Below are 53,956 nucleotides of genomic sequence, written 5' to 3'. Positions count from 1 at the left end.
CCGCGCCCCCGGCTCGACGAGCACGTCCGCGGTGAGGATCCCGTTGTCCCGCATGGAACCCGGCACGGACACGGACTCGACGACACAGTCCTGTTTCGGGTAGCCGAACCGCACCCCGACCCACCGGGGCTCGGCCTCGTGCGGGATGTGGGGACGCATGCCGAGCGCGATGTCGACCGCGGCCGCGCCCGGGTCGATCCCGGTCGCGAACCGCGCGAGCAACGGGATCAGGTCCCCGCCGAGCCTGCCGTTGATCTCCACGATCACCGGACCGCGCTCGGTGAGCTTGAGCTCGGTGTGGGTGATGCCGTACCGGAAGTCGATCGCGCTGTGCGCGCGGGCCAGCGCCGACCGGAGCGCCGGGTCGGCGAGCAGCTCGTCCGCGGAGCTGACCAGATGGCCGAGCTCCTCGAAGTACGGGTGCATGCCGACCGTTTTGTGCGCCACGAACATCGGCGTGTACTCACCGTCCACGACGGCACCGTCCACGCTGATCTCGGGACCGGTCAGGTACTCCTCGACCAGCGCCCCGCCCTGGTAGGCGGGAGAGCCGCCGAAGCTGGCGTCCTCCGCGGTCCGGAACGCCTTCCGCACCGACTCCGCGTCTTCCGCGAAGCTGACGCCGATGCTGGCCCCGCCCCCGCGCGGCTTGACCACGACCGGGTAGCCGATCCGATCGGCCACGCGGACCGCCTGCTCTTCGTCGTGCACGAACCCGAAGTCCGGCTGCGCCACCCCGGCCGCGGTGAGCGTGCGCCGGTTGAGCCACTTGTCCCGGCAACCCTCGATCGCCGAGATCCCCGCTCCCGGCAGGCCGAGTTCGTCCGCGACGTGCGCCGCGGTGACGATCAGCGCCTCGTCCCACGACACCACGCCCAATACCGGCGTCTTCGCGTTCACCACGCGGGCCGCGGCCAGCACGGCGTCGCGGTCTTGCAGGTCCAGCACCGTGCCGCCGGTGATGTAGCGCTCCTGCCAGGTCGGTTCGGTCCCGTTGAACAGCCACAAGGGATGCCGATGCCCGGCCGACGCCAACAGGTACTCCCGGTACGGCCGCATCCCGCAGCCGATCACCAGGACAACACCCTCCGCTGAGCTCATTCCCTCTCCCCACCAGCCCGTCGCTTCGTCGCGGGCTACTACATCCCGGGGATTGGTTGACCGGAACCCTTGATTCGGGCAGAACAATCAACGAGATGCGCGGCGGGGCCGAGGGTGGTATGAGATCGCCCCGTCGTCACGACCACACAGGAGGCGAGATGTTCGAGCCACAGACCGCGAGCGGGAAAGTGCTCTGGCACTTCACCATGTCGCTGGACGGCTTCGTCGCCGGGCCGGGACACAGCATGGACTGGATGACCGGCACGACGTTCCGGCCGGGCCTGATCGAGGAGTACACCTCGACCACCGGCGCCGTCCTCGGTGGACGCGACGGCTGGGACGCCTATCCCGATCCGAGCGGGATCTACGGCGGCGCCTGGCAGGGTCGACTGTTCGTCCTCACCCATCATCCCGAGGACGCGACGCCCACCGAAGGGGTCACGTTCCTGAACTGCGGCCCGGCCGAAGCGGTCCGGATCGGACTGGAGGCCGCGGACGGGAAGAACCTGGAGGTCTTCTCCCCGGACATCGGCCGCCAACTGCTCGAACTGGGGTTGATCGACGAGATCGACCTGCACATCGCGCCGGTCCTGCTCGGCGACGGCGTCCGGCTGTACACCAACCCGGGCGGACCGCCGATCCGGCTGCGCGGGGTCGGTACGGAGGATCCTCTCGGTTCCGTCGACGTCAGGTTCCGGCCGGCTTAGCGACGGTCGTCGCAGTCAGGGACGGATGCCGGAACCGATACTCCGCTCGCGGCAACAACGGCTCGATCCGTGCCCGCAGTCCTCCACGGACGCCCTCTTACAGAAGGTCAACTAGACACGGCGTCAAACCGCACTCGAGATCGTTCTGTTAGGCCCTCTTAGCCGACTAATTGCGAGCCTTGTCGATTCACTCTTAAGTGGAAACTGCACGGTTTTGCGGTTACTTAAAATTACGAACACATGTTCGATAATTTGGTGTATTATGAGGGGGTGTCCGAGACCTTCCTTCCCGAACTCCCGCAGGAGTTGTGGCGTGCCGGCAAGCTGGAGCTTGCTCATGGCGTGCAGCAGTTCTTGCAGTTGATGCGGGTCGCGTCCGCCGCTCTGGGGCAGTTCCTGGCGGAGGTCGAGTCTCGGGGTTCGAAAGATTTGTATGGCTATGGGTCGACGGCGGCGTGGTTTGCTGATGTGGCGGGGCTGTCGCGGGGTGAGGCGCAGTCGGTGGTGAAGCGGGCGATCGCGTTGAATCCCACCCGTAATCTGGATGGCACCGAGGCTCCGGCGTTTGCACCCACTGTGGGTGCGGCGGCTGCTGAGGGCGTGATCGGGGATGAGCGGATCGACCAGATCCTGGAGATCTTGGGGAGACTCCCGTCCGATACGTCGGTGGAGGATCGGGAAAGCGCGGAGAAGATCCTCGGAAACCTGGGCCGTGGCGCGGGTCCCCGGCAGGTGACGAGGGCCGCCGAGGACATCCTCGGCTGGCTCGACCCGGACGGGAACGAACCCAAAGACCCCGAACCGAAACAGCCACGCCGCGAAATCACTATCGAGCGCCGCAAGGACGGGTTCTGGAAACTGAACGGCTTGCTCGATGACGAAACCGGCGCCCGCACCGCCGCCGCACTGGAGGCGTACGCGAAGCCGCGTCCAGTGGACGAATTCGGGCAAGCTGATCTGCGGATGAAATGCGAACGCCAAGGTGACGCGTGGGCCGAACTTCTCGACTTGGCGATCGCGTGCCCGGATCAGCCCGGTACCAGCGGGTACCGGACTCTCGTGCACGTCACGATCGGCCTGGAAGAACTCAAAACCGGGATCGGAAAGGCGTGTCTCGATTTTGTCGGGGAGATGACCGCCCGCGAGGCGCGGATGGCCGCTTGCGACTGCCTGATGCTGCCCGTGGTGATGAACGCCGCCGGGGAACCCCTCGACGTGGGACGGCTGAGACGGTTCGTCACCCCAGGCCAACGCCGCGCCTTGAACATCCGAGACCGGGGCTGCGCGTTCCCGGGATGTCACCGAAAACCCAAGAACTGCCACGCCCACCACATTCACCACTGGGCAGACGGCGGACCCACCGACCTCCGCAACCTCGTGCTCCTCTGCGGATTCCACCACCGCCTGATCCACCACGGCGACTGGCACGTCCGCATGACAGCCGACGGACTCCCCGAATTCATCCCACCCCAGTACCTGGACCCGCTACAACGAACCCGGCGCAACACCCTCCACCGCGCCTGAACTCCCCGCATGACCCGAGGAGCCCGCCAGCCAACCCGGCGACGGGCCCCTCGGCATGCCCACGGAACAAGCGCCGGGAACTGGCGATGCAGGAATCGCGACGAGGGCAACCCCTGCCGTCGATACCCCCGCCGACCGCCGAGCGGGGAAGAATCCGGACGTTCAGCGTCCGAAATCCTCCTCCGTCACACACCTTGACCGAGACGGAACCCAAGCCCAGCAGCTACGCAAAGACCCCGCATGACCCGAGAAGCCCACCCCAGCGACCGACCCTCGCCATGCCGCAGACCGCCACAGCAGCAGGCACCGCCGCCCAGAAGGCGCGAGCTCCGACCGGACTACGCCCCAGCCGACCTGATCGAGAAGAACGGGCGCACGTCGCCCTCGGCCTTCAGCGAGCGGCTAGTTCCGGTTGCCGTAGGACTGCTCGCAGGGATACCCGTCGCGGTCGGCGTCCCAGCTCAGCGGGCGCCCGGCGTTCACCCAGGAGTTGTACGCGTACACGTACGAGAACCCGTCGGCGAACAGGCGCTGGCACGAGGTGAGCGAAGGTGCCCGCGTGACCGTCACCGGTGGCTCCACCACGACCACCGAAGTGGTCGGCGGCGCGACGACCGCGGTGGTCGTCGAGGGCGGCACGATCTCCCGGACGACGGTGACCGGTGTCCCGGTGGTCGTCGTCCCACAGGCGCCCAGTACCGCGACGGCACCCGCCGAAACCAGCAATGCCGCGACCATCCTGTTCATAGCCTCGCCTCCCGGTGGAACCGCCGAATCCTCACGAGAGGAGAACGGCGGTTCCACCGGTGGCATCACAGGTTTCGCGCGATCGGAGCCGCAAGTCCCCGGAAGTCGGGAGCTTCGACCTGGATCGGACAGGGCCGGAATGCCCTAGGACTGCGTGACGTTCACCATCCAGTAAATGCCGAACCTGTCGATACAGGCCCCGAATTCGTCACCCCACATCTGCTTTTCGAACGGGACCGAAACGGTGCCCTCCGCGGAGAGTTTCTCCCAGTATCCGCGCAATTCCTCGCCGTCATCACCGCTGAGGCTGACCGAGACATTCGAACCGGGGCGGTGTTCCATTCCCGGCGGCGTGTCCGACGCCATGATCGTGTAGCCGCTCGGCGAATCGAGCTGGCCGTGCATGATCTGGTCCTCCACCGGCGAACCGGCCATACCGGACTCGCCGAACGTGTTCAGCGTCAGTTCTCCGCCGAACACCGACTTGTAGAACTCCATGGCCTGCCGGGCGTCACCGGCGAAGCTGATATAAGGATTGAGACGGCTAGCCACTGGAACGCTCCTTCGGTTCGGGACACGAGCATCCTGGCAGACACCACCGAGCGCGACAACGGCTGAACTACGGCCGGGTGAATTCCTTCGCGTATCGGAAATTCAACCCCGTTCACCAACGCGGTGAGCAATTTCCCCAATACCTCCCGGCGGCCGAAGTGGCCCTGCCGCGAAAGCCGCTTCAAGTGCCGAGCCGCGCGGCACTCCGGCACAGGAGCCTCCCGGCCGCCGACGCTCCCCAGTCGACCGAGCCAGCCAAGCCAGCCAACAAGCCGGTCAACCGAGCAAGCCAACCAAGCCGGTCGCCCCAGCCAGTCGACTCAGCCAGCCAAACCGATCCACGATAGCTAACGATTGACTTTCGATAGATAACGCGCGAGACTCGATCCATGTTCACCGCACAGCGGGCAGTCACGCCGCTCAGGATGTTCCTCGTGGTGCTCTTCGGGATCCTCGTCCTGTTCCAGACCATGTCGCTGCCCGGGCAGTTCGCGCACCTGGCGCGGCAGGATCCGGAAATGGCCTACCTTCGCTGGCCCGCCACGGCGGTCTCCGTCTTCTGGGTGCTGTGCGTCCAGGTGGTGATCGTCGCCACCTGGCAGCTGCTCACCCTGGTCAAACGCGACCGGATCTTCACCGAGGCGTCTTTGAAATGGGTGGACGCCATCGTGTGGGCGATCCTCGCCGGCTGGCTGGTACTGGCGGGCGTGTTCCTCTACGTCGGATTCAACGCCGACGATCCGGGCCTGCCATTGCTGTTGTTCTTGGTGTTGATCGGCGTCGCCGTACTGTTCTTCCTCATGATCGTGATGCGCACGCTGCTGCGGCAGGCCACCTCGCTGCGTTCCGACCTGGAACAGGTGATCTGATGCCGATCGTCGTCCGCATCGACGTCGAACTGGCCAAACGCAAGATGAGCGTCGGCGAGTTCGCCGAACTCGTCGGGCTCACCCCGGCGAACGTGGCGGTGCTGAAGAACGGCCGGGCCAAGGCCGTCCGGTTCAGCACCCTGGAAGCGATGTGCCGGGTCCTCGGCTGCCAGCCCGGCGACCTGCTCGAATGGGTCGACGAGGAAACGGCCTAGGCCAAGGCCTCGAACTTCAGGTGGAAATCTGTCCAGCGTCGCGGGCGACGGCCGCAGGACGACCCGGAGCGCGACACGGACGGTGTCCTGAACGGAAGCGGTGGCAGGTTCGATCATGGTCGCCACGCACCCGGGCTACCCGGCCCGGCGGCCGCGTAACGGTTTGTCCCGCGACCGGGCGGGGAAATCGACCGCCATGGCGACCAAGGCACCCGGAGCGGACCCTCCCACCACCGTCGACCTGGGCAAGCTCCGTTCGGCGGCGTCCGGCTGCCGCGGCTGCGACCTCCATCGCGACGCGACCCAGACCGTCTTCGGCGAGGGCCCTCGCGAAGCAGAGGTCATGGTGGTCGGCGAACAACCCGGCGACCAGGAGGACCAGGCGGGCGCACCGTTCGTCGGTCCCGCCGGGAGGCTGCTCGACCGGGCTCTCGACGAGGCGGGTTTCGACCGCGGGAAGATCTACGTCACCAACGCGGTCAAGCATTTCAAGTTCCGCCGCGACGAACGCGGTAAGCGGCGCATCCACCAGACGCCGTCGAAGACCGAGATCGTCGCGTGCCGCCCCTGGTTGCACGCGGAACTGGCGGCCGTCCAGCCGGATCTGCTGATCTTCCTCGGCGCCACGGCGGCGAAGTCACTGCTGGGTGACGACTTCCGCGTCACCCGGAGCCGCGGTGAGCGGATCGACCTTGCCGAATTCGGCACCGTCGCGGTCGCCACGGTGCACCCGTCGGCGGTGTTGCGCGCACCGGACCGCGACGAGGCCTACCGGGCCTTCGTCGCGGATCTCGTGACGGCGCGCGGCCGCTGAGTCAGGCCACCTCGGAGCTGCGGCCGCCGTCGTGCAGGCCGAGCATGTCCAGCAGTGCCGCGCAGTCTTCGGCGCTCGTCGCCCGTGAAGCCACCGCGAGAGCCGCCTTGCGGCGAATGGCTTCCTGCTCCGGCGTGTCCTGACCGTCCGCCATCAGGTCGGGCACCGGGTGCAAGCCGAGTTCGTTCCTCATCATTCCCCCCTTGGGTGAAGGACAACGTGTCGTTCTGATACCCGCGTTCGCGGGTTTGAACACAGGTGTCCCCGTTCGGGTGTGCGGAGACACAACGGCCTTACTCCATCCGTGTGATTCAGCCCCGCAACGCCGGGAGCAGCGAGTCCTCGGCGAATCGGAGGAAGGCTTCCTGCTGGTCGCCGCCGATCTGGATCAGGGCGAGATCGGTGAACCCGGCCGCCTCGAATTCGCCGACCTGCTTCACGATCCGGTCGATGTCCGGTCCGCACGGGATGGCCGCCGCGACGTCCTCGGGTTTGACGAACTGGGTGGCCCCGGCGAACCCCGCGGGCCCCGGCAGTTCGGCGTTGACCTTCCAGCCGCCGCCGAACCAGCGGAACTGCTCGTGCGCCCGCCGGATCGCGGCGTCGCGATCTTCGCCCCAGGACACCGGCAGCTGGGCGATCTTCCTCGACGGCGCGCCGCCGAGTTTGCTCGCGTCCCATTCCTGGCTCAGTGACGCGTTCGGCTCCACCGCGATCATCGCGTCGGCGATCGGCGCGAACCGGGTCACCGACTGCGAGCCGGACACCGCGACGGCGATCGGGACGCGCTGCTCGGGAAGATCCCAGAGCTTCGCCGAATCCACCCTGAAGTGGTCACCCGCGTAGTTGAAGTACCCGCCGTCGAACAGTCCGCCGATGATCTGGACCGCTTCGGCGAGCATCTCGTGGCGGACGTTCGCCGGCGGCCAGCCGCGTCCGATGACGTGCTCGTTCAGGTTCTCCCCCGCGCCGAGCCCGAGGGTGAACCGGCCGTCCGACAGCGCCTGGACGGTCGCCGCCTTCTGCGCCACCACCGCCGGGTGGTATCGCATGGTCGGACAGGTCACGAAGGTCATCAGCTCGACCCGCTCGGTGCTCTGGGTCACAGCTCCCAGTACGCTCCACGCGTACGGCGAATGGCCCTGCTCGTTCAGCCAAGGCGAGTAGTGGTCGCTCATCACCTCGAAGTCGAATCCCGCCTTCTCGGCTCCGGCGGCGTATCCCACCAGGTCCTTCGGCCCGGCCTGTTCGGTCATGAGCGTGTAGCCGATACGCATCGAACCCTCCTTCGCGTCTTGACCTCCGCGTACCCGCCCCTTCCCGGGATCAACCGGACGTTTATCCGGCGAATCGAACGGGGTACCCGACCCTGGGAAGAGAGGAGCCGTGCGATGCCCCAGCAAAGTTGGAGCGACAAACGAGAACGACAGTACGAACACATCAAGGATTCGGCGAAGGACCGGGGTGCGAGCACCGACCGGGCCGAGGAGATCGCCGCGCGCACGGTCAACAAGAACCGCGCGCAAGCGGGCGAGTCCCGCGAAGCGAGCCGGACGTCCATACAGGACATGTCGCCGCAGAGGCGAGGCGGCAAGCGGTCCGGCAACCGCCAGGGCCCGAACGGCCCGACCAAGGACCAGCTCTACAACGAAGCGAAGAAACGCGGCGTCGAGGGCAGGTCGAAGATGTCCAAAAAGGAGCTTCAGCGAGCCCTTGGCCGTTGATCACGCGTCGCGCGGCGGATCACCGTCGCGGATACCTCATGGCCACGGATGGATAGGGTTTGTCATGGATGCACAAGGACGCGGCGGTCTGACCCCGCAAACCCGGCCTCAGTCGGACGATCTGTTGGACCGGGTCGAGCTTCGCCTGCCCGCCGAGGCGGAACAGATCCCACTCGTCCGCACGCTCACCCACGGTGTGGTGGCGCGCGCGGACTTCGGCTTGGACGCCATTTCAGACGCGAAGATGGCCGTCGACGAGGCCTGTTCCCAGCTTGTCCAGCCCGCTGAACTCGGAGCGGTGCTTTGCTGTGTCTTTCACGAGGTGCCGGGAGGAATCGCCGTCTCGATCTCCACGAGGACGGCCACCCCTTTCCTGCCGAGCGAGACGACGTTCGGCTGGCACGTCCTGACGACTTTGACCGGCTCGGTAGCGGCACGGTGCGAGCCGATCCCCGGCGAACTGGGGGGTACGACGACGATCGACCTCGTACTGGCCCCGGGAACGAGCGACGGGTGACCGGCGAACGCAAAACACTCACCCGGCAGGCGGACGACTACGCCCACTGCGAACCACTCTTCGCGGAAATGGCTTCGCTGCCGGAGGACTCCCAGCGCCGCCAGGAAGTGCGGGCCACGCTGGTGACCGAACTGCTGCCGCTCGCCGAGCACATCGCCACCAGGTTCTCGGGCCGGGGCGAGCCCCGTGAAGATCTGGTGCAGGTGGCGCGGATCGGCCTCATCAACGCGGTCGACCGCTTCGACCCCGGCCGCGGGCACGATTTCCTCTCCTTCGCCGTCCCCACGGTCATGGGTGAGGTCCGGCGGCATTTCCGGGACACCGGCTGGTCGGTCCGGGTACCGAGGCGGCTCAAGGAGATGCACGTCTCGCTCAGCCAGGGCACGGCCGCGTTGTCCCAGCGGCTGGGCCGCGCGCCGACCCCGACCGAACTCGCGGAGTACCTCGGGCTCGGGGTCGACGAAGTGCGCGAAGGATTGCTCGCCGGCCAGGCCTACCAGACGTTGTCGGTCGACAAGCCGGTGCACGACGACGCCACCGAAGCCCTCTCCCTCGCCGACACGATCGGCGAGGAAGACCACGAGATGGCCTTGGTGGAGAACCACGAGGCGCTGCAACCGCTGCTGCGGGAACTCCCGAAGCGGGAGCGCGCGATCCTCGTGATGCGGTTCTTCGGCGGGTACACGCAGACGCAGATCGCGGAGCGGGTCGGCATCTCGCAGATGCACGTTTCGCGGCTTCTCTCCCAGACATTGGAGCAGCTGCGGGGAAAGCTCTCCGAGTAGTAGCCCGACGCGCGTGAAGGCCCCTTTCCCGCAGCTGATGGGAAAGGGGCCTTCACATATCAACCGGCCGGAAACTCTTGCCGGCACTCGACTTTCTACGGCGTCGTGTACGGCGCCTGCTGCTCGATCGACGGGCTCGCGGTCGGATAGCGGCCTTCCTGGCCGGGCACCGGTGTCACCGTGGTGCCCTGCTGTTCGGGCTCGACACGCTGCCTGGGGCGATTGATGACCGCTTCGGCCTCCTGCTCGCCGCGGATCCGCGCGAGCACGCTGAGCGTGATCGCGTGCGCGATGGCCAGGACCAGCAACAGCACACCCAGCCTGCCCACCACACCGGGAAGGTCGCTGCCCCCGATGTCGATCGTCGACAGCAACGCCAGAACGCCCAGTGTGGCGAGGTGGAACAGCACTGTGACGAGCCACGTCATGGACGCACCGGCGGCGGGATCACCGTAGGAACCCCGCAGGTAGCGCTTACCACTCTGGTAGATGATCAGACCGTCGAGCATGACCAGGGCCACCCCGATGACGAGGAAGGCCACGTACGCGTTGGTAGTCATGCCGGAACGCTCCCTTCGTTGTGGACCTCACCCCGAGAGATACCCGGGACCTTCCCCTGGAAAACGCGGTTTTCCAGGGGAAGGTCCCGGGCGGCGGGTCAGCTGCCGGGGCGGTCCACGTCGCCGCGCCACGCGCCGGACTCACGACCGCGGCTCTCGATGAACTCCTTGAACCGCTTCATGTCGCCCTTGATCCGGCGGTCGAGCACACCGAGCTTGTCGGCGACGTTCTCGGCGAAGCCCTCCGGATCGATGTCCATTTGCGCCGTGACACGGGTCGTGTTGTCGTCCAGGCGATGGAAGGTGATGACGCCCGCGTGGTCGGGACCGGAATCCGACGTCCACGCGACACGCTCGTCGGGATGCTGTTCGGTGATGGTCGCGTCGAATTCCCGGCTCACACCACCGAATTTGGTCACCCAGTGGGTGTGGGTCGCGTCGATCTGACGGATCTCCTCGACGCCTTCCATGAAATTCGGGAAGGTCTCGAACTGGGTCCACTGGTTGTACGCGGTCTTCACCGGGACTTCGACGTCCACCATTTCGGTGATCGTGCTCATGCATCCTCCTCCTCGGTTGGGTGCTTTCGAGCCGGCACTCCCCGGCTACCCGACGTCCGGAGGGGCGAAACACACCGTGATTGATCGCGCGCGCCGCCGGGTACACGGCGGGCAGAACGCTCCGAGGAGGTGCTCCATGATCGAAGAAGCCCACCGGAAGCCGTCCGAGGAAAGGTCGGTCGGCGAACTGGTCTCCGACCTGGGCGACGAGGTCAAACGCCTGGTCCGGGACGAGATGCGGCTGGCCGTGTTCGAACTGCAGGCCAAAGGGAAGCGGATGGGTCTCGGCGCCGGTTTGTTCGGCGCGGCCGGGATCTTCGCGCTCTTCGGCCTGGCGACCTTGATCGCCGCCGTGGTGCTGGCGCTTGCCCTGGTCATGCCCGCGTGGCTGGCGGCCGTGGTAACCGGCGCGGCGCTCCTGCTGATCGGCGGCCTTTCGGCCATCGTCGGCAAGAAGGAGGTCTCGAGCGCGACACCACCGGTGCCCGAGGAGGCCATCGATGGCGTCCGTGAGGATGTCGAGACCGTCAAACAAGGAGTGCGCTCATGACCGATTTCCCCAAGAACGCCGAGGAAGCCCGCACCGATCGTGACGTGACCCGCGAGGAACTCACCGAGACGCTCGACGCGCTGGGCAAGAAGATGGACGTCAAGTCCAGGGTCAACGACAACCTCGACACCAAAGTGGACGAAGTCAGTGCCAAGATCTCCGACAAGGTTTCCGAACCCGCGGCGCAGAAGTTCCGCCAGGGCACCGAAGTCGTCCGTGCGAACCCTCTCCCGATCTTCGCCGGTGCGCTCGCACTGGTGGTGACGATCCGCCTGATCCTGCGAAAGAGGTCCACGTCGTGAACAAGGTTCTCTACAAACCACTGAACATGGTCGTGAGTGCCGCGGGCGGCGTGCTCGCCGGGATCGCGTTCAAGCAGATCTGGAAACGCGTGAGCGGTGAGGAAGACGCGCCGAACGCCACCGACCGGGATTTCACCTGGACCCAGGTGATCGTCGCGGCGGCCGCGCAGGGCGCGATCTTCGGCGCGGTGAAAGCGGCCACCGAACGGGCGGGGGCGGTCGGCTACCGCAAGGCGACCGGCGACTGGCCCACGAAGGATTGACGATGCGCGTAGTGATCATCGGGGGCGGATTCGCGGGCTACAACGCCGCCAAAACCCTGCTCAAGTCGGTCGGCGAAGACACCGAGGTCGTCGTGCTGAACCCGACCGACTACTTCCTCTATCTCCCTCTGCTGCCCGAAGTCGCCGCCGGGATCCTCGAACCGCGGCGAATCTCGGTGTCGATCCCGGGCACTTTGCGCGGGGTGCGCCTGGTGCTCGGCACCGCGACTTCGGTCGACTTCGACGAGCGCCGCGTGAGCTACACCGACCCCGAGGACCGCGAGCACTCGATCGGCTACGACCGTCTCGTGCTCGCCGCCGGCAGCGTCAACAAGCTGCTGCCGATCCCCGGCGTACCCGAGTACGCCCACGGTTTCCGGGGGCTGCCCGAGGCGCTCTACCTGCGGGATCACGTCACCCGGCAGATAGAACTCGCCGCCTCCGCGAAGGATCCCGCGGAACGCGACGCGCGCTGCACGTTCGTCGTGGTCGGCGCCGGGTACACCGGCACCGAGGTGGCCGCGCAGGGGCCGGCGTTCACCGCCGCGCTCGCCGCCCGGCATCCCGAGCTGAACGGCCAGAAGATCCGCTGGCTGCTGCTGGACGTCGCCGACCGTGTCCTGCCGGAACTCGACAAGCGGCTCGGCACCACCGCGGACGAGGTCCTGCGGGCCCGCGGTGTCGAGGTGCTGATGAAGACGTCGATCGACAACGCCGGTGAAAAGGGGGTCACGCTGACCTCCGGCGAATCCGTGCCGACGCACACCCTGGTGTGGTGCGTCGGGGTCCGGCCCGATCCCTTGGTCGAGGCGCTGGGGCTGAAGACGGCCAAGGGCAGGCTCGTCGTCACGACGCAGCTGAACGTTCCGGGCAGGCGTGACGTCTACGCGTGCGGGGACGCGGCCGCCGTGCCGGATCTGACCAGGCCCGGCGAATACACTCCGATGACCGCCCAGCACGCCGAACGGCAGGGCAAGCTCGCCGGCCGGAACGTGGCCGCGTCCCTCGGGCACGGCTCGCACGGCACCTACCGGCATCACGATCTCGGTTTCGTCGTCGACCTCGGCGCCCATCAGGCCGCGGCGAATCCCTTGCACATCCCCCTTTCCGGACTCGCCGCCAAGGCGGTCACGCGCGGCTACCACCTGCTGGCCATGCCGGGAAACCGGCTGCGTACCGCCACCGACTGGGCGCTGGAGGCGGTGACGAAACGCCAGACCGTCCAATTGGGACTCGTCCGGTCGGCGTCGGTGCCACTCGACACCGATTCCCCGGAACTGCCGCGCACCTACCGCTGAGGAGCGATGACCATGCCCGCAGAACCCGATCCCGTCCGCGCCGGGGGCCCGCCGGTGGTGAACAACGGCGAAGACGAGCAGGCCACGCTCCTGGTCCTCGACCCCGCGGGCGAAGGCAAGAACGGCGAGCTCCCGGCGACTTGGCGCCCGCTCGCGACCCGGCGCCGGATCGTCTGGTGCAGGCTGCCGGTGGACGGCGCCCTGAGCCAGGCCGACGACCTGCTCGGCGACACGGAAGCCGGTGATCCGCCGATCGACGTCGTGGCCGCGGGCGAATCGGCCGAAGACGCCCTCCGGCTGGTCGAACGTCATCCGGGCGCCGCGTCGCATGTCCTGCTGGTCGACCCGGTGCCGGACGAATCCTCCGAACTGGCCGAACGGGTGCGTTCCGCCGGGACCGTGGTCGAGGTACTCCCCCACAGCACCGGCGAGCCGTACAACCGGATCCCGCCGCCGCTGCCGCTCGGCCACCCGGACGTCGTCGCCGGGATCACCAAGATCCTCGAGGACGTTTAGCCGCCGGAAGAGGGCGGTATCCGCCGCCCATGAGCGAAACCGTTGCGGACCATGTTCTGACCAGGCTGCGCGAATGGGACGTCGAGCAGGTCTTCGCCTATCCCGGGGACGGGATCAACGGGCTGGTGACCGCGTTCGGCGCGGCGGGGAACAAGCCACGTTTCGTGCAGACCCGGCACGAGGAGATGGCGGCGTTCGCCGCCGTGGGGTACGCGAAGCTGAGCGGGCGGCCCGGTGTCTGCATGGCGACGTCGGGCCCGGGGGCGATCCACCTGCTCAACGGCCTCTACGACGCGAAACTCGATCACGTGCCGGTGGTCGCGATCGTCGGGCAGACGGCGCGCAGCGCGATGGGCGGCAGTTATCAGCAGGAGGTGGACCTCCAGGCGTTGTTCAAGGACGTCGCGAGCGAATACCTCGTCGAAGTGAACGTCCCCGAGCAGCTGCCGAACGCGCTCGACCGGGCCCTCCGCACGGCCATCGCGCAGCACGCGCCCACCGCCCTGATCATTCCCGCGGATCTGCAGGAGGAGACTTACCAGCCGCCGCGGCACGAGTTCAAGCACGTGCCGTCCTCCCCGCCGGATCACCCGCGGGCCAGCGTCATCCCGCCCTCGGAAGAGGTCGCCCGCGCCGCCGAGGTGCTGAACGCGGGTGAGAAGGTCGCCATCCTGATCGGTCAGGGAGCGCGCAACGCCGTCACCGAGTTGCGCGAAGTCGCCGGGCTCACCGGCGCCGGTGTGGCGAAAGCGTTGCTGGGCAAGGACGTCCTGCCCGACGATCTGCCGTATGTCACCGGTTCCATCGGCCTGCTCGGCACGCGGCCGACCTACGAGATGATGCGGGACTGCGACACGCTCCTGATCGTCGGCTCGAACATGCCCTACGCGCAGTTCCTGCCCGAATTCGGCCAGGCACGCGCCGTCCAGATCGACATCGATCCCCGGTTCCTCGGGTTGCGCTATCCGACCGAGGTCAACCTGCTCGGCGACGCGAAGGGCACCCTGCAGCAGCTGATTCCGTTGCTGGAGAACAAAACCGAGCGTGGCTGGCGGGAACGGATCGAAAAGCACGTCGGCGAATGGCAGGAGACGGTGACCCGCCAGGCGATGCTGGAAGCGGATCCGGTCAACCCCATGCGAATCGTGCACGAACTTTCCGAGCGTGTCCCCGAGAACGCGATCATCACCGCGGACTCCGGTTCCGCGACCAACTGGTACGCCAGGAACCTCAGGATGCGCGGCCGGATGCGGGGCACGCTCTCCGGGACGCTGGCGACGATGGGCTCCGGCGTCCCGTACGCGATCGGCGCGAAGTTCGCCCACCCCGACCGGCCGGTGATCGCGCTGGTCGGCGACGGTGCGATGCAGATGAACGGGATGGCGGAACTGCTGACCATCGCCCGGTACCGCGAACTGTGGGCCGATCAGCGCTGCGTCATCTGCGTCTTCCACAACGGCGACCTGAACCAGGTCACGTGGGAACTGCGTGCCATGGGCGGCGCGCCGAAGTTCGAACCTTCACAGAGCCTGCCGGAAGTGTCCTATGCGGACTTCGCCCTCGAGGTCGGCCTCGGCGGGATCGCCGTCGACGATCCCACCCGGCTCGGCGAGGCGTGGGACGTCGCGCTGTCTGCCGACGTGCCGACCGTGCTCGACGTCCGCTGCGATCCCGAGGTACCGCCGATCCCGCCGCACGCGACCTTCGAACAGCTGAAGTCGATGACCGAAGCCGTCCTCAAGGGTGAACCCGACGCCTGGCACCTGGTGACACAGGGGCTCAAGACGAAGATGCAGGAGCTGTTGCCTTCACGCCGCTGAGCATTGTCATGAAAGGGTCGTTCAGGACGAAAAACGTCTTGAACGACCCTTTCATGACATCCAGGAGGATCGGCGCGGCCGAGGGTCAGGCGCTCGCGCCGCCGTCCAGGACGATGTCGTGCCCGACGACGTACGCGGATTCGTCGGAGGCCAGCCACAGCACCGCCGCCGCGATCTCCTCGGTCGCGCCGATCCGGCCGAGCGGGATGGTCGCGCCGAGCCGTTCGGCCCGGTCGGCGTCGGTCTCGCCGGGCCGGAACGACATGTCGGTGGCGGTGGCGCCGGGGCTGACGGCGTTGATCCGGATCCCCTCGGCGATGTGGTCGCGGGCGGCGGTCCGGGTCAGCACGTCCACGGCGGCCTTCGAAGCGGCGTACGCGGCCATTCCCGGGAGGCGCACGTGCGAGCCGATGTTGGAAGACATGTTGACGATGACTCCCCCGCCGCCCGCCCGCATCTGCGCGATCTCGTGCTTCATGGACAGCCAGACGCCGGTGATGTTCGTCCGCACGACGGCGGTGAAGCCGTCTTCGTCGAGATCCGCCGTCGGGGCGGGACTGCCGAGGATCCCGGCGTTGTTGAACGCGATGTCGAGTTTGCCGTGCCGCCGCACGGTTTCGGTGACGAGGTGCTCGACTTCGCCGCCTTCACTCACGTCCGCGGTCACCGCGTCGGCCGCGCCGCCGTCGGCCTCGATCTCCTTCACCGTCTGACGCAGCTTCTCGCCGTCCCGGCCGGAGACGACGACCTGAGCGCCTTCGCGTGCGAAGGCCGCCGCCGTGGCACGGCCGATCCCGGAACCTCCGCCGGTGACCAGGACGACCTTGCCGCTGAATCGCTTCCCCACAGTTTCCAACTTTCTGGTCCGATCGTTCTATTATCAGTGTTTGCGAGCGGCGTCGACGACCGCGATGGCCTGCTTCGCCGTCGCCTTGGCCCGCGCCGCGGGATCCGGCCCCTTGCTCAGCACGCGCATTCCCTGGAGGACGGTGAGCAGGAAGCAGGCCAGCGCCTCCGGATCGACGGCGTCGTCGAGTTCGCCTTGCGCCTTCGCCCGGCTCAACGCCATCCGCAAGGCCATCTCGAGCGCGTCCCAGTTGCGCTCGACCAGGCGGGCGACGTCGGGATCCTTCGACATCATCTCCATGGCCGCGTTGACCACGAAGCAGCCTTTTCTTCCCGATTCGTCGAGGATTTCGGCGAGATAGCGGTCGATGAGCCGCCGCACCCCGGCAAGCGCCGGCCCGGGTCCGGCGAAGTCCTCGATGAACCGCTTGTCGCCCCGGGCGATGTAGCGGTTCAAGACGGTCAGGTAGAGCTCACGCTTGGTGCCGAACGTCGCGTAGAGACTCGCCTTGCCGATGCCGAGTTCGGCGACGAGGTCGCTGACCGAAGTGGCCTCGTACCCCTTCCGCCAGAACAGCTCCAGCGCGGCTTCGCAGGCCACGTCGACGTCGAATTCCTTCACCCTGGACACGGGAGAAGCTTAACCACATCTGGACCGATCGGTCAAATAAGCGGCCATTCGCGGCCGATTCGGGCTTTGACCCTCGCGACTTGCCCTACCGAAAAGGGACTTTCACGTGTCTGGGCGGAGGGCACGTGTGACCCGACGGACGGCACGTGTGATCAGACGGACGACACACGTGATCGGGTGGACGCCACGCGCACGCGGCCCGTGCGGCTCCGCGAGAAGCCGGTGTTGCGAAAGCCACTTTCGCAACGTTGATTGTTGCGAAAGTGGCTTTCGCAACGCTTTCGGTCAGGCCATGCCCCCGCGAGCAAGGGCGGTCACCCGGACGAGCGTGAACCTGAAGTCCGGCGCGACGGCTTGCCTTCTGGCCACCGGCGGGACAGGCGTTCAGGGAGCGGAGTCGTAGGCCGACCGGGCCTCGTCCACCTTCGGCAGGTTCTCCGCGGACCAGTCCGCGAGGGTCGCGAACAGCGGCGCCAGACTCCGGCCCAGCTCGCTGATCTCGTACTCGACCCGCGGCGGCACCTCGGCGTGATAGGTCCGCGTGAGGAGACCGTCGCGTTCCAGTTGCCGCAGCCGCTGGGTGAGCACCTTCGGCGTGATCGAGCCGATTCGCCGCTCGAGTTCGACGAACCGCTGCCTGCCGAATTCGTTGAGCGTCCACAGGATCGGCGTGGTCCAGCGGCTGAAGACGAGGTCGACCACCGGGGCGATCGGACAGGCCTGCTCGGGAGTCGTCGAGGCGTCGGCGCGCATGAAGCCAAGGTACGCGGGTTGCCGAGTTGTCATGATCCAGACACCCAATCACCCCATCAATGCGCGTAACGTTCTGTCATGGACTTGACCACCGAAAGGCTCGTCGTCCGTGACTGGTCCGAGGACGACGCCGAAGCCGCACTGGCGATCTACGGAACCACCGACGTGACCCGCTGGCTCACCCCGGCGATGGACCGGGTGACCGACGCCGCGGCCATGCGTTCGGTACTGCAAGCCTGGCAACAGGCTCAGCCCAATCTCGTGCCGCCGCGCGGAAGATGGGCGATCCAGCGCAAGGAGGACGGCGCGGTCGTCGGCGGGCTGGGCATCCACCTGCTGCCACCGTACGAAGAGGACCTGGAGATCAGCTGGCAGCTGCATCCTGACGCCTGGGGCGAGGGGTACGCCTCCGAAGCCGCCCGCGCCCTGCTCGGCTGGGCGTTCACCCAGGACACGGACGAACTCTTCGCCGTCGCGCGGCCCGCCAACGAGCGCGCGATCGCGACCGCGAAACGGCTTGGGATGGTCTGGGTCGGGGAAACCGAGAAGTACTACGGACTCCGCCTTCAGGTGTACCGGATCCGCCACACGGACATCGTCTAACCGCGGCGATCCACTCGGGACACCTCGCTCGTCACCGAGACGGCGTGCCCCGCGCCGCGCCCGTCCGCCGTGGCGACGATCCGGCCCCGCTCGATCCGCGTCGCCACCTCGGTCTCGTCACTGACCGCGAGCACCCCCGCGGCGGCCGCCAGCGTCCCGGTCACGTCGCACACCACCCGCACACCCGGCCAGGACGACCTGGGGAACGCCTGCCGCAGGCCACCACAGACCTCCGCGACGACCAGCCGGGTCAGGGGGGCCAGCTCGTCGGGCTCGCTGGTCACCACGACGACGGTGACCTCGCCACCGGACGCCCGGACGGCCTCCTCCGCGGCGCCCAGCCGATGAGTGCCCAGGACGACGACCACGCCGTCGGCGGGCACGAACGGCTCGGCGCGCACCAGATCCACGGCCTCCGGTGGTGACCACGGCCGATCGGCGGCCTGCGCGGCGGGCGCGATCACCGGCGGCGCCCACCAGTCGTTCAGTTCCATCCCCGCCAGCCGCTCGCAGGCGCTCACGACGTCGAAAGGTTCGACGAGCCCCGGCGCCGCGGCCGCCAGCTGGCCGGCGCCGTGCAACGTGGTCAGCACGGTCTCCGCGAGCCGGACCCGGCGCCGGATCGGCGCCCCGGCCGGACGCTCCGGCGGGTCGAGCCGCTCCAGCGCGAGCCCGAGCAGCAACCCATTGAGCTTCATCAGCTGCGCGAACGGGCGCCGGATCCGCGCGTCCGCGAGCACCTCCGGCATCAGGTCGCGCGTCAGACCCGCCTGCTCGTCGTCCAAGGGAAGCGCCGCGACCTTCACCCTGGCCAACGCGCCCAACGCGTCCTGGAGCGTCTTGCCCGGTTCGGCGTGCGGCGCGACGGCGGAGCGTTCCGCGAGTTCGGCCAGGACGGCGAGGTACAGCGCGCGTTTCCCGGGGAAGTTCGAGTAGACCGCGCCGCGCGTGAGCTCCGCCCGCTCGGCGATGACGTCGATCTTGGCGTCCCGGAAGCCCTGCTCCGCGAACTCGTCGCGCGCGGCGGCCAGCACCTTCGCACGATTGCGCTCCTGCGTCTCCGCCCTGCTCAGCCGGACCATCGGCCTCCCATCACCCCGCACGATTGCCCTCGGACCCGGTTCAAGATACCTTGGCCATTCAGATGATGAGAACATCTGCTTTGAACATTCGAACTGGGAGAGCTGCTTTGTCCGACGTTCCCGAGATCCAGCTGACCGACCCCGAGGTCCTGCGCGATCCGTTCACCGCCTACAGCCCGGCCCGCGAGCGCTCCCCGATCGCCAAGCTCGTCGCGCCAGGGTTCTCGGCGTGGGCGGTCTTGCGCCACGAGGAGGCGCGGAAGATGCTGAGCGACCCGCGCTTCGCCCTGAGCCCGGGCAGCTACCCGCCGATGGACATTCCCGAGCACTGCCGCCCGTATATGCGGTCCATGCAGACGGTCGAGGGTCCGGAACACCTCAGGCTCCGTCGCCTCGTCTCCCCCGCGTTCACCCCGCGCAAGGCCGTCGCGCTCCGCCCGGGGATCGAGCGGCTCGTGGACGATCTTCTCGACGGCTTCACCGCACAGGACGAGATCGACCTGGTCACGGCCTTCGCGCGCCCGTTGCCGATGGACGTGATCTGCGCGCTGGTCGGCATCCCCGAAGCCGATCGTCCACGCTGGCGCGAGTACGGCGCCATGGTCGCGGCCGGCGACGGGGCGGGACTCGCGAAGGCGGTCCCGGGAATCGTCGAAGACTCGCTCGCCGCCATCGCGGACCGGAAGGTCGACGCGGGCGACGACGTCGTCTCCCAGCTACTCCTGATCCAGGCCGAAGACGGCGACAGGCTCAGCGAAACCGAACTGGTCTCCCTGGTCTGGCAGCTCGTCCTCGGCGGCCAGGTGCCCGGCCTCCTCATCGCCAACGCCGTCGAAGTCCTGCTCTCCCACCCCGCGCAGCTGGCCGAGCTCCGCGAAGACCCGGACCTCATGCCGGGCGCGGTCGAGGAACTGATGCGCTGGTGCAGCCCGCAGCTGCTGACCGTCCCCCGGCTCACCACGACCGACGTCCGGATCGGCGACGTCACGATCCCGGAAGGAGAACCGGTTACCGTCGCGATCGCCGCGGCGAACCGGGACCCGAGGGCGTTCGGGGACCCGGACGTCTTCGACATCCGACGCGCGGCGGGCCCCGCCTGGCACCTGGCCTTCGCGCACGGACCGCATTTCTGCCTTGGCGCCTCGCTGGCCAGGGTGCAGACCGAAGTCGCGCTCACCGCCCTGCTGCGCCGGTTCCCCGATCTCGCGCTCGCCGACGGCCCGGCGCGGATCCCGGACCCGGGCACCTGGCGACTGAACGCGCTGCCGGTCAAGCTGCGTGCCGCGGTTGCAAACTGAAACACGTTCTAATAGCGTGACCGCCTGTGAGACACGGGATCGTACTGTTCACCAGTGACCGGGGCATCACTCCGGCGGCCGCCGCACGGGCGGCGGAAGCCGCGGGCTTCGACGCCTTCCACGTACCCGAACACACGCACATCCCGGTCAAACGGGAGGCTCCGCATCCGCGCACCGGCGACTCGTCGCTGCCCGACGATCGCTACCTGCGCACGCTGGACCCGTGGGTCGCGCTGGCCACGGCGGCCTCGGTGACCACCCGGATCAGGCTCGCGACGGCGGTGGCCCTCCCGGTCGAGAGCGACCCGATCACGCTGGCGAAGACGATCGCCAGCCTCGATCACCTCTCGGCCGGGCGGGTCACCCTCGGCGTCGGCTTCGGCTGGAACGTCGACGAACTGGCCGATCACGGCGTCCCGGGGCACAAACGGCGGACGGTCCTGCGCGAGTACCTCGAAGCGATGCGCGCGCTCTGGACGGACGACGAAGCCTCCTACGCCGGTGAGTTCGTCTCGTTCGGCGCGAGCTGGGCATGGCCGAAACCGGCTCAGGCCCGCATCCCGGTGATCGTGGGCGCGGGCGGGACGGAGAAGACGTTCCGCTGGATCGCGAAGTCCGCCGACGGCTGGCTCACCACCCCGGGCGACACGGACATCGAGGACAAGGCCCGGCGATTGCGCGAGATCTGGCGCGAAGAAGGCCGTGCCGGCGAGCCGGAGATCTCGGCGCTCGGCGTCCGCCCGGATCCGGAGAACCTGGCCAAGCTGGAAGCCGCCGGGGTCACCGAAACGATCTTCGGCCTCCCGGACCGCTCCCCCGACGAGGTCGAGGCCTGGCTTCAGCGCCTCGCCGGAAAGCTCGGCCTCACCGCTGGGAGTCGATGAGCCAGCGGCCGTCCTGCTGCACCATGACGAAGGTCGCCTTCTCCGTCGTAGTCCCGCCCGCGGCCCTGGTGTAGGTGAGCGTCGCCGACACCGTGTTCCCGGATTCGGCGATGTTCGACACCGCCACCCCGCGGTACTCCTTCCAGAAGTTCGAGTAGCGCTCGAAGCTCTGGTTCTTGGTGCGCTTGAAGTTGTCGGTCAGCGTCGCGAACCCGGCCTGGAGATTCCCCGGGATGAGTGCGTAGTACGCCGAAAGCGCCTGGCTGGGCGTCTCCGCCGGAGGCGGTGGGGCTGACGACGACGTGGCCGGAGGCGGCGAAGAAGACGGAGGCGCCGGAGAGGACGACGGCGGCGGTTCGGCGGAGGTCGTCGGCGACGGGGCGACGCTCTGCGACTGCGACGCAGGCGGCGTACCGGCCGAGGTGTCGTCATCGCGGTTGAGCACCACGACCACGGCCGCGGCGGCCGCCGCCGCGAGCACGAGGAACACGACGAGAACGCCGACCAGCATCCCCTTGCGCGCCTTCGGCGGCGGCTCCTCGGCGACGAGCGTCGTCGGCTCCCCCGCCGCCAGCGCCCGCAGCTCACGTTCGGTCTCGGTCATCGTCGGCCTGCTGTCCGGCCGGACGTCGAGGAGGCGGTTCAGCAGCGGGGTCAGGATCCCCGACTTGGTGGGCGGGGTGATCTCCCCGCTCGACGCGCGGTACAGCAGCGCGATCGGGTTCTCCGCCGTGCCGTACGGCGTACCGCCTTCGAGCGCGGTGTACAGCGTCGCGCCCAGCGAGAACACGTCGGACGCGGAAGTGGCGTCCTCGCCGCGGGCGACCTCGGGCGCCAGGAACGCCGGGGTCCCGGAGATCTCACCGGTCGCGGTGAGCTGGACGTCGCCCATCGCCCGCGAGATCCCGAAGTCGGTGATCTTGACCGTGTCGTCGTCGCCGAGGAGGACGTTCCCGGGCTTGATGTCGCGGTGGACGATGCCCGCCCGGTGCGCGGCGGCCAGCGCCGAGCACAACTGGATGGCGAGCCGGATGACGTCGTCGACCTCCATCGGCCCGTCGCGCAGCTTGTCCGCGAGGCTGGTCGAGGGCAGGTACTCCATGATGATCCACGGGCGGTCCTGCTCGTCGATCACGCCGAAGACGGTGATGGCGTGCGGATGCACCAGCCGCGCGGCGATCCTGGCCTCGCGCAGCGCGCGATTCTTGGCCTCGTCGGCCTTCTGTTCCCCTTGCCCGTGCGGCAGCAGGAGTTCCTTGACCGCGACCGTGCGCTCCAGGTTGTCGTCGCGCGCCCGCCACACGGTGCCCATGGAGCCACCGCCGACGGGCTCGATGAGATCGAACCGGTCGGCGAGGCGGCGGATCTCCTCCATTATCGACGTCCCCCTGGAGCTGTGGTGTTCGCGCGAACCTTGCCAGCATGCCAGGAACGCACCCGGACACCGGACCCGGCACGGTTGTTTCCGACGCGGTGTCGGTCACGTCGGCCGCTGGGCCGTTCAGCGGAACCCCGCCCCATCGGCTGCCCGAAAGTTCGTATCCCGGACACCCGGGTGCGCACTTTACTTCTCCGGTGTGGCCTGACTTCGGGAAAGGGCGGCGATGCGGGAAACCATCGGCGGACGCGGCGTGCTCGAAGGCGCGTTCAGGTTGCTGGAAGCACTCGACGAGCACGGCGGGCGGGCCGGGCTGACCCAGCTCGTGCGGACCACGGGGCTGCCCAAGACCACCGTGCACCGGCTCCTCGAGCAGCTGGCCGACCTCGGCGCGGTCGAGCGGGCGGGCCGCGGCTACCGGATCGGCTCGCGGGTGTTCCGGCTCGGGCGGTTCTGGCAGCCCGAACTACGGGACCTGGCCAAGGAATGGCTGCCGGTGCTTTCGGCGCGGATGCGCGCGAGCCTGGTGCTCGTGGTGCCGAGGGAGGGGCGCGCCCTGGTCGCGGCCGGGGCGGTGCTACCCGCCGACGACGTCCCCGTGTGGCCGGGGACCCCGCTGCCGCCCGGGACCGCCGCCGGGCGGTTGCTCGCCGCTCATCACCCCTCACTGGTGGAACCGGACGCCGACGCGCTGGAGATCCGCGCGGCCGGCTACGCGGCCGAATCGGAGACCATCACGGCGGGGCTCGGCTGCGCCGCCGTCGGCATCAGGACACCGGACGGCCGGATCGGCGCGGCCCTGGCCGCCGTCCTGCCCGTCCGGCGTGACCCGGTCTCGATGGTCGCCGGATTGACCGGCACCGCGCGTTCCTTCGGTGCCGCGCTCGCCGAGCACTCGCCGCCGAAACTGGCCGGATGATCGACGAAGCCCGACCAAACCCCGAACAACCCGAAAACCGGCAAGCCGCCGAAATCGGACGGAATTTTTCCGACGGAAATCCCGGAAATCGTCTCACCCAGCGTCCGCGCCCGAAAGCTCCGCGTGCCGAAACCACCTTGGATCGCTTTCATCAGGCCGTTTCCGTGACCGGCCGCCTACCGGGCAGTCGCTCGAACGGGAATTCAATCACCGTTTTCCCATCCCGTTCGGCGTTTTCCAGACGGCAGTGGCGCACGTACGGTGCAGGAATTCTTTCGACCAAGGAGGGAATTCCTTGATAAGACATTCCTCGAAATGGCGGAGCGCGATCGCTCTTCTCGTCATGACGCTCGTGGCCTCCGCCGCCGCAGCCGTCCCGGCGCAGGCCACGGCCTTCTCCGGCCGCGTGGTCGTGGCAGGCATCGATCTGGAGCGGGCGACGATCCCGGATCTGCAACGGGCGATGCGCTCCGGGCGGCTGACCTCGGTCGAACTGACCGCCTTCTATTTGCAGCGGATCCGCAAACTGAATCCGACACTGCACGCGGTGCTCACCACGAACCCGGACGCGCTGCGGCTCGCCGCGGACAGTGACCTGAGACGTCACCGGCACCGGTCGAAGGGGCCGATGGACGGCATTCCGGTGCTGCTCAAGGACAACATCGACACCGCGGACCGGCAGCCGACCACGGCGGGCTCGACAGCGCTGCTGGAATCCCGTCCGTACCGCGACGCCGGCGTGGTCGAGAACCTGCGCGAGGCGGGGGCGGTCATCCTCGGCAAAGCCAACCTGTCGGAATGGTCGAGCTACCGGTCCACCAGTTCGTCGAACGGCTGGAGCCCGCTCGCGGGGCAGACCGCCAACCCCTACGTCCTCGACCGCAACCCGTGCGGCTCGTCGTCCGGCCCGGGCGTCGCCGTCGCGGCACACCTGGCGACCGTGGCCGTCGGGACCGAAACGGACGGTTCGATCAGCTGTCCGTCCGGCGCCAACGGCATCGTGGGCGTCAAGCCGAGCCTCGGGCTGGTCAGCCGCAGCGGGATCGTTCCGGTGTCGAAGCAGCAGGACACCGCGGGCCCGATGGCGCGCAACGTGGTCGACGCCGCGATCCTGCTCGCGGCCCTCAACGGCGCCGACCGCCGTGACCCGATCACCGTCGACGCCGCCCGGCAGTCCCTCGACGACTACACGAAGTTCCTGCGCCCCAACGCTTTGCGCGGCAAGCGGATCGGCGTCTGGCGCGAGGTCTACACCCCGGACGACACGACGAAGGCCGCGTTCGAACAGGCGCTGGGCAAGCTGCGAAAGCTCGGCGCGACCACGGTGGAGATCACCATCCCCTACCTGGACGTCATCGCCGCGAACGAGTTTCCCGCGATCAGGACCGAGTTCAAGCACGACTTGAACGCCTACCTCGCGTCCACCGGCGGCAAGCACCCCGCCGACCTGGCCGCGCTGATCCAGTACAACCTGGACCACGCGGCGGTCGAAATGCCTTACTGGACACAGAATCTGTGGGACCGGTCGCAGGCGACCACCGGTGACCTGAACGATCCGGCCTACCGCGCGCTGCGGGAAGCGGCGACGAGCGCCGCCCGGCGGGGTCTCGACGAGACGCTGCGCGGGAACAAACTGGACGCGATCGTGGCGCCGACCAACAACGCCGCGTGGAAGACGCAACTCGGCGTCGGTGACGGCGCGCTGCTCATCGATTCGTCCGGACCCGCGGCGGTGTCGGGCTACGCCAACATGACCGTCCCGATGGCGTACGCCGGGCCGCTGCCGCTGGGACTGTCGATCATGGGCGGGAAGTTCAGCGAACCGTCGCTGCTGGCCATCGCCTACGCCTTCGAACAGGACACGAAGGTCCGCCGCCTCCCCACCTTCATCCCGTCCATCGGCTGACCCCGCCGAAGTACATGATGGCCCCCTTCCTTGCGCCCAGGTACAGGAAGGGGGCCATCATGTACTTCACCTCAGGAACGCGAGGCTGCGATCGACCTCCGCGACGGCGCAGTCACGCTCGACGTGACCGTCGATCACGAGCGTGGCCAGCCCGTGGAGCAGGCACCACAGCGTGACGGCGAAACCGCCGGGGTCGTTCCTCTCGCCCACCCTGTCGGCCAGCAGCGCACAGGTCTCCCGGTGCGCCTCGGCGAGTTCCGGATACGCGGTACGGTCACCGATCCCGGCGCCCGCCATCAGCCGGTACAGCGCGGGATTCTCCAGCACGAAGCCGAGATAGGAGTGTCCGAGCGCGGTCATCGTCCCGGTGCCGCGGCCGCGCAGGCGCTCCCGCAATTCGGCGTGCCCTTCCAGCGCGACCGCCACCAGCAACGCGTCCTTGTCGCGGAAATGCCGGTACGGCGCCGCGGTGGACGCGCCGACCCTCGCGACCGCGCCGCGCAAGCTCACCCCCTCGGGACCTCGCTCGACGAGGACCTCCCGCGCGGCCATGACGAGCGCACGACGCAGGTCCCCGTGGTGATAGGAACGTTTGACGACCATGGCGGACCCCCCAGCCCTTGATGCCACGCGAACGCCTCACCTTAGCGGAGGGAGCGCTCCGGTGGAGCCGAAGATCCGGTCGGCATTGTCACGTGTTCGTCAGATTCGAAACCGGCGCCGCGCTGCGATCATGGACTGATGGCCGATGATTCCCACTCACCGGAGAGTTCTCGAACCGGGCCTCCCTCGCGCTCCCCCGGGGAACATCGAACACTGTCGAACCGCACCATCACCATCTGCGCCGGACTCTTGCTCGTCTTCGCCGTCGCCGCATGCTGGGTGCTCTTCTTTCTCTATGGCAAAGGAACCGACGCCGACAAAGCCCGGCTGGAAGCCGTACGCACCGTCGGCACGATCGTGCTCGGGGCAGGTGGAGCCATCGCGTTGCTCTTGGCCGCTCGACGTCAGCAGACAGCCGAACAGGATCTCCTGACCAAACGACATGACCTGGTGCTGCGAGAACAAGCCAATGACGACGCGCGCCACGACGCCGCGGAGCGGCGGATCAGCGACCTTTACCTCAAGGCGGTGGAACAGCTGGGGGCGGACAAGGCACCCGTCCGGCTCGCCGGACTGTACGCACTCGACCGCCTGGCGCAGGACAATCCGCCGCAACGGCAAACCATCGTCAATGTGATCAGCGCCTATCTTCGCATGCCGTACGAACTGCCCAACAAACCTCCCGATCCAGGCGCAAAGAAAGAGATCCACGACGAGCACCGAAGCGATATCCAAGAACGTGAGGTACGGACGACCGCTCAACGGATTCTGACCGACCATCTCGATCCGACCTACCAGGAGGGGAAACGGTTCTGGCCGGACATCGACGTGGACCTCAGTGGCGCACTGCTGATCGACCTCAGATTCCGAGACTGCCGGCTCAACAACGCTCGCTTCTCGAACGCCCGGTTCTGCGGTGACACCTTGCTCATGGGCATCCACTTCGAGGGTGAGACCAGGTTCGACGGAGCCACGTTCACCGGAGACTCCTGGTTCTCCGAAGCACAGTTCACCGGTAACGTCCGGTTCGACCAGGCGACCTTCGAAGCATCCGCCAGATTCGACGCGGCCACCTTCAAAGGAACCACCACTTTTCGCTCCGCTTCATTCCTGCGCGAAGCACGGTTCAACGACACGACGTTCACCGGTAGCGTGGTCTTCAGCAAAGCAGTGTTCACCGACAGAGTGAACTTCGACGACGCCACGTTCTTCGAAGATGCGTACCTGCCAGGCGTGACGTTCGCCAGTCGGTCCTACTTCACCGAAGCCTCGTTCGCGGGTGATGCTTGGTTCAACCAGGTGACGTTCAGCGGATACACCACGTTCGACGGCACGACGTTCAGCGGCGACATCAGGTTCACCGACTCGACCTTGGATGGCGTCCCTTTCACTCCCCCGCAACTTGGGTCGCACAAGCCGTTCGAAGACGAATAGATTGAGGAGCAAGGAAAGCACGGCGCGTTACCGAGTTGCTCGCCTGCGCTCCTCCGGCCGCGATGTTCCGTGAAGGCCTCCTTGCCTACCTTGAAGGTAGCGATGGGGCCCTTCACGACGTCGCCCGAGTAATGCGGCGGTTTCGCGTCGGCTCCGCCTCCGCCAGGTCGTTCGCCGCGATGTACCCGAAGGTCATCGCCGGGCCGATCGTCGACCCCGCGCCCGCGTAACTGGGGCCCATCACCGCCGCGCTGGCGTTCCCGGCCGCGTACAGGCCCGGGATGACCGAGCCGTCCGCCCGCAGGACCCGCGCCCGCGCGTCGGTGCGCATCCCGCCCTTGGTACCGAGGTCGCCGGGGACGATCTTGAACGCGTAGAACGGCGGCTCCCAGAGCGGGGCGAGGCATGAGTTCGGCAGGACGTACGGGTCGGTGTAGTAATGGTCGTAGGCACTGGCGCCCCGGCGGAAATCACTGTCCACACCGGACAGAGCCTGGCCGTTGAACCGGTTGACCGTGGCCCGCAGCGCCCGCGGCGGAACACCGATCGCCGAGCCGAGCGCCTCGACGGTCCACGCCTTCTTGACAGCGCCCGCCGCGTACCACTCGTCGGGAAGCGGCAGCAGCGGCGCGACGTCACGGAAGAGATAGCGGTTGCGGTAGTGCTGGTCGACGACCAGCCATGCCGGAATGGTGGGCGAGGCCGGGTTCCGGTCGTACATCGTGTGCACGACGTCGCCGTACGGCGCCGCCTCGTTGACGAACCGCTTGCCCGCCGCGTCCACCATCAGCCCGCCGGGCAGCGTCCGCTCGGCGAGGCAGAAGTACGGCTCACCCGGCAGCGGGATCGCCGGTCCCCACCAGGCGTCGTCCATCAGGTCCAGCGCCGCCCCGGCGCGCTTGCCCGCCAGGATCCCGTCGCCGGTGTTCGACCGGGCGCCGACTGTCCATTGTGTACCGATCGGCTGGCGCTGGTATTCCGCCCGCATGGCGGCGTTGTGCTCGAATCCGCCGGAGCCGACGATGACGCCGCGTCTGGCCTTCACCACGCCCGCGGCGACGGTCACCCCGGTGACCCTCCCGTTTTCGATGACGAGATCGGTCAGCGGCGTGTTCAGCCACACGGGGACACCGGCGCGCTGGAGCCCGGCCCGCAGCCCGGCGGCCAATGACTGCCCCATGGTGAGCGGTTTCTGCCCGGCGAGGGCGGCGGCCGTGCCGCGGGCGAGGCAGGCGGCGGCCACGGCGGCGCCCTTCGGGTTGACCGCGGCCAGCGCGAGCCACTTGTAGTCGGCGCTGAAGACGACCATCCCGGCAGGCGTGGCGAGGTACGGCGGGTTCAGGTTGGCCAGTTCGGCGCCGAGCACGTTCCCGTCGAGCTGATCGGGTTCGATCGAGCGGCCGTCCGGCATCCCGCCGGGCAGTTCCGGGTAGTAGTCGCTGTAGCCCTCCATCCACCGGAACCGCAGCGGGCTGTTGGCCATCACGAACGACAGCATCGCCGGGCCGGCCGCGAGGAACGCCTGCTGCCGCGAGATGGGGATCGTCGGGCCGACCACGGCGGCCAAGTACCGTGCGGCCTGTTCCGGGGTGTCGCGGACGCCGGCTTCGGCCAGCACCGGGTTGCACGGAATCCAGATCCCCGCCCCCGACCGGGCGGCCGAGCCACCGAACTTCGCCGCCTTCTCCAGCACGACGCAGCTGAGCCCGCGTTTGGCCGCGGTCAGCGCGGCGGTCATCCCCGCCGCGCCCGCTCCGACCACGACGACGTCGTACTCGCCGAGCACCGCGGCGTCGGCCGAAGCCGTCCCGGCGAACGGCAGGCCCGAGGCGAGCGCGATCCCGGCGCCCGCGGCGGTGCCGCGCAGGATCTGGCGCCGGGACAGGCGGTTTTCGGGCTCCATGAGTCCTCCTCGCTTGGCGATCGAGCGAGGTCATGTTCTCCGGACGACGGCAAAAGTGAAACAAGTTCTACCCGCTTGGAGCAGACGGGACCGGCCACGCTCGGCCGGTCACCTCAACCGGCGCGGGCATTCAGCCCAGAGCGCGGACCAGGTCCAGCGCGCGGCCGAGGGTGGCGAGCCGATCGGCGACCGTCTCCCCCGCCGGGTACAGCCGGACGGTGTCGACCCCGGCGTCGCGCCAGACGCGCAGCCTTTCGGCCACCATCGCTTCGGTGCCGATCAGTGTCGTGCCGAGCACCATCTCGTCGGTCACCAGCGCGGCGGCGCCTTCCCGGTCGCCCGCCTGCCAGCGCTCGCGCACCGCCGCGGCGGCTTCGGCCCAGCCTTGCCTGCTGTAGGCGTTGTTGTAGAAGTTCGTCTTCGCCGAGCCCATCCCGCCGAGACTGAACGCGAGTTCGGCCTTGCGGCCCGCGACCATCCCGCGCAGCTCGTCCTCGTCCCCGGCGAAAGCGACCTCGGCGCCTTGGCAGACTTCGAGATCCGCCCGCGATCGGCCCGCCTTCGCGAGACCGGCGTCGAGATGCGCGAAGTACGCCTGTGCCCCCTCCGGGACGAAGCTGGTGCCCAGCCAGCCGTCCGCGATCTCGCCGGTCAGTTCCAGCAGTTTCGGCGAAAGCGTGGCCAGGTGGATCGGGATGTCCGGATTCGGCGTCGTGGACAGCCGCATCGGCCTGCTCTCGCCCGGCAGCGGGATCTCGAACTCCTTGCCGGAGAACGAGATCTTCTCGCCCGTGAACGCGCGGCGGATGATCTCGACCGTTTCCCGCATCCGGGTCAGCGGCCGGGCGAACGAAACGCCGTGCAGCCCCTCGATCACCTGCGGTCCGGAAGCTCCGAGCCCGAGGGCGAACCGGCCGCCGGACAGCTCCGAGAGCGTCAGCGCGGCCTGCGCGATCGCCACCGGGGTCCGTGTGCCGAGCTGGATGATCCCCGAGCCGAGCCGGACGCGCTCGGTCCGCGCGGCGAGGTAACCGAGCACGGACGGCGCGTCCGAGCCCCACGCCTCGGCGACCCAGCACTCGTCGAGACCGAGCTTTTCCGCCTCCAGGACGAACTCCAGCGTCTCCCGCCAGCCGCTCGAAGCCTCGACCGTCGTCGCCGTCCGCATCACGCGCGGCCCGCCTCGGCCCGTTCCTTGATCGCCGAGAGCGTCCCTGTCATCGCCTTCTCGAACTCGCGCAGCCGGACGAAGACGATCTTCTCCTCCTTGTCCGGCATCTGGTCGATGGCCAGCGAAAGGCCCGAACGCCCCGGTCCCAGCTGCATCCACTGCCGCAGCTTCGTCCCGCCGTTCTCGGGCTCCAGCGTGAAGCGCCACAGCGCGGTGGGTGTCTCGGGATCGTGCACGGCCCAGGTGAAGACCCTCGGCTCGTCGCATTCGACGACGTGCGACGTGGTCTCCCATTCACCGAGCGCGTCGTGCTTGCTGCGGCCGACGAATCGCCTGCCGACCGCGGCCCCGCCGCCGGCGCCGTCGCACCACTCGGCCGACTGGAGTTCCTGGCTCATCGTGGGCATCAGCCGGACGTCGGAGACGATCGCCCAGACCCGCTCCGGATCGGCGTCGACCCACTCCTGGACCTCGACCGTCGGTTTGTCGGCGTACTTGGCGCCCGTCCACTCCATCGTGGTCCCGCCTCCCGTGCTCGTGACCTCGATAGTTGCTTAGATAGACTTAGCTTGTCAAACCCTCCTGCGCGGCGAAGCGGCGCACCACGTCAGGCCGGTTCGCGAGCTTCGGCGGGTAGCCCGCCCCGAGCCGCGCCCGCGTGTTCTCGGCGGTGAGCGGCGCGGCGCAATGCGCGCAGACGACCTCGGCGTGCGTGTCATGGCCGCAGGTGTCGTGATGCAGGGTGATCGGCGGTCCGGCCTCCTCGGCGAGCCAGCGATCACCCCAGCGGGACATCGCGGCGAGCACGCCGTAGAAATCCGCGCCCTTCTCGGTCAGCACGTAGTCGTAACGGACCGGTTCGGACTGGTAGGCGCGCTTTTCCAGCAGCCCTTCGCCGACGAGGCGGCGCAACCGGTCGGCGAGGGTGTTCCGCGCGATGCCGAGCTCCTGCTGGAACTCGTCGAACCTGCGGATCCCGTAGAACGCCTCCCGCAGGACGAGCGGCGTCCACCAGTCGCCGAGCAGGTCCATGGTGCGCGCGATCGAGCACGGCCACTGCGCGAACGAAGTCCGTTTCATGCCAGCGAGCCTACGCCCGCCGGAATTGATCCGGTCATTCCTCCACCTATTCCGCGGCACTCAGGCCGCGGCGCGAAATGTCGCGATCCGATCAAGGAGATCTCGCGCATTAATATCACCCACCCGTTTCCGCACGCTTTCCGACAGTGGCCGCAAACGATCCCGCGTACGCGCGGAACGGATTCCGTACGCGATCTCCATCGCGGCGAGGCCGACCTCGGCGGCCTGGCCCAGATCGCCCTCCAGCGCGTGGTCGACCGCGAGCCAGATCATCGTCAGCGACCGGCTGCGCACCATGTCCGGACCATAGCCGTCGATGGCCTCGGTGAGCGCGGGAATGGCCTCCCGGCTGTGGCGGACGTCGACGACCCTGGCGAGCTCGGTGCGCACCGTCCCGATCATCGCGGCCAGGTCGTTGGCCGTGAAGAAGGCGGACCACGACGGCACCGTGTCCCCCAGCGAACTGGCGAACTGTTCGGGGGCAAGGGAAAGCTTGTCCAGCGCCTGCCGGACGTCGCCGAGCAGCGCGTACGCCCACGCCTCGTTCGCCGACAGGATCGCCTGCGACAGCGGCCTTCCCGCCCGGCGTGCCGCGAGCTGGCCGTGCCCGAACTGCTCCAGCGCCTCCACCGGAGAACGGTGGTGCAGATACATCCGGCCGAGCCGATAGCGGACGTTGGCGACGAGATCGTCGTTGCCGGAATGCGCCGCGAGTTCGAGCGCGCGACGGAAGTGCCGCTCCGCCTTGAGGGGGCGCCCGGAGTCGAATTCCGTCCAGCCCTTGAGGTTGTGCAGATCCGCGACCACGCCCGCCAGCCGCCGCGCCATCGGCTCGCTCATCGTTCCCCGGCGCAGTGCCGCGCTGTATGGCTCCAGCACACGCAGCAGCTCCCGGCAGGATCCGCCGCCTTCCCGATAGTCGCGCGCCCGGAGCGCGGCGATGACTCCCTCCAGCCGGTCGATGTCGGCCTGCCCGACCCGCATCGGGAGCCGCTCAATCACGGCGGCGTCCCCGGACTCGTGGCACAGCCGGTTCGGTCCCGGAGCCGTACCGGGACGTGGCCGGAACCGTCCGCCTGCGCGGGCCGTAAACCGCGTCTCGACGCGCTTGGTCTTCCCTGGGAATGACGAGGGTGATTCTTACGCCCATTGCCGCTCCTCTCCCGATCCACAACGATCAAGCTCGCCGAGGTCCAGGACGGAGCCACGCCGGTCTCCTGGAAACACATGAACGACGCAACGATTATGCTAACCGCGGGAAATATCGATTCACTCCGCCGAACGGTTGGCTATTTCCATTCACCGGAATATGCACGTGCGGAATCTCTTTCTTTTGCACGAATGATCGCACTTATCGCCCGCTCACCGCACGTGCTCGATGCGAACCGTCCGTGAGCACCTGAGACGCAGCTCTCAGCCGAACGTGTGAAAGTTGCCATCTCGGGTCACGAAAACGCTTCACATTGCGTTATCAATGATTGAAGATCAACAGCAACCGAACGTAAGGGGCTGAAGCGTTGGACAAGGAAAGCGACCTCATCCGGGGGACGATCGTCTTCGGCCTGCGCACTTTCGGTGCGGACCCCCTCCCCGTCCAGGCCGATCTCGAATACGACCCCGAGGACCCCTACGCCGTCGTGGTGGCCTACCACTCGGGCGGCGGGACGGTCCGCTGGATGTTCGGCCGTGACCTGCTGGCGGACGGCCTCCTCACCCCATCGGGTGAAGGCGACGTGATCATCAGTCCGGCCGACGACACCTCGATCGTGATTTTCGCGCTCAGCGCGCCCGACGGCTGCGCCGTCCTCGAGGCCTCGGCGCAGGAGCTGGCCGAGTTCCTCGACCGCACCTACGACGTGGTGCCCGCCGGTTCCGAGCAGGAGTGGTTCGACTTCGACCAGGAGATGACCAAGCTCGTCACCGAGTCCTGACCGGTGGCGGCACCGCCGTGCGGATGCCGCCACCGCTCCGGATCAGCCGAGTTCGCGCAGACCCGGGACGACCTGCTCGGAGAACGAGCGCAGGAACCGCTCCTGATCGTGGCCGGGGCCGTGGAAGACGAGGTGGTTGAAGCCGGCCTCGACGTACGGCTTGATCTGCTCGACGGCGTCGGCCGGATCCGAAGTGACGATCCAGCGGCGGGCGACCTGCTCGATGGGCAGCGCGTCCGCGGCCTTCTCCATCTCGGCCGGGTCTTCGATGCCGGCCTTCTGCTCCGGCGTCAGCGAGAGCGGCGCCCAGAACCGGGTGTTCTCCAGCGCCTGCGCCGGATCCGGGTCGTAGGACAGCTTGATCTCGATCATCTTGTCGATGTCGCCGGTGCTCCGGCCGGCCTGCTCCGCGCCTTCCGCGACCGCGGGAAGCAGCTTGTCGGTGTAGAGGTCCATCCCCTTGCCGCTGGTGCAGATGAAACCGTCGCCCTGCTTGCCGACGTACTTCGCCATCACCGGGCCGCCGGCCGCGATGTAGATCGGAACGCCGCCCTCGGGGCGGTCGTACACGGTGGCGTCGGTGGTCTGGTAGTACTCGCCCTCGAACGTGACGCGCTCTTCGGACCACAGTTTGCGCATCAGTTCGATCGCCTCGCGCAGCCGCGCGAACCGCTCCTTGAACGCGGGCCACTCGATCCGGGCGACCGCGACCTCGTTGAGGGCCTCACCGCTGCCGACACCGAGCAGCACGCGACCGGGGTACAGGCTGCCGAGGGTGCCGAACGCCTGCGCGACCACGGCCGGGTTGTAGCGGAAGGTCGCTGTCAGCACGCTGGTGCCGAGCACCACCCGTTCGGTGCGCTCGCCGACCGCCGCCATCCAGGCGAACGAGAACGGCGCGTGCCCGCCCTGGTGCCGCCAGGGCTGGAAATGGTCGCTGACCATCACGCTGTCCAGCCCGACCTTCTCGGCGAGCACGGAGTACTCGACGAGATCGCGCGGGCCGAACTGCTCGGCCGACGCCTTGTAACCGATCTTCAGTGCCATCCGGGGTCACCACCTGGGCTCTTGGATTGTTCCGCTTTTCACCTTGGCACAGAGTCGATCAGGTTCGCCCATACCTCGATGTGTCGGGAACGCCACTCCGCCAAGGGGAATGTGTGATCGTGGAAAGGCCCCGTACCCGCCCTCACCTTCCGGGACCGGCACATGGTGATGAGTCGTGCCGCTTGCGCCGTCACCTGTGCGTCGTGCTGGGCTGAGTCGTGATCGGGGAGTCGAACCCCCACGCTGCCCTCCACGTGCCAGGAGGTGGACCGGAGTACCGCCGGCCCTCGGCTCGTGCCCGCTTCCCGGAGGGCTACCTGCTTTCCACGTTCAGTCCAGGAGATCGGTCTCCCAGTTGGTGCGCTGGATCTCGACGTCGATCACCCGGATCTCCCCGGCGACCCGGTCCGCGCTGGACCGCAGTTCCGCGACCGGAAGCGCGGAGAGATACCGGAGTTCCGAGCGAAGCTGACGACCGTAGCCGCCTTGGTTGCGACCGGCCGCGGCGTCGGCGGCCGCGGTGAGGACCCCGTGCCGGAGCCGGAGGACGTCGCGGCGTGCGATCGCGTCGGTGATCGTGCCTTCCCCGAGCGGGGTGGCGGCGTTGGTGCGGTTGATCCGCTGGATCAGCGACTCCAGTTCGCCCAGCGCGGTTTCGGCGTCGACGAGCAGAGCGGCGGCGTCTTCCGCGGGCTCCTCGCCTTCCTGGTGCCGCGCGTTGTCGACGATCCGGGAACGCAGCGCCTCCACCTTCTTCGTCGCGTCGGCGCGCAGCGCGAGCGCTTCGGCCAGTTTGATCGGGGACATGCGGGGAAGTATCGCCAAGATCGCCGACCGCCGCATCCCGTTTTCAGCCCACCAGGGAATGCTTCCGGTACGACGAGTCCGGCTCGGTGAACTCGATCCCGTTCTCGTCCATGGCGTTGAAGACGGTGAAGCGGCCCTGCGGAAAGACGAAGCCGATCGCGACCATGCCGCCTGCCATGTCCCTCCCCACCCATTCGAGCAGTTCGACGTCGTGGAGCACCTGACCCTCCAAAGCGGACAGTTCGGGGTAGATGTCCTGCCGCCAGCTCAGCGGGCTGGGCTCCGCCGGGTCACCCCAGTCCCATGCGGACTTCCCGTACGGGTCGATCGTGTTCCAGGTCAGGGAAACCTCGTCGAACTTCCAGTGCGTGATCTCCAGCCGTTCGTCACCGAAGTCCACCACGACGGGCGCGTCCTGAAGCCATTCCCGGTATTCGACGAACCACGTCAGGTGGACGCGCTGGAGCCGCTTGCCCACCAACGCGCCCAGCCGGTCACCGTGCGCTCCCCGGATCCTCTTGAGTCCGGAGAGCCACACGGGTTCATAACCCTCGATGTCGAAGAAAGCCACCCGGTGAGTATGCCCGGTACCTCACACGGCGAACGGCTCCAGAAGGATCTTGATCGCGCCGTCCTGCTTCTTCTGGAAGATCTCATAGGCGTGCGGCGCTTCCTTCAGCGGCAGCTTGTGCGTCGCGAAGCCTTCGACGCCGAGTGGGTCGGCGCTGTCGGCGATCAGCGGCATGATGTCGTCGATCCAGCGCCGGACGTTGGCCTGCCCCATCCGCAAGGTGATCTGCTTGTCGAACAGGTCCATCATCGGCAGCGGGTCGACCATGCCGCCGTAGACGCCGCTCAGCGAGATCGTGCCGCCGCGCCGGACGCAGTCGATGGCCGCGTACAGCACGCTGAGCCGGTCGATCGCGGCCTTCTCGGTGATCTTCGCGCCGACCGGATCGGGCAGGAGGGCGACGAGATTCTGCGCCAGCCGCCCGATCGGGGCACCGTGCGCCTCCATCCCGACGGCGTCGATGACCGAATCCGCTCCCCTGCCGCCGGTGGCCTCGCGGATGACGTCGCCCAGGTACTTGTGCTCACGGACGTCGTAAGTGACGACGCCGGCCGCGGCCGCCCTCGCGAGGCGTTCCGGGACCAGGTCGATGCCGATCACCTTGCCCGCGCCCCGGTGTTTCGCGATCCGGCAGCAGAACTGGCCGATCGGCCCGAGGCCGAAGACCACGACCGTGCCGCCTTCCGGGATGTTCGCGTAGTCGACGGCCTGCCAAGCGGTGGGCACGACGTCGGACAGGTAGACGAAACGTTCGTCCGGCGGACCGTCCGGCACCTTGATCGGGCCGTACTGGGCCTGCGGGACACGCAGGTACTCGGCCTGGCCGCCCGGGACCTGACCGTAGAGCTTGGTGTAGCCGAGCAACGCCGCGCCCTTGCCACGATCGGTGACCTGCGTGGTCTCGCACTGCGACTGCAGCCCGCGATCGCACATGAAGCAGTGACCACAGGAGATGTTGAAGGGGACGACGACACGGTCGCCGGGTTTCAGGTTCGTCACCCCGGTCCCCACTTCTTCGACCACACCCATCGGCTCGTGCCCGAGGATGTCGCCCTCGTCGATGAACGCACCGAGGACCTCGTAGAGGTGCAGGTCGGAACCGCAGATACCGGTCGAGGTGATGCGCACGATGGCATCGGTCGGTTCGACCAGCTTCGGATCCGGGACGGTGTCCACCCGGACATCGCGTTTCCCGTGCCAGGTGACGGCCTTCATGGTGCTCCCTTCGGCGAGTGGCTCTCGTGTCCGCCGGATGCCCGTCAGCGCGATCGGCAAACCTCGCCGTTCCGTGACACCGTGGACGGATGCGAACCCGGATGCTCGCCGTCACCGTCGACTGCCGTGAGGCCGAAGCACTGGCCGCGTTTTGGAAGGAAGCGCTCGGCTACCCCGAGACCGAACGGTGGACGGATGGCCACGGCGTGACCTACGTGGAATTGAAGAGCCCAGAGGTCCCGAGCCTGTTGTTCCAGCCGGTTCCCGAGAAGAAGTCCGTCAAGAACCGGCTACATCTCGACGTCGCCCCCATCGAACTCGAGCAGCGCGAGGAGGTCGCCAGACTCGTGTCACTCGGCGCCAAGATCGTCGAAGACCCCGAGCCGGACCCCTGGGTGGTCATGGCCGACCCGGAAGGCAACGAGTTCTGCGTGCTGCCCCGCCGCTGAAGGCTCGTGAGTGGCTAGGCCGGTTCTAACCGACTCGTATTTACCTACCCACTGGTGTGATTGGCGGTCGAGTAAAGCCGGTGCGGTCGACGGGGGAAGATCCCGGCCGTTGAACGTCCGGAATCTTCCCCCGTCACCTCGTCTGCCACCGGGTCGCGCCCGGCACGACCTTGATCAACGGAAGATCCAGGACACTCAACGTCCCCGATCCTCCGTTGATCAAGGTTCAAGACCGGGCATCCCGGCGACGATGTAGGAATTGGGACGTTGAACGTCCCAATTCCTACATCGTCACGCCCGGCAGCCGCGGAACCACCACTTACGCCCGGTCAGGCGCGGGTAGATAAATACCGGTCCGCTCTAACCGACCTTGCCACTCACGAGCGGCTCAGGCGGCGTCGAACCGGTCGGCTCGCTCGGAACTCAGCCCCAGCATGTCCAGCAGCATCCGGCAATCCGTCGCGTCGCGGGCGTTCGCGACCACCGCTTCGGTCGCCTTGCGCAGCACCGCGGCCCGCACGGTCGTCGCCCCGAAGTCGACCGGTTCCCCGGCCGGACCCGGTTCTTCGAACAGGTTCCCCATGACCCACCTCCGTGTCCCTTTCGTTGATACCTGATCCCGGCTGAGATGGCCCCCGCCTTCTTGCTGTCCCGGCGGCGAGCCCGCCGGTTTCTCCCTAGACTGGCGTCATTCGAACGAGCGGACGGAGCCGGACCTGACCACCGAGTTGCGCGGGGAGATCGTGACCCTGACCCCGGTCACCGAAGCCCACGTCCAGGAACTGCGCCGGATCCGCGGCACGGCCGGGGTCAGAGCCCGCTGGGGTTCGGTCGAGGACTCCCCCACCTGGCCGTTCGACGATCCGACGACGGCCCATTTCACCGTGCTGGAGGAAGGCGTCGTCCGCGGCTTCGTGCAGTACGGCGAAGAGGACGACCCGATGTACCGGCACGCCTCGGTCGACCTCTTCCTCGACCCGGCGCAGCACGGCCGGGGCCTGGGCACGGACACGGTCCGCACGATGGCGCGCCATCTCGTGCGCGATCGCGGGCACCACCGGCTGGTGATCGATCCCGCCGCGGACAACAAGGCGGCGATCAGCTGCTACAAGGCCGTCGGGTTCCGCGAGGTCGGGGTGATGCGCCGCTACGAACGTGACACCGAGGGCGACGGCTGGCACGACGGGTTGCTGATGGATCTGCTCGCCGAAGACCTCACGTAGCGCGTCAGGGCGACTCCGAGCAGTACGACCGCCATCCCGGCCAGCACGCGCGGGCCGAGTTCCTCGCCGAGCACGATCGCGCCCAGCGCGACCGAGACGACGGGCAGCAGATAGCCGACGGTCGCCGCGGAGGTCGCGCCTTCGTCGGCGATGAGCCGGTAGTTCAGATAGAACGTGACGCCAGTGCCGAAGACGCCGAGGACGACGACGGCGATCACCGCGGTCACGTTCAGCGGCCCGGCGGGCTCGGCGTCGAACGGCAGCGCGAGCGCGCTCAGCCCGGTGGCGGTCAGCAGCTGCGCGGCGGAGATCGCGATCGGCCCACCCTGGCCGACGAGTTTCCGCCCCATGTAAGCGAAAGCGATGGCGTAACTGAGGCCGGCGCCGAGCAGGGCCAGCGTTCCCCAGCCGAGCAGGCCACTCTTCTGCCAGGGCGCGAAGATCAGCAGGATCCCGGCGAAACCGAGGACCAGCCCGCCGACCCGGAGTGCGGTGACCCGGCGTTCGGTGCCGATCGACAGGCCGATCAGCAACGCCCACAGCGGGGTCGTCGCGTTCATCACCCCCGCGATACCGGAATCGACGGTCAGCTCGCCGATGCTGAACAACGCGAACGGCAGGGCGTTGCAGAAGAAGGCGGCGACGAGGAGCCTGCCCCAGATCCGGCGGCCACGCGGCAGGCGCTGCCCGGCCCGGCGGCTCAGCACGAGGAGGACGGCCGCGCCCAGGGCGCAGCGGATGACGGTCACCTGAACGGGCGCCAGCCCGGTCAGCGCGAGCTTGATCCACAGGAACCCCGATCCCCACAACAGGGCGAGAACGCCCATCCGGACCAGGGTTCCCGGCGCGCCGATGCTCACTTCGTTCCTTTCGCCGGGCCGCTCGATACCACTCCAAACTGCCTCGGACGACTCGTCAGGACAAGTGAAAAGATCTACACCGACGTTAAGTGTTCCTACATGTTCCGAAAGGGCCCGGCCGTGGCCGCCGGGAAGGCGGCCACGGCCGGTTTCCGAGGAGATCAGTACTCGCCGGGTTGTTCGCAAGCGGAACAGGGCCTGCTCACATTTCGCGGTCGCGCATGATCCACCTCCCTTTCGACCGGCGCACCGGTGGGGAACGGGCGCGTTCTCGCACAGTTTGGGGGCTCTCTTCGCGCCTCCGCACACCCAGTGGCCGTGTTGTGACCCAGGTAATGGGAAGGTTGTGGCACGATCTGCCGCGGTGCGGGAAGAAAGGTGCTTCTGGTGACCGAGAATTCCGGCTCGGCCAGATCCGGGGAGACCGGGAAAGCACGCGCGGAACCGAGGCCGGTTTCGACGGCAGCACTGGCGTTCGGCCGTGCGCTGCGACAGCGGCGGCAGGCCAAAGGACTCGCGTTGCGCGAACTCCAGAAACTGGCCTACGTCGACAAAAGTCTGATCAGCCGGGTCGAACGCGGCCTCACCCCGCCGAGCGCGGAATTCGCCGAATCCTGCGATCGCGCGCTGGAGGCGGGCGGGACACTGATCGTCCTCGCCGAAGCCGCCCGCGCGGAACCGTACGTCCACCTCCCCCCGCCGCCGGGCCATTTCGTCGGCCGCGAAGAACACTTCGCGTTGCTCGACGAAAAAGTGTTCACCGGACCCGCCAAAGTGGTCTTCGTGGCCGGACCGCCCGGCGTCGGGAAGACCGCGCTCGCGCTGCATTGGGCGAACCGGCGGCAGGAAGAGTTCGACGGCGTCCTCTGGTCGGATCTGCGCGGGTACGCGGCGGGCTCGCCCGCGCAGCCCGCCGACATCCTCGACGATCTCCTCCGCTGCGTCGGCGTCCGCCCCGACCGGGTCCCCGCCGAGGAGCACATGCGGCTCGCGCTCCTGCGCGGGCTGCTGCGCGGCCAGCGCACCCTCGTCGTGCTGGACAACGCGCTCGACTCGCATCAGGTGCGGCCGGTGCTGCCCGGCACCCCGGACACCACCGTGCTGATCACCAGCAGGCGACGGCTCTCCGGCCTCGTCGTCGGCAGCGGCGCGGTCCAGGTTTCCCTGGAACCGCTGGAAGATCTCGAGGCGACGCGGCTCATGGCCGACCTCATCGGCGACGAACGCGCGGCGGGCGACCCCGAGGGCGTCGGCAAGCTCGTCCGGTTGTGCGCGGCGCTGCCGCTGGCGGTGAACATCGCCGCCGAACGGGTCGCCACGCATCCCCATCAGAGTGTCGGCGACCTCGCCCGCGAACTCGTCGCCGAGGGGCGGCGGCTGGAACTGCTCGCTGTCGACGACGACGCCGTCGGGGTCCGGGCCGCGTTCAGCTGGTCCTACCGCGCGCTCGAAGCCGACACCGCCCGCATGTTCCGGCTGCTCGGCCTCCATCCCGGACCGCGTTTCCCCGCGGGCGCGGCGGCCGCGCTCGCCGGACTGCCCGAACACGACGCACGGCGGCTGCTCGACAGGCTCGTGCAGGCACATCTCGTCCAGCAGGTCGGCGCTCAGTACTACCGGTTCCACGACCTGCTGCGCGTCTACGCCGCCGAGGAGGCCACCGCCGAGCAATGGCGGGAGGAGCGGCAGGCGGCTGTTTCCCGGCTGACCCAGTGGTATCTCCACGGCGCCAACGCGGCGAGCTGGACGCTGACCCCGGCCCGCGACCACCACATCGACCTGGGGCCCGCGCCCGAAGGCGTCGAGCCGCTCCGGTTCGCCACCTTCGACGAGGCCTACATCTGGTGCGCGTCGGAGATGCCGAGCATCACCGGTGTCGCCCGGCTGGCGCTGGACCACGGGCTGTACGAGACCGGCTGGCGGCTGCCGGTCGAGTTGTTCGACTACCACCTGCTCGGCAGGCCGTGGCAGACGTGGATCTCCAGCCACGAGGTCGCGATCGAATCCGCGAAGGCGGGCGGCGACCCCGGCGGGCACGCGTGGTCGGCGATCAACCTCGCCGAGGCGCACCGGCGGCGCGGGGATCTCGACCGCGCGCACGAACTGTTCGGCGAGGCCGTCGAGCTCTCGAAGGAGATCGGCGAGAACCCGAGTCTCGGCTGGGCGCTGGTGGGACTCGGGAACATCGCGCACGAACGCGAGGACTACCCCGAGGCCGTGCGGCTCGCCGAAGAGAGCGTGGCCGTGAACACGCGGATCGGGTACCAGCTCGGCGAAGCGACCGCGCGGGTCCATCTCGGCCGCGCCTACCGCGATCTCGGCGAACGAGATCTGGCCCTCGACCACGGCCTGCGCGCCTATGACGCCTACGCGAAGGACGCCGACCAGCACGGAATGGGCTTCGCGCTGGTGCCGCTCGCCCGGACCTGCCGCCGGTTCGGCGACCCGGAGCAGGCGCTCGGGTACTGCGAGGGGGCGCTGACCGCCTACCGGAACTGCGGCGACGTCTGGGGACAGGCCGACGCGCTCGACGAACGCGGCTGCGCGCTGGCCGCGCAAGGGCACACCGAGGAGGCCATGACCGCCTGGCGCGACGCGCTCCAGCTCGTCATGGATCTCGACGACCGCAAGGCGAACGTGCTGCGCGGCCGTATCGAGGGCGCCGTCTAGAGCGAGCTGAAGGGGACTTTCTCCGCATGCGACGCGGTGAAGGGCGCTTTCACCTCATGCGATGCGGGCATGGTTCCCTTCAGCCACCGGCCTAGAGTTTCACCGGGAGGTTGTGCAGGCCTCGGGTGATCGCGCTCGGCCACCACACCAGCCGGTCCTCGGGCACGGTCAGCGTCATCGACGGCGCGCGGCCGAACAACGTCTCCAGCGCCGCGGACGCCTGCATGCGGGCGAGCGCGGCGCCGATGCAGATATGCGGCCCGACCCCGAAGGCCACATGCCGCACCGGCCGTTCGCCCGGGCGGAAAGCGAGCGGTTCCGGGTGGACCTCCGGATCGCGATTGGCCGCCAGCAACGACAACAGGATCGGGTCTCCCGCCTCCATCCGCTGTCCGGCGAGTTCCATCGGCTCGGTGACGAACCGCCAGCTGGTGTTCTGCAACGGGGTGTCGCGGCGCAGGACCTCTTCGATGGCGAGCGTCAGGTACGAGCCGTCGGCGCGGGCGCGGGCCGCTTCTTCCGGATGCGTGATGAGGGTCAGCGCGGTGGACGCGATGAGGCTGATCGTCGTCTCGTGCCCGGCGATCAGGGAGAGGAACGCCGTCGCGGCGACCTCGTCGTCGGTCAGCCTGCCGTCGGCCTCCTGGGTGAGCAGGTCGCTGATCAGGTCCGCGCCGGGTTCGGCGCGCTTGCGGGCGACGACGTCGGCGAGCAGCGCGTCCAGGTCGTCGGTCGCCTCGATCATCGACGCCATGTCGGTGACATCGCCGGCGGCGACCACCAGCGCGGGCGGGCGGACCTCGTCCAGCAGGGTCCCGGGGATGCCGATCAGCTCGCAGATCGACCGGATTCCCAGCGGGTACGCGAAATCCTCGACGAGGTCGCCCTCGCCCCGGTCGAGGATCGGGTCCAGCAGTTCGTTCGCGAGCTGATGCGTGCGGTCACGCATGTGCTGCAACCGGCGCGGGCCGAACGCGCCGGCACAGGCCTTGCGCAGCCGCGCGTGCTCCTCGCCCTCGAAGTTGTTCATATGCCCGATGAGCGTCGGCCGGTGGTCGGCGGGCAGACCGAGATTGGCCTTGCGCCAGTGGTCCGCGGCGACGGACGGGCATTTGGACAACCGGGGGTCGGCCATCGCGGAAACGACGTCCGCGTGCCGGGTCAGCAGCCAGGTCCAGGTGTCGCCGGGCAGCGGAAGCCGGAACGCCGGGGCGTTCGAACGAAGCCATTCGTAGGCAGGAGACGGATCTCTGTCGAAATCCGGACCGAACATCACGGGGACCGCGGCGGCGTCGTATGCGGCATCAGGCATACGTGCCACGATGCCAGCTGGTGGCGACCCCGGTTCCGGCGAACGCAGGCATCGGCCTGTCTCACGCGATCGTCAACGCGGTCCCCCTGTCACCCCCTCACGGTCACCCAGCAAGATCGAAGCGGGTGCGGTGCGTGACGAATGGAGGTGGACCCCGTCAGCGAGTTCGGCAAGCACGACCGTGACGCGGTCTCTGAGCGGCCGCCCGGTTCACTCCGGGGTTTCGCCGACACCGTCGGCCTCGCCGCCGCCCGCGTCTGGCGGCTGCGTGGTCGCGCCTGGAACACCCTGCGGCATCCGGCGGGGTGGGAACTGTGGCGACTGCCGCCCGCGGCGGTCTTCTGGATGCTCGGTACCGAGATCGCGGTCGCGGTCTGGGCATTGAAATCGCAAGTCAGTGCTTCCGTCACGACCACGGACCTCGTCCGCTTCGGGGTGATCGCGGGTTGCGCGATCTGGTATCTCGTCCAGACCCAGCATCCCGAGGAACAGCGACGCGCCGACGACCGGCGGGGCGAGCACATCGACCAGACCGCCGTCTGGCTGGGCAGCGCGGCCGTCCTCCTGCCGCCCACGTTGTCACTGGCGCTGCTGCTGATGGTGCGCGTGCAGCGCTATTCCATCGCGCACAAGGCGATGACGACGTTCCTGTTCACCACCGCCGCGCATGCCGCCTCCATCCTCGGCGTGCACGCGATCACCCGGCTGACGTCGGTGCACACCTGGCTCGACTCGGGAACGCTCCCCCAGCGAGCGGGCGACATCGTGGTCGCCGCCGTCACCCTGGTGGGCGCGGCGCTCTGGTACTTCGCGTCGCAAACGCTCCTGATCAGCATCGCGCGTGGCCTGGCGTGGGGCGGCTGGCGTCGGCAGAAGCTGATCGGCAGCTGGGCCGACAACGCGGACTTCGTCTACGCGCTCCAGCTCGCCGCGTGCACCACGATCCTCGGCGCGGTCAACATCGCGCTGGTGCCGCTGGTGATGATCGGGGTCGCGCTGCGCTCGACCCGGCTTTCGCAGACGCTGGCGGACACGATCGCGCGCAGCCAGCGCGACCGGAAGACCGGGCTGCTGACCGAGGACTCCTTCCACGCCCCGGCCGCCTTGCGGCTGCTGGAAGACCAGACCGACCGGCGGCCGACCGCGTTCCTGATGCTGGATCTCGACCACTTCAAGCAGTGGAACGACAAGTACGGGCATTCCGGCGGTGACATCGTGCTCGGCTGCGTCAGCGCGGTGCTCCGGCAGAACACCCGCGCCACGGACGTCGTCGGGCGCTGGGGCGGCGAGGAGTTCTCGGTCCTGCTGCCGGACACCACCCGCGAGGAGGCGATGCGGATCGCCGAGCGGATCCGGGAAGCCGTCGCGAAGACCGCGATCACCGGGCTGACGGAACTCGCCAGCGGACACGCCACCAACGAACCCCGCGCGGTGGGACCGATCCACGGCTGCACCGTGTCGATCGGCGTCGGGCTCTCGCCCGAGCACTCGACGGACTACGGCGAGCTGTTCCGCGCGGCGGACACGGCCATGTACCAGGCGAAGCGGAGTGGACGGAACCGCGTGGTCCTGGCGCCTTCCACCGTTCCTCCCTCCCCCCGGGCACCGATGTCGCCGTTGACCCGGGCCGGGGAGTCACGCCGCGATTGACGCGTCAGCGGCGGGTCACTAGGCGGGTTTCGAGGAGGTCGTCGACCACCCGGGTCTCCACCCCGGTCCGCCGCTCGAAGGCTGAGCCGCGCAACGGCCACAGCGCGACCAGCACCACCCCCATCGCGGACAGCGCGGCCAGCACCAGCGCGGCGACGAACTGGGCGGCGCCGTCGGTCGCCGTGCTCAGTACCGCGAACCCGATCAGCACGATCGCGGTGGGCAGCACCGCGGCCAGGGCCACCAGGCCGACGGGCGTGCGGCGCAGGTCTCGGCGCCGGGTGGTCAGCCAGGCGGCGACGAGGCAGGCGAACGACGCTCCCAGCAGGCAGGCGCCCGCCGTGTCGCTCAGCCGGTGCCAGCCCAGCGCGATGGTCGACGACGCGACCCAGGCGACCGCGACGCCGCCGATCCCGATGATCGCCGGGCGGAACCGTTGGGGCAGAACGAAGGCGGCGGCCATCAGGATCGCCATGGCGGCACTGACGTGCCCGCTCGGGAAGCTGTTGTGCCCTGGTCCGTAGCCGGCGTCGGGCAGGTCGGGGCGTTCGAGGACGTACAGCTTGAGCAGCTGCGCGACGATGAGCGGGAGCACGAGGACGCTCAGCGCGGGGACGAGGAGGCCGGGTTTGCGGCGGATCAGCGCCAGGCCGGTCAGCACGATCCCGGCGGCGCCGAGCACGAGCACCATGTCCTGGTCCCGGAGCGGGCCCGCCCAGTCCATTGTGGACCACTGGCCGGACTGCGCGCTACGGACGACGCCGTTCTCGGCCAGCTGTCCGGCCGTGGTGTGCACGAAGAGCACGAAGGTCACGATGAACGCGACGGCCAGGCCCAGTCCGGTGGTGAGCTGGAACACCGCCCTGGACAGGGTGCGCCTGGTCTCGGCGTGCCGTCCGGGCAGCGGTCGGTGGGAGGGGGTCGGTTTCGCTTCGTGGATGAGTACGGCCATGGGGCCCACTCTCCCCACGCCGTTTCCCCGTGAGGTCCGGACAATGTCATGGTTCTGCTACAAGATCGAGCCGATTCGCACAGGCGCGGAGACATCCGAATAATGGCGGCGTGGCCAGTGTCCTTTTGATCGAAGACGACGCGTCCGTCCGGGAGGGACTGGAGCTCGCGCTGCGCCGGCAGGCGCACACCGTCCACACCGCCGAGAGCGGTGAGCTCGGTCTGGAGAAACTCCGGGTGTTCCAGCCCGACATCGTCGTGCTGGACCTGATGCTGCCCGGGATCGACGGCTTCGAGACCTGCCGCCGCATCCGCTCGGCGGGCGAGGTGCCGATCATCATGCTCACGGCCCGCAGTGACGACTTCGACATCGTCGCCGGGCTGGAGGCGGGCGCCGACGACTACGTGACCAAGCCGATCGAACCCCGTGTGCTCGACGCCCGGATCCGGGCGGTGCTGCGGCGAGCGGTGAGCGAGAAGCCCGCGAGCGAGGACCACCCGGCCGGGGAGCGGCACGGCAGCCTGGTCATCGACCGGAGCGGGCTGGTGATCACGAAGAACGGCGAGCCGGTCTCGCTCACGCCGACCGAGCTGAAACTGCTGCTGGAGCTCTCGCGCACGCCCGGTCAGGTCTACAGCCGCCAGCAGATCCTCTCCGCCGTCTGGGATCACGACTACCTCGGCGACTCGCGGCTGGTCGACGCCTGCGTCCAGCGGCTGCGCGCGAAGATCGAAGACGTGCCCGCGAAACCCGACCACGTCCAGACCGTCCGCGGCTTCGGGTACCGGTTCGGCCGTTCATGAGGCTGCTTTCCGGGCTGCGGCCCCGGCTCATCCTGGCGTTCGCGGCGATGACGATCATCGGGGCGGCGGCCGCGGCCGGGGCCAGTTACGTGTCGGCCCGCAACGCGATCCTCGAAGCGGTCCAGGACGCGGCGATGAACCAGTTGAAGGACCGGGTCAGCAGCTACGGCCGCCCGCTGTCCACGCCGCCGACCCAGGAGCAGCTCAACGATTTCGCCGGCAGCCTGCGGTTGAACGCCGTCGCGGTCTACCGGAACCTGCGGTCGGTGAACGGGCCGGACCTGACCATCTTCTCGCCCGAATTGCGGAAGACGGTCGCCGAAGACCTCCATATCCAGTTCCAGCGGCTGGACCGCGACGCCAAGCCGGAACTCCTGGTCGGCATGCCGGTGCTGGCGCCGCAGCCGAACGGGGCGATGCGGGCCAGCGGCGTCGAGGTCTACTCGCTCACCTCGCTCGTCCAGCAGCAGCAGGCCATCGACGAACTCGCGAAATACGCCTGGCAGATGGCCGCGCTCGCGCTCCCGCTGGCCGCCGCGCTCGCCCTGCTCGCGGCGAGGCAGGTGCTGCGGCCGGTCCGGGCGCTCAACACCGCCGCCGCTCAGCTGGGCGAAGGCAGGCTCGACGTCCGGTTGCCGGCCAAGGGCTCCGACGAGCTGGCCGAACTGGTCACGACCTTCAACAACACCGCCGCCGAGCTGGAACGCACGGTCGGCGAGCTGAAAGCCATGGAGGCCGACGCCCGCCGGTTCGTGGCCGACGTCTCGCACGAACTCCGCACCCCGCTCGCGGCGATGAACGCGGTCACCGACGTCCTCGACGAGGACGCGGAGGCGCTGCCGCCGGACACCGCCGTCGCGGCGCGGCTGGTTTCGGGCGAGACCAGGAGGCTGACGCGGCTGGTCCAGGACCTGGTCGAGATCTCGCGGTTCGACGCGGGTCGTGCCGAACTCGTGCTCGACGAGTGGGATCTCGCGACGGCGATCCGGGACAGCCTCGACGCGCGCGGCTGGCGCGACGGCGAAGACCTGGTCACCGACCTGCCGGAGGGGGTACTCGCCCGCGTCGACCGGCGGCGGCTCGACCTGATCGTGGCCAACCTCGTCGGCAACGCCTTCCGGCACGGCGAGGCCCCGGTCGAGGTCCGGCTGCGCGCCGACGGCGACGGCGTCACGCTGGAGGTCGACGACCACGGGCCCGGGATCGATCCCGAAGTCCTTCCGCATGTCTTCGACCGGTTCACCAAGGCGGACACCGCCCGCGCCCGGTCCGAGGGCAGCGGGCTGGGCCTGGCGATCGCGCTGGAGAACGCCCGCCTGCACGGTGGCGACATCACCGCCGCCAACACCGGTCGCGGCGCCCGGTTCGTCCTGCGCCTGCCGCGTCGGACCGAAGGAGGGGCACGATGAGGAAGACCCGGATCCTGCCCGCCCTCGCGGCCGCGACGCTGGTGGCGGCCTGCGGGGTGCAGCCGACGGGTGTCGTCCCGGCCGGGCCGGGACCCTCGATTCGCGCCACGTCGGGGGCGAAGGGCCTGGGCGGGACGACGTTGTACTTCGTGTCCGAAGGGCGCGTCATCCCCGTGACCAGGCCCAGCGAGAGCTACATCTCCGCCGAAGGCGCGATCACGATGCTGCTGAAGGGGCCGACGGAGCGGGAAGCCGCGCAGGGGCTCACCACGTTCATTCCCCCGGGGCTGGACCGGATCGCGGTGTACCCGGGTGACCCGTCGAGCCTCGCGCTGCCGTTCTCGGTGCGCAAATTCTCCAACCAGGCCATCAATCAGCTGATCTGCACCGTGATCGCGGCCACGACGGCCACCGGACGGGCCCCGAACTCCCCAGGCGTGAACGTGATCTCGCCGAATGAGGAAGTGTACTTCCAGTCCTGCAAAGCGGACTGAATTCGTCACTCAAAGTGCTCACACAAAAGCACTTCTTGTACCTGTACGGACGTGAGCTCCTTTTGGTTCACGGATCAAGGTAACTGTGGGCGAACACACTCGGGCGTGACATTGCCGTGTCCTTTTCGTAATGTTGCCCGGAGCTCGCGGCCCCCGACGCGAGTTTCCCGTCCCCGAAGTGGTGAGTGATCAGAGAAATGGCCGGCAGACATCGCAAAACCAAGGCTCCGCAATGGAAGCTCCCCGCGGGTATCGCGGCAGCGGTCGCCACGGCGCTCCCGGCGTCGATGTGGCTGACCACCGCGGGTACCCCTGACGTCGAAGCGGCCAGCGCGGCCCTCGCGGTGAAGGCTCCCCCGGTCTCCAGCGTGACTCCCCCGCCCTCGACCAGCAGCACCCCGCCCTCCAGCACGACCACCCCGCCGCCCTCGACCTCCTCGGCTCCCCCGAAGCCGACGACGTCGACCAAGGCCCCCGCCCCGGTGAAGACGACCGTGCCCGCCTCGACGGCGTGTTCGACCAGCCTCGCCGGCACCAAACCGCACGTGGCCCAGGTCGGCAACCACGTCAAGGCGAAGTTCGGCGTCAAGACCGTCGGCGGCGTCGCCGGCCGGGCGAACGCCAGCGACCACCCCTCCGGCCTCGCGCTGGACTTCATGGTGGACACCGCCACCGGCAACGCCATCGCCGAGTACATCCTGGCCAACCAGAAGGACTTCGGCGTCACCTACGTCATCTGGCGCCAGCGCTACAACGACGGCAGCGGCTGGGACACCATGGAGGACCGCGGCGGCGCGACCGCCAACCACATGGACCACGTCCACGTTTCCTTCGCCAAGAGCGCGAAGGTCAGCGTCAGCTGCTAGGGCGTCGAGCGGACCGTTCGCCGGGCTGGACGACAGGTCGCCCCACGACCTCTTCCACGCCTTTGACGGCGAGCCGGTCCGCTCGCTCGTTCTCCGGATGCCCGGCGTGACCCTTGACCCAGTGCCATTCGACGTCGTGCCGCGAAGCGGCTTCATCGAGACGGCGCCACAGGTCGGCGTTCTTGACCGGTGTCTTGGCCGAGGTCATCCAGCCGTTGTTCTTCCAGTTCCGCACCCAGCTGGTGATGCCGTTCCGGACGTACGTGCTGTCGGTGTAGATGTCCACCGTGACCCGGCGTTTGAGGCTTTCCAGCGCTTCGATGGGCGCGGTCAGTTCCATCCGGTTGTTCGTGGTCGGCCCGGCGTCCCCGCCGTAGATCTCCTTCTCGACCGTGCCGTACCGCAGCACCGCGCCCCAGCCGCCTGGGCCGGGGTTGCCGCTGCACGCGCCATCGGTGTAGATCTCGACTTCCGCCACCGGGACACCCTAGTGAACGGGATCAGTCCGGCAGCAGCGGCACCCATGGCTCCTCGGCCTGCCCGAGGTGCACCGCCCGCGTGATGGACTTCGAACCGAAGCGGTTGCGGACGGTGTCGAGCGTCGCGTCGAGCGCGTCCCTCGGCTTGGCCTCGAACGGCAGCGCCAGCTGGATCGAGTCGTCCTTCGTCAGGTTCGTGAGCGCGAGGCCGATCAACGTGAGCCCGCGTTCGTCGATCACCGGTCTCGCCGCGGCGAGCAGGTCGCGGGCCGCCGCGACGATCGCGCCGGTCTGCTCGGTCGCCTCCAGCAGGGTGTGCGAGCGCGTCGCCTTGGTGAAGTCGGCGAACCGCAGGCGCAGCACCACGGTCCGGCACACCCGCTGCGCCGCGCGCAACCGGCGGGCAAGGCGATCGGCGAGGGTCAGCAGCATCGCGTCGAGTTCGGCGGGCGTACGCGGTCTGCTGCCGAGCGCCCGCTGCGCCCCGATCGACCGGCGACGGCGGCCGGTCTGTACCCGTCGCGGGTCGTCGTTGTGGGACAGCGCGTGCAGGTGGACGCCGACGCCTCGGCCGAGCATCCGGACGAGTTCCCGTTCCCCGAATCCCTCCATCTGCCCGACGGTCGTGACGCCGCGCTCGCGCAGCTTCTGCGCGGTCACCTTGCCCACCCCCCACAGCCGCTCGACCGGTAGCGGGTGCAGGAACTCCAGTTCCTTGTCGTGCGGCACGACGAGGAGACCGTCGGGTTTCGCGACACCGCTGGCCACCTTCGCGAGGAATTTCGTCCTGGCGACGCCGACGGTGATCGGCAGGCCGACCTGCTCCAGGACGTCCTTCCGCAGTTTCGCGGCGATCCGGCTCGGCGTGCCGGCGATTTTCAGCAGCCCGCCGACGTCGAGGAAGGCCTCGTCGATCGAGATACCCTCCACCAGCGGCGTCGTGTTGCCGAAAACCTCGAAGACCGCCTTGCTCGCCTCGGAATACGCGTGCATCCGGGGCGGGACGACGATCGCGTCCGGGCACAGCCGCCGCGCCTGCCCGCCGCCCATCGCCGTGCGGACTCCGTACGCCTTGGCCTCGTAACTGGCCGCCAGTACGACGCCCCCGCCGACGATGACCGGGCGCCCGCGCAGGCTCGGGTCGTCACGCTGCTCGACCGACGCGTAGAACGAGTCCAGGTCGGCGTGCAGGATGGGACCCTCGGGCGTCATAGAACATATGTTCGCATCAAACGGCCGGGCGGCCAACACGCGCGCGGAGGAAATCCGTCACCGATCGCCCGCCCGCGAAGCACCAGATCGCGATCACCGGGTCGCAGATCGCGCAGCCGAACGAGGAGTGCTCCGCGAACGGGATGATCGGGGCGCCCTTGAGGTGGTGCGCGACGTCCCAGCCGGTGTGCAGCAGCCAGGCGATGCCGATGAACGTCCAGGACTCCAGGCCGCGATACGCCACGTAGGTCATGACGGCGGTGAAGGCGAACTCCCAGATCCCGAGGCCGCCGCCGCTCAGGTACGCGGCGCCGGCGCCCGCCACCATGACCGCGTTGAAGCGTCGGCGGTGCGGCTCGTGGATCAGCGACATCAACACGACGTAGACGAGGCCGACGAGAATCGGCGCGATGATCACCATGGCTCGACGCTAGAACCGGGCGGCACCCGCTCCCAGTGGCGCGAACGACGTCTTCCACCGGGATCTCGCCATCGGGCGGGTAGGTTGCGGTCATGCACACCGTCGCCGTCCTCGCGTTGGACAAGGTGATCCCGTTCGATCTCTCGACGCCGATCGAGGTCTTCGCCAGGACCCGGCTCGCCGACGGGAGCGCGGGCTACCGGGTGATCGTCTGCGCCGAACACCCGGAGGTCGACGCCGGCCACTTCACCTTGCGCACGCCGTGGGGGCTGGAGGCGCTGCGCGAGGCCGACACGATCATCGTCCCGGGCACGGCGGATCCGGCCGGGCCGTTGCCGGAAGCCGTCCGCGACGCGCTCACCTCGGCCGCGGCGAAGGGCACGCGGATCGCCTCGATCTGTTCCGGCACCTTCGTCCTCGCCGCCGCGGGCCTGCTCGACGGTCTCCGCGCGACCACTCATTGGGTCGCCGCCGAGGCGCTGGCCGCCGCCCATCCGGAGATCGACGTCGACCCGGACGTGCTCTACGTCGACAACGGGCAGATCCTCACGTCGGCGGGCGCCGCCGCGGGCATGGACCTGTGCCTGCACCTGATCCGCCGCGACCACGGCGCCGCGATCGCGGCTGACGCCGCCCGCCTTTCGGTGATGGCGCTGGAACGTGAGGGCGGCCAGGCGCAGTTCATCGCGCTGCGGCATCCTCCGGCTCCCCGTGGCGCGGCGCTGGAGCCCACTTTGCTTTGGATGCAGGAAAATCTCGCTCGCGACCTCAGCCTGGCCGACATCGCCGCCCGCGCGGGGACGAGCACGCGCACGCTCATCCGGCATTTCCGCGAACAGACCGGGACGACTCCGTTGCAGTGGCTGCACCGGACGCGGATCCGGCAGGCGCAGCATCTGCTCGAGACCACCCAGTACGCCGTCGAACGGGTCGGCGCCGAAGTCGGCTTCGGTTCGCCCACCTCGTTCCGCGACCGGTTCAAGCGCACGACCGGCGTCAGCCCCGGCACCTATCGACGTGCCTTCCGTTGAGCTGACTCACACGGCCAGCGGCAAGGCGGTGCCCGCGGCCCGCACCCGGGCCTGTTCGGCGAATCGCCTCCGGGCGACGACGACTCTGCGCCAGCGTTCCGAACGCTCGGCGTCCAGTTCGGAGGTGGCGCGGGCGAGGACCTCGGCGGCGTGCGCGGCGGAATCGATCTCCGCGGCGGCGCCGAGGTAGTCGCCGGTCTCGATCAGCTTGTAGGCGTGGCGCATCTCGGTCTGCGCGGTCGAGTAGATGGCGTAGGCGGCCAGGTTGTTCGCCAGCGGGCCCAGTGAATGCGACATCGGATTCTCCGTTCCTTCTCCTGCTGACACGTCGAACGGGTACCCCGCGGTTCGACATGACAGCCGGAAATCTTTCGAAGATCTTCGGGGTTGCGCGAAGTAGCCGGTTCACGACAGCCTGAAGCGCATGCCAGCCCGGGCGGCGTCGTTCCGCAGCGTCTTCGCGGTCGCCGGGTTTCGGCGGATCTGGCTCGCGCATCTGCTGTCGGTCGCCGGTGACCAGCTGGCCAGGGTCGCGCTCACGGTGCTGGTGTTCGACCGGACGTCGTCGGCGGGGTGGGCCTCGGCGGCGTACGCGCTGACCTTCGTCCCGGATCTCCTCGGCGGTGCGCTGGGCGGCAT

Annotated in this window: 61 protein-coding genes and 1 pseudogene (1 of these 62 cut by a window edge); 32 read left to right on the top strand and 30 right to left on the bottom strand. The window is 68.6% G+C overall.

Annotated features, from left to right (window positions below):
• On the bottom strand, positions 1–1,101 hold the 5' portion of the coding sequence (locus tag CFP71_RS28770) for an ATP-grasp domain-containing protein (RefSeq protein WP_093937086.1). The gene continues 156 nt to the left of window position 1, outside the view; 1,101 of the gene's 1,257 nt are visible here — the first part of the coding sequence; it begins with the start codon at positions 1,099–1,101; its stop codon lies off the left edge, out of view.
• 158 nt (positions 1,102–1,259) lie between these two features.
• On the opposite strand from CFP71_RS28770, the gene CFP71_RS28765 reads away from it, so the two are divergent.
• Together CFP71_RS28765 and CFP71_RS28760 are read left to right on the top strand one after the other, a co-directional pair.
• A complete protein-coding gene (locus CFP71_RS28765) occupies positions 1,260–1,808 on the top strand; it encodes a dihydrofolate reductase family protein (protein ID WP_093937085.1) in 549 nt (182 codons plus the stop codon).
• 270 nt (positions 1,809–2,078) lie between these two features.
• Positions 2,079–3,332 carry a DUF222 domain-containing protein gene (locus tag CFP71_RS28760; RefSeq protein ID WP_093937158.1) on the top strand — a complete coding sequence of 418 codons (1,254 nt, stop codon included), beginning with the start codon at positions 2,079–2,081 and terminating at the stop codon, positions 3,330–3,332.
• A 402-nt stretch (positions 3,333–3,734) separates the two neighbouring features.
• On the opposite strand, the gene CFP71_RS28755 is transcribed toward CFP71_RS28760, so the two are convergent.
• Entirely contained in the window at positions 3,735–4,079 is a 345-nt protein-coding gene (locus tag CFP71_RS28755) for a hypothetical protein (protein ID WP_244199870.1), read from the bottom strand.
• 144 nt (positions 4,080–4,223) lie between these two features.
• The gene (locus CFP71_RS28750) at positions 4,224–4,631 is read right to left on the bottom strand and encodes a VOC family protein (protein ID WP_093937084.1); all 408 of its coding nucleotides are present in this window, start codon (positions 4,629–4,631) and stop codon (positions 4,224–4,226) included.
• Positions 4,632–5,020: 389 nt separating this feature from the next.
• Between CFP71_RS28750 and CFP71_RS28745 the strand changes: the two genes are divergently transcribed.
• The 3 genes from CFP71_RS28745 (at position 5,021) to CFP71_RS28735 (ending at position 6,529) form a co-directional block, all read left to right on the top strand.
• Complete coding sequence (locus CFP71_RS28745; protein WP_093937083.1) at positions 5,021–5,500, top strand: DUF2975 domain-containing protein; 480 nt, start codon at positions 5,021–5,023, stop codon at positions 5,498–5,500.
• Positions 5,500–5,715, top strand: coding sequence for a helix-turn-helix domain-containing protein (locus tag CFP71_RS28740; protein WP_093937082.1), 216 nt, complete (start codon positions 5,500–5,502; stop codon positions 5,713–5,715). Before CFP71_RS28745 ends, CFP71_RS28740 begins: the two co-directional genes overlap by 1 nt.
• Before the next feature lie 196 nt (positions 5,716–5,911).
• Positions 5,912–6,529, top strand: coding sequence for a UdgX family uracil-DNA binding protein (locus CFP71_RS28735; RefSeq protein ID WP_093937081.1), 618 nt, complete (start codon positions 5,912–5,914; stop codon positions 6,527–6,529).
• Position 6,530: 1 nt separating this feature from the next.
• Here CFP71_RS28735 and CFP71_RS28730 read toward each other — a convergent pair whose 3' ends face one another.
• Both CFP71_RS28730 and CFP71_RS28725 read right to left on the bottom strand, forming a co-directional pair.
• Positions 6,531–6,722 carry a hypothetical protein gene (locus CFP71_RS28730; protein ID WP_093937156.1) on the bottom strand — a complete coding sequence of 64 codons (192 nt, stop codon included), beginning with the start codon at positions 6,720–6,722 and terminating at the stop codon, positions 6,531–6,533.
• A 118-nt stretch (positions 6,723–6,840) separates the two neighbouring features.
• A complete protein-coding gene (locus tag CFP71_RS28725) occupies positions 6,841–7,806 on the bottom strand; it encodes a TIGR03557 family F420-dependent LLM class oxidoreductase (protein ID WP_093937080.1) in 966 nt (321 codons plus the stop codon).
• Between the two features lie 114 nt (positions 7,807–7,920).
• On the opposite strand from CFP71_RS28725, the gene CFP71_RS28720 reads away from it, so the two are divergent.
• From CFP71_RS28720 to CFP71_RS28710, 3 genes are all read left to right on the top strand, one after another.
• On the top strand, positions 7,921–8,253 hold the full coding sequence (locus tag CFP71_RS28720; RefSeq protein WP_093937079.1) for a plasmid stabilization protein: 333 nt from the start codon (positions 7,921–7,923) through the stop codon (positions 8,251–8,253).
• A gap of 64 nt (positions 8,254–8,317) precedes the next feature.
• Complete coding sequence (locus tag CFP71_RS28715) at positions 8,318–8,770, top strand: ATP-binding protein (RefSeq protein WP_093937078.1); 453 nt, start codon at positions 8,318–8,320, stop codon at positions 8,768–8,770.
• Positions 8,767–9,555: a SigB/SigF/SigG family RNA polymerase sigma factor gene (locus tag CFP71_RS28710; protein WP_093937077.1), complete on the top strand. Its 789-nt coding sequence runs from the start codon at positions 8,767–8,769 to the stop codon at positions 9,553–9,555. The genes CFP71_RS28715 and CFP71_RS28710 overlap by 4 nt, the downstream gene beginning before the upstream one ends.
• Positions 9,556–9,650: 95 nt before the next feature.
• Here the strand turns inward: CFP71_RS28710 and CFP71_RS28705 are convergent, their stop codons facing one another.
• Both CFP71_RS28705 and CFP71_RS28700 read right to left on the bottom strand, forming a co-directional pair.
• On the bottom strand, positions 9,651–10,115 hold the full coding sequence (locus tag CFP71_RS28705; RefSeq protein WP_093937076.1) for a hypothetical protein: 465 nt from the start codon (positions 10,113–10,115) through the stop codon (positions 9,651–9,653).
• Positions 10,116–10,213: 98 nt separating this feature from the next.
• Positions 10,214–10,675, bottom strand: coding sequence for an SRPBCC family protein (locus CFP71_RS28700; protein ID WP_093937075.1), 462 nt, complete (start codon positions 10,673–10,675; stop codon positions 10,214–10,216).
• Between the two features lie 136 nt (positions 10,676–10,811).
• On the opposite strand from CFP71_RS28700, the gene CFP71_RS28695 reads away from it, so the two are divergent.
• Genes CFP71_RS28695 through CFP71_RS28670 form a run of 6 tightly spaced genes read left to right on the top strand, consistent with a single transcriptional unit; the run spans position 10,812 to position 15,424 of the window.
• Positions 10,812–11,225, top strand: a complete 414-nt coding sequence (locus tag CFP71_RS28695) for a phage holin family protein (protein ID WP_093937074.1) — start codon at positions 10,812–10,814, stop codon at positions 11,223–11,225.
• A complete protein-coding gene (locus tag CFP71_RS28690) occupies positions 11,222–11,527 on the top strand; it encodes a DUF3618 domain-containing protein (protein WP_093937073.1) in 306 nt (101 codons plus the stop codon). The genes CFP71_RS28695 and CFP71_RS28690 overlap by 4 nt, the downstream gene beginning before the upstream one ends.
• On the top strand, positions 11,524–11,790 hold the full coding sequence (locus tag CFP71_RS28685) for a DUF4235 domain-containing protein (RefSeq protein ID WP_093937072.1): 267 nt from the start codon (positions 11,524–11,526) through the stop codon (positions 11,788–11,790). Before CFP71_RS28690 ends, CFP71_RS28685 begins: the two co-directional genes overlap by 4 nt.
• Positions 11,791–11,792: 2 nt before the next feature.
• Positions 11,793–13,088 (top strand): NAD(P)/FAD-dependent oxidoreductase, encoded by a 1,296-nt coding sequence (locus tag CFP71_RS28680; protein ID WP_093937071.1) that lies wholly within the window; start codon positions 11,793–11,795, stop codon positions 13,086–13,088.
• A 12-nt stretch (positions 13,089–13,100) separates the two neighbouring features.
• Positions 13,101–13,604, top strand: a complete 504-nt coding sequence (locus tag CFP71_RS28675; RefSeq protein ID WP_093937155.1) for a hypothetical protein — start codon at positions 13,101–13,103, stop codon at positions 13,602–13,604.
• 29 nt (positions 13,605–13,633) lie between these two features.
• The gene (locus tag CFP71_RS28670) at positions 13,634–15,424 is read left to right on the top strand and encodes a thiamine pyrophosphate-requiring protein (RefSeq protein WP_093937070.1); all 1,791 of its coding nucleotides are present in this window, start codon (positions 13,634–13,636) and stop codon (positions 15,422–15,424) included.
• Positions 15,425–15,509: 85 nt separating this feature from the next.
• Here CFP71_RS28670 and CFP71_RS28665 read toward each other — a convergent pair whose 3' ends face one another.
• The 3 genes from CFP71_RS28665 to CFP71_RS28655 all read right to left on the bottom strand — a co-directional run bounded on the left by CFP71_RS28665 (position 15,510) and on the right by CFP71_RS28655 (position 17,654).
• Positions 15,510–16,271: a glucose 1-dehydrogenase gene (locus CFP71_RS28665; protein WP_093937069.1), complete on the bottom strand. Its 762-nt coding sequence runs from the start codon at positions 16,269–16,271 to the stop codon at positions 15,510–15,512.
• Positions 16,272–16,304: 33 nt separating this feature from the next.
• Entirely contained in the window at positions 16,305–16,901 is a 597-nt protein-coding gene (locus tag CFP71_RS28660) for a TetR/AcrR family transcriptional regulator (RefSeq protein ID WP_093937068.1), read from the bottom strand.
• Positions 16,902–17,285: 384 nt separating this feature from the next.
• Positions 17,286–17,654, bottom strand: a complete 369-nt coding sequence (locus CFP71_RS28655) for a winged helix-turn-helix transcriptional regulator (protein ID WP_093937067.1) — start codon at positions 17,652–17,654, stop codon at positions 17,286–17,288.
• A 78-nt stretch (positions 17,655–17,732) separates the two neighbouring features.
• Here CFP71_RS28655 and CFP71_RS28650 point away from each other — a divergent pair, with 78 nt between their 5' ends.
• The gene (locus CFP71_RS28650) at positions 17,733–18,257 is read left to right on the top strand and encodes a GNAT family N-acetyltransferase (RefSeq protein ID WP_093937066.1); all 525 of its coding nucleotides are present in this window, start codon (positions 17,733–17,735) and stop codon (positions 18,255–18,257) included.
• On the opposite strand, the gene CFP71_RS28645 is transcribed toward CFP71_RS28650, so the two are convergent.
• Positions 18,254–19,339, bottom strand: coding sequence for a TetR/AcrR family transcriptional regulator (locus tag CFP71_RS28645; protein ID WP_093937065.1), 1,086 nt, complete (start codon positions 19,337–19,339; stop codon positions 18,254–18,256). The genes CFP71_RS28650 and CFP71_RS28645 overlap by 4 nt on opposite strands.
• Before the next feature lie 107 nt (positions 19,340–19,446).
• Between CFP71_RS28645 and CFP71_RS28640 the strand changes: the two genes are divergently transcribed.
• Together CFP71_RS28640 and CFP71_RS28635 are read left to right on the top strand one after the other, a co-directional pair.
• Entirely contained in the window at positions 19,447–20,637 is a 1,191-nt protein-coding gene (locus CFP71_RS28640) for a cytochrome P450 family protein (RefSeq protein ID WP_093937064.1), read from the top strand.
• Between the two features lie 26 nt (positions 20,638–20,663).
• Positions 20,664–21,521, top strand: a complete 858-nt coding sequence (locus tag CFP71_RS28635) for an LLM class F420-dependent oxidoreductase (RefSeq protein WP_093937063.1) — start codon at positions 20,664–20,666, stop codon at positions 21,519–21,521.
• Here CFP71_RS28635 and CFP71_RS28630 read toward each other — a convergent pair.
• Positions 21,502–22,896: a serine/threonine-protein kinase gene (locus CFP71_RS28630; RefSeq protein ID WP_093937062.1), complete on the bottom strand. Its 1,395-nt coding sequence runs from the start codon at positions 22,894–22,896 to the stop codon at positions 21,502–21,504. The genes CFP71_RS28635 and CFP71_RS28630 overlap by 20 nt on opposite strands.
• A 229-nt stretch (positions 22,897–23,125) precedes the next feature.
• Between CFP71_RS28630 and CFP71_RS28625 the strand changes: the two genes are divergently transcribed.
• The 3 genes from CFP71_RS28625 to CFP71_RS28620 are packed head-to-tail and all read left to right on the top strand — an operon-like array spanning position 23,126 to position 25,724.
• Entirely contained in the window at positions 23,126–23,818 is a 693-nt protein-coding gene (locus tag CFP71_RS28625; RefSeq protein ID WP_093937061.1) for an IclR family transcriptional regulator, read from the top strand.
• Positions 23,815–24,117, top strand: a complete 303-nt coding sequence (locus CFP71_RS43795) for a hypothetical protein (protein ID WP_143267204.1) — start codon at positions 23,815–23,817, stop codon at positions 24,115–24,117. Before CFP71_RS28625 ends, CFP71_RS43795 begins: the two co-directional genes overlap by 4 nt.
• 44 nt (positions 24,118–24,161) lie before the next feature.
• Positions 24,162–25,724, top strand: a complete 1,563-nt coding sequence (locus tag CFP71_RS28620; protein WP_093937060.1) for an amidase — start codon at positions 24,162–24,164, stop codon at positions 25,722–25,724.
• 66 nt (positions 25,725–25,790) lie between these two features.
• On the opposite strand, the gene CFP71_RS28615 is transcribed toward CFP71_RS28620, so the two are convergent.
• Positions 25,791–26,327: a TetR/AcrR family transcriptional regulator gene (locus tag CFP71_RS28615; RefSeq protein ID WP_093937059.1), complete on the bottom strand. Its 537-nt coding sequence runs from the start codon at positions 26,325–26,327 to the stop codon at positions 25,791–25,793.
• 138 nt (positions 26,328–26,465) lie between these two features.
• On the opposite strand from CFP71_RS28615, the gene CFP71_RS28610 reads away from it, so the two are divergent.
• A complete protein-coding gene (locus tag CFP71_RS28610) occupies positions 26,466–27,761 on the top strand; it encodes a pentapeptide repeat-containing protein (protein WP_244199869.1) in 1,296 nt (431 codons plus the stop codon).
• Between the two features lie 112 nt (positions 27,762–27,873).
• Here CFP71_RS28610 and kstD read toward each other — a convergent pair whose 3' ends face one another.
• The 5 genes from kstD to CFP71_RS28585 form a co-directional block, all read right to left on the bottom strand.
• Positions 27,874–29,664, bottom strand: a complete 1,791-nt coding sequence (gene kstD, locus CFP71_RS28605) for a 3-oxosteroid 1-dehydrogenase (protein WP_093937057.1) — start codon at positions 29,662–29,664, stop codon at positions 27,874–27,876.
• A 130-nt stretch (positions 29,665–29,794) separates the two neighbouring features.
• On the bottom strand, positions 29,795–30,832 hold the full coding sequence (locus CFP71_RS28600; protein WP_093937056.1) for an LLM class flavin-dependent oxidoreductase: 1,038 nt from the start codon (positions 30,830–30,832) through the stop codon (positions 29,795–29,797).
• Complete coding sequence (locus tag CFP71_RS28595; protein ID WP_093937055.1) at positions 30,832–31,350, bottom strand: SRPBCC family protein; 519 nt, start codon at positions 31,348–31,350, stop codon at positions 30,832–30,834. Before CFP71_RS28595 ends, CFP71_RS28600 begins: the two co-directional genes overlap by 1 nt.
• Before the next feature lie 49 nt (positions 31,351–31,399).
• Positions 31,400–31,915: a winged helix-turn-helix transcriptional regulator gene (locus CFP71_RS28590; protein WP_093937054.1), complete on the bottom strand. Its 516-nt coding sequence runs from the start codon at positions 31,913–31,915 to the stop codon at positions 31,400–31,402.
• Between the two features lie 60 nt (positions 31,916–31,975).
• Positions 31,976–32,917 (bottom strand): tetratricopeptide repeat protein, encoded by a 942-nt coding sequence (locus CFP71_RS28585; protein ID WP_482746723.1) that lies wholly within the window; start codon positions 32,915–32,917, stop codon positions 31,976–31,978.
• A 515-nt stretch (positions 32,918–33,432) separates the two neighbouring features.
• On the opposite strand from CFP71_RS28585, the gene CFP71_RS28580 reads away from it, so the two are divergent.
• The gene (locus CFP71_RS28580; RefSeq protein ID WP_093937052.1) at positions 33,433–33,846 is read left to right on the top strand and encodes an SsgA family sporulation/cell division regulator; all 414 of its coding nucleotides are present in this window, start codon (positions 33,433–33,435) and stop codon (positions 33,844–33,846) included.
• 42 nt (positions 33,847–33,888) lie between these two features.
• On the opposite strand, the gene fgd is transcribed toward CFP71_RS28580, so the two are convergent.
• The 4 genes from fgd to CFP71_RS28560 form a co-directional block, all read right to left on the bottom strand.
• Positions 33,889–34,893 (bottom strand): glucose-6-phosphate dehydrogenase (coenzyme-F420), encoded by a 1,005-nt coding sequence (gene fgd, locus CFP71_RS28575; RefSeq protein ID WP_093937051.1) that lies wholly within the window; start codon positions 34,891–34,893, stop codon positions 33,889–33,891.
• 330 nt (positions 34,894–35,223) lie between these two features.
• Positions 35,224–35,700: a DIP1984 family protein gene (locus CFP71_RS28570; protein WP_244199868.1), complete on the bottom strand. Its 477-nt coding sequence runs from the start codon at positions 35,698–35,700 to the stop codon at positions 35,224–35,226.
• Positions 35,701–35,743: 43 nt separating this feature from the next.
• Entirely contained in the window at positions 35,744–36,271 is a 528-nt protein-coding gene (locus CFP71_RS28565; protein WP_093937049.1) for a hypothetical protein, read from the bottom strand.
• Positions 36,272–36,292: 21 nt separating this feature from the next.
• Positions 36,293–37,486: a zinc-dependent alcohol dehydrogenase gene (locus CFP71_RS28560; RefSeq protein WP_093937154.1), complete on the bottom strand. Its 1,194-nt coding sequence runs from the start codon at positions 37,484–37,486 to the stop codon at positions 36,293–36,295.
• 89 nt (positions 37,487–37,575) lie between these two features.
• Between CFP71_RS28560 and CFP71_RS28555 the strand changes: the two genes are divergently transcribed.
• The gene (locus CFP71_RS28555; protein WP_093937048.1) at positions 37,576–37,935 is read left to right on the top strand and encodes a VOC family protein; all 360 of its coding nucleotides are present in this window, start codon (positions 37,576–37,578) and stop codon (positions 37,933–37,935) included.
• A 388-nt stretch (positions 37,936–38,323) separates the two neighbouring features.
• Here CFP71_RS28555 and CFP71_RS28550 read toward each other — a convergent pair whose 3' ends face one another.
• Positions 38,324–38,518: a hypothetical protein gene (locus CFP71_RS28550; protein ID WP_093937047.1), complete on the bottom strand. Its 195-nt coding sequence runs from the start codon at positions 38,516–38,518 to the stop codon at positions 38,324–38,326.
• A gap of 133 nt (positions 38,519–38,651) precedes the next feature.
• Here CFP71_RS28550 and CFP71_RS28545 point away from each other — a divergent pair, with 133 nt between their 5' ends.
• Positions 38,652–39,158, top strand: a complete 507-nt coding sequence (locus tag CFP71_RS28545; protein WP_378280504.1) for a GNAT family N-acetyltransferase — start codon at positions 38,652–38,654, stop codon at positions 39,156–39,158.
• Here the strand turns inward: CFP71_RS28545 and CFP71_RS28540 are convergent.
• The gene (locus tag CFP71_RS28540) at positions 39,083–40,018 is read right to left on the bottom strand and encodes a DMT family transporter (RefSeq protein WP_093937045.1); all 936 of its coding nucleotides are present in this window, start codon (positions 40,016–40,018) and stop codon (positions 39,083–39,085) included. The genes CFP71_RS28545 and CFP71_RS28540 overlap by 76 nt on opposite strands.
• 387 nt (positions 40,019–40,405) lie before the next feature.
• Between CFP71_RS28540 and CFP71_RS28535 the strand changes: the two genes are divergently transcribed.
• A complete protein-coding gene (locus CFP71_RS28535; RefSeq protein WP_244199867.1) occupies positions 40,406–42,688 on the top strand; it encodes an ATP-binding protein in 2,283 nt (760 codons plus the stop codon).
• A 91-nt stretch (positions 42,689–42,779) separates the two neighbouring features.
• Here the strand turns inward: CFP71_RS28535 and CFP71_RS28530 are convergent, their stop codons facing one another.
• Positions 42,780–44,000, bottom strand: coding sequence for a cytochrome P450 family protein (locus CFP71_RS28530; RefSeq protein WP_093937043.1), 1,221 nt, complete (start codon positions 43,998–44,000; stop codon positions 42,780–42,782).
• 141 nt (positions 44,001–44,141) lie between these two features.
• On the opposite strand from CFP71_RS28530, the gene CFP71_RS28525 reads away from it, so the two are divergent.
• Complete coding sequence (locus CFP71_RS28525) at positions 44,142–45,650, top strand: GGDEF domain-containing protein (protein WP_093937042.1); 1,509 nt, start codon at positions 44,142–44,144, stop codon at positions 45,648–45,650.
• Between the two features lie 4 nt (positions 45,651–45,654).
• On the opposite strand, the gene CFP71_RS28520 is transcribed toward CFP71_RS28525, so the two are convergent.
• A complete protein-coding gene (locus tag CFP71_RS28520; protein ID WP_093937041.1) occupies positions 45,655–46,602 on the bottom strand; it encodes a phosphatase PAP2 family protein in 948 nt (315 codons plus the stop codon).
• Positions 46,603–46,712: 110 nt separating this feature from the next.
• Between CFP71_RS28520 and CFP71_RS28515 the strand changes: the two genes are divergently transcribed.
• The 4 genes from CFP71_RS28515 (at position 46,713) to CFP71_RS28500 (ending at position 50,174) form a co-directional block, all read left to right on the top strand.
• Positions 46,713–47,405, top strand: coding sequence for a response regulator transcription factor (locus CFP71_RS28515; protein WP_093937040.1), 693 nt, complete (start codon positions 46,713–46,715; stop codon positions 47,403–47,405).
• Positions 47,402–48,814: a sensor histidine kinase gene (locus CFP71_RS28510; RefSeq protein WP_093937039.1), complete on the top strand. Its 1,413-nt coding sequence runs from the start codon at positions 47,402–47,404 to the stop codon at positions 48,812–48,814. Before CFP71_RS28515 ends, CFP71_RS28510 begins: the two co-directional genes overlap by 4 nt.
• Positions 48,811–49,308: a GerMN domain-containing protein gene (locus CFP71_RS28505; protein ID WP_093937038.1), complete on the top strand. Its 498-nt coding sequence runs from the start codon at positions 48,811–48,813 to the stop codon at positions 49,306–49,308. Before CFP71_RS28510 ends, CFP71_RS28505 begins: the two co-directional genes overlap by 4 nt.
• Before the next feature lie 197 nt (positions 49,309–49,505).
• On the top strand, positions 49,506–50,174 hold the full coding sequence (locus CFP71_RS28500) for a VldE C-terminal domain-containing protein (RefSeq protein ID WP_093937037.1): 669 nt from the start codon (positions 49,506–49,508) through the stop codon (positions 50,172–50,174).
• Here CFP71_RS28500 and rnhA read toward each other — a convergent pair.
• From rnhA to CFP71_RS28485, 3 genes are read right to left on the bottom strand one after another with little or no spacing between them, the layout of a single operon-like run.
• Positions 50,164–50,652: a ribonuclease HI gene (rnhA, locus tag CFP71_RS28495; RefSeq protein ID WP_093937036.1), complete on the bottom strand. Its 489-nt coding sequence runs from the start codon at positions 50,650–50,652 to the stop codon at positions 50,164–50,166. The genes CFP71_RS28500 and rnhA overlap by 11 nt on opposite strands.
• Before the next feature lie 22 nt (positions 50,653–50,674).
• Complete coding sequence (gene dinB / locus CFP71_RS28490) at positions 50,675–51,865, bottom strand: DNA polymerase IV (protein WP_093937035.1); 1,191 nt, start codon at positions 51,863–51,865, stop codon at positions 50,675–50,677.
• 16 nt (positions 51,866–51,881) lie between these two features.
• Entirely contained in the window at positions 51,882–52,286 is a 405-nt protein-coding gene (locus tag CFP71_RS28485) for a DUF6010 family protein (protein ID WP_093937034.1), read from the bottom strand.
• A gap of 92 nt (positions 52,287–52,378) precedes the next feature.
• On the opposite strand from CFP71_RS28485, the gene CFP71_RS28480 reads away from it, so the two are divergent.
• The gene (locus CFP71_RS28480; protein ID WP_093937033.1) at positions 52,379–53,317 is read left to right on the top strand and encodes a GlxA family transcriptional regulator; all 939 of its coding nucleotides are present in this window, start codon (positions 52,379–52,381) and stop codon (positions 53,315–53,317) included.
• A 6-nt stretch (positions 53,318–53,323) separates the two neighbouring features.
• Here the strand turns inward: CFP71_RS28480 and CFP71_RS28475 are convergent, their stop codons facing one another.
• A complete protein-coding gene (locus tag CFP71_RS28475; RefSeq protein WP_093937032.1) occupies positions 53,324–53,614 on the bottom strand; it encodes a hypothetical protein in 291 nt (96 codons plus the stop codon).
• Positions 53,615–53,741: 127 nt separating this feature from the next.
• Between CFP71_RS28475 and CFP71_RS28470 the strand changes: the two are divergent.
• Positions 53,742–53,956 (top strand): annotated as a pseudogene (locus tag CFP71_RS28470) (MFS transporter); the annotation flags it as partial.

Origin of the sequence: Amycolatopsis thailandensis (assembly GCF_002234405.1) — a bacterium.
GTDB lineage: Bacteria > Actinomycetota > Actinomycetes > Mycobacteriales > Pseudonocardiaceae > Amycolatopsis > Amycolatopsis thailandensis.
Note: the sequence above shows the minus strand (reverse complement) of the source record. Positions and strands in the feature narration are given on the sequence as shown.

Bases quoted from the DNA above. Each gene is read 5' to 3' on its own strand.
- CFP71_RS28530 (WP_093937043.1), bottom strand. From the start codon at position 44,000: ATGCCTGATGCCGCATACGACGCCGCCGCGGTCCCCGTGATGTTCGGT.
- CFP71_RS28725 (WP_093937080.1), bottom strand. From the start codon at position 7,806: ATGCGTATCGGCTACACGCTCATGACCGAACAGGCCGGGCCGAAGGAC.
- CFP71_RS28555 (WP_093937048.1), top strand. From the start codon at position 37,576: ATGCGAACCCGGATGCTCGCCGTCACCGTCGACTGCCGTGAGGCCGAA.
- CFP71_RS28765 (WP_093937085.1), top strand. From the start codon at position 1,260: ATGTTCGAGCCACAGACCGCGAGCGGGAAAGTGCTCTGGCACTTCACC.
- CFP71_RS28650 (WP_093937066.1), top strand. From the start codon at position 17,733: ATGGACTTGACCACCGAAAGGCTCGTCGTCCGTGACTGGTCCGAGGAC.
- CFP71_RS28645 (WP_093937065.1), bottom strand. From the start codon at position 19,339: ATGGTCCGGCTGAGCAGGGCGGAGACGCAGGAGCGCAATCGTGCGAAG.
- CFP71_RS28510 (WP_093937039.1), top strand. From the start codon at position 47,402: ATGAGGCTGCTTTCCGGGCTGCGGCCCCGGCTCATCCTGGCGTTCGCG.
- CFP71_RS28695 (WP_093937074.1), top strand. From the start codon at position 10,812: ATGATCGAAGAAGCCCACCGGAAGCCGTCCGAGGAAAGGTCGGTCGGC.
- CFP71_RS28570 (WP_244199868.1), bottom strand. From the start codon at position 35,700: ATGTCCCCGATCAAACTGGCCGAAGCGCTCGCGCTGCGCGCCGACGCG.
- CFP71_RS28620 (WP_093937060.1), top strand. From the start codon at position 24,162: ATGACGCTCGTGGCCTCCGCCGCCGCAGCCGTCCCGGCGCAGGCCACG.
- CFP71_RS43795 (WP_143267204.1), top strand. From the start codon at position 23,815: ATGATCGACGAAGCCCGACCAAACCCCGAACAACCCGAAAACCGGCAA.
- CFP71_RS28715 (WP_093937078.1), top strand. From the start codon at position 8,318: ATGGATGCACAAGGACGCGGCGGTCTGACCCCGCAAACCCGGCCTCAG.
- CFP71_RS28670 (WP_093937070.1), top strand. From the start codon at position 13,634: ATGAGCGAAACCGTTGCGGACCATGTTCTGACCAGGCTGCGCGAATGG.
- CFP71_RS28745 (WP_093937083.1), top strand. From the start codon at position 5,021: ATGTTCACCGCACAGCGGGCAGTCACGCCGCTCAGGATGTTCCTCGTG.
- CFP71_RS28625 (WP_093937061.1), top strand. From the start codon at position 23,126: ATGCGGGAAACCATCGGCGGACGCGGCGTGCTCGAAGGCGCGTTCAGG.
- CFP71_RS28655 (WP_093937067.1), bottom strand. From the start codon at position 17,654: ATGCGCGCCGACGCCTCGACGACTCCCGAGCAGGCCTGTCCGATCGCC.
- CFP71_RS28700 (WP_093937075.1), bottom strand. From the start codon at position 10,675: ATGAGCACGATCACCGAAATGGTGGACGTCGAAGTCCCGGTGAAGACC.
- CFP71_RS28630 (WP_093937062.1), bottom strand. From the start codon at position 22,896: ATGGAGGAGATCCGCCGCCTCGCCGACCGGTTCGATCTCATCGAGCCC.
- CFP71_RS28505 (WP_093937038.1), top strand. From the start codon at position 48,811: ATGAGGAAGACCCGGATCCTGCCCGCCCTCGCGGCCGCGACGCTGGTG.
- kstD (WP_093937057.1), bottom strand. From the start codon at position 29,664: ATGGAGCCCGAAAACCGCCTGTCCCGGCGCCAGATCCTGCGCGGCACC.
- CFP71_RS28675 (WP_093937155.1), top strand. From the start codon at position 13,101: ATGCCCGCAGAACCCGATCCCGTCCGCGCCGGGGGCCCGCCGGTGGTG.
- dinB (WP_093937035.1), bottom strand. From the start codon at position 51,865: ATGACGCCCGAGGGTCCCATCCTGCACGCCGACCTGGACTCGTTCTAC.
- CFP71_RS28615 (WP_093937059.1), bottom strand. From the start codon at position 26,327: ATGGTCGTCAAACGTTCCTATCACCACGGGGACCTGCGTCGTGCGCTC.
- CFP71_RS28590 (WP_093937054.1), bottom strand. From the start codon at position 31,915: ATGAAACGGACTTCGTTCGCGCAGTGGCCGTGCTCGATCGCGCGCACC.
- CFP71_RS28500 (WP_093937037.1), top strand. From the start codon at position 49,506: ATGGCCGGCAGACATCGCAAAACCAAGGCTCCGCAATGGAAGCTCCCC.
- CFP71_RS28595 (WP_093937055.1), bottom strand. From the start codon at position 31,350: ATGGAGTGGACGGGCGCCAAGTACGCCGACAAACCGACGGTCGAGGTC.
- CFP71_RS28735 (WP_093937081.1), top strand. From the start codon at position 5,912: ATGGCGACCAAGGCACCCGGAGCGGACCCTCCCACCACCGTCGACCTG.
- CFP71_RS28740 (WP_093937082.1), top strand. From the start codon at position 5,500: ATGCCGATCGTCGTCCGCATCGACGTCGAACTGGCCAAACGCAAGATG.
- CFP71_RS28690 (WP_093937073.1), top strand. From the start codon at position 11,222: ATGACCGATTTCCCCAAGAACGCCGAGGAAGCCCGCACCGATCGTGAC.
- fgd (WP_093937051.1), bottom strand. From the start codon at position 34,893: ATGGCACTGAAGATCGGTTACAAGGCGTCGGCCGAGCAGTTCGGCCCG.
- CFP71_RS28705 (WP_093937076.1), bottom strand. From the start codon at position 10,115: ATGACTACCAACGCGTACGTGGCCTTCCTCGTCATCGGGGTGGCCCTG.
- CFP71_RS28475 (WP_093937032.1), bottom strand. From the start codon at position 53,614: ATGTCGCATTCACTGGGCCCGCTGGCGAACAACCTGGCCGCCTACGCC.
- CFP71_RS28480 (WP_093937033.1), top strand. From the start codon at position 52,379: ATGCACACCGTCGCCGTCCTCGCGTTGGACAAGGTGATCCCGTTCGAT.
- CFP71_RS28680 (WP_093937071.1), top strand. From the start codon at position 11,793: ATGCGCGTAGTGATCATCGGGGGCGGATTCGCGGGCTACAACGCCGCC.
- CFP71_RS28560 (WP_093937154.1), bottom strand. From the start codon at position 37,486: ATGAAGGCCGTCACCTGGCACGGGAAACGCGATGTCCGGGTGGACACC.
- CFP71_RS28600 (WP_093937056.1), bottom strand. From the start codon at position 30,832: ATGCGGACGGCGACGACGGTCGAGGCTTCGAGCGGCTGGCGGGAGACG.
- CFP71_RS28720 (WP_093937079.1), top strand. From the start codon at position 7,921: ATGCCCCAGCAAAGTTGGAGCGACAAACGAGAACGACAGTACGAACAC.
- CFP71_RS28610 (WP_244199869.1), top strand. From the start codon at position 26,466: ATGGCCGATGATTCCCACTCACCGGAGAGTTCTCGAACCGGGCCTCCC.
- CFP71_RS28755 (WP_244199870.1), bottom strand. From the start codon at position 4,079: ATGAACAGGATGGTCGCGGCATTGCTGGTTTCGGCGGGTGCCGTCGCG.
- CFP71_RS28525 (WP_093937042.1), top strand. From the start codon at position 44,142: ATGGAGGTGGACCCCGTCAGCGAGTTCGGCAAGCACGACCGTGACGCG.
- CFP71_RS28550 (WP_093937047.1), bottom strand. From the start codon at position 38,518: ATGGGGAACCTGTTCGAAGAACCGGGTCCGGCCGGGGAACCGGTCGAC.
- CFP71_RS28520 (WP_093937041.1), bottom strand. From the start codon at position 46,602: ATGGCCGTACTCATCCACGAAGCGAAACCGACCCCCTCCCACCGACCG.
- CFP71_RS28730 (WP_093937156.1), bottom strand. From the start codon at position 6,722: ATGAGGAACGAACTCGGCTTGCACCCGGTGCCCGACCTGATGGCGGAC.
- CFP71_RS28485 (WP_093937034.1), bottom strand. From the start codon at position 52,286: ATGGTGATCATCGCGCCGATTCTCGTCGGCCTCGTCTACGTCGTGTTG.